Origin of the sequence: Dyella sp. C11 (genome assembly GCF_003121485.1) — a bacterium.
Lineage (GTDB): Bacteria > Pseudomonadota > Gammaproteobacteria > Xanthomonadales > Rhodanobacteraceae > Dyella.
On record NZ_QAVX01000028.1, the window covers coordinates 1 to 57,671 of the forward strand.

The following is a 57,671-nucleotide window of genomic DNA, read 5'->3' on the forward strand; positions in this document are numbered from 1 at the left end:
CGCTGGCCACTGCCAAGACGTATACGGATGCGTCCGCGCAAACCACGCTCGCCGCCGCCAAGGCCTACACCGATGCCGCGATGGGCAACGCGCAGTCCATTTCCGATCTGCGCACGCAGATGAATGACCAGTTTGCACAGGTCAACAAGCGCATCAACGACCAGGGCGCGATGGGCGCGGCGTCCACGCAGATGGCCATCAACGCGGCGGGGGCCACGGGCATCGGTCGTCTCGCCGCCGGCGTGGGCTACCAGGGTTCGCGTTCGGCATTGTCGGTGGGCTATGCCACGCCGGTGGGAACCACCGCGCACATGAGCGTGGGCGCCACCACCAGTGGTTCGCAGACCTCGGTGGGCGCCGGTTTCGGCATCGACCTTTAAGAAGCACGCTTCACCAGGCGGGCGGCACGCAAGGACGCGGCCCTGCCCGCCCGGTGAGCTGCGTGAGGAACGGTGAGATTGGTGCGTGTGTTGTCCGGCGCGCTTGTTACACGCTGAACACGGCCCAGGATGGGCCAGGAAGGGCACGCACGGCGAACCCTACTCGCCGATTTCTCGCAAACCCCCGGCCGTCGTGTCCGGGGGTCTTTTTTTGTGCGCGCTGCGTGCTTATTGCACGCCGTAGCTGGCCAGCACGATGGTCATCTTGCCGCCAAGAAATTCCACGCGGGAAGGAAAGCCCGTGGCGTAGTGGTGTTCGCGTGCCAGATGACGCGCCAGCTTGATCGCCACCGCCGGGCACAACTGGCTGCGCACCAGATGCTGGCCCATGGTGATGCACCACTGACGACCTTCGCGTTCGCAGATGGAGTAAACGGATTTCATCGCACGATCCTCCTGCTCCTGATGACGACGCGCACTGCGCGCGACGCCTTTCCTTTTGTTCGTGCTTGTCGGGAACCTGCCGTAGTCGGCACCGTGACGGTGGTCGGCGCTAGGGGGGCGCGCCGTAGAGGGGTCACCGATTTCCTTGTGGCCGCCACGGTGCCGACTACGACAGGCTCATCGACAAGTCACATCACATCCGCGCCTTGGCGGTTCCCTTCAGTTCGACGCGCCGATTGGGTGCCAGGCACGCGATCAACGCATCACGCTTCCTGTCGTTGCATTGCACGACAGGGTCGGCATCGCCACGTCCACTGACCTGCATGGCCGAAGGCGCCACGCCGCGTGAGGCCAGGTAATCCCGCACCGATTCCGCGCGTCGCTGCGACAGGGCGAGGTTGTAGCGCTCGCTGCCGATGCGGTCGGTGTAGCCGGTAATCAGGATGTCCTGGATATGGCTGGCTTCCTGCACGCGCGAGAGCAACTGGTCGAGGTTGGCGCGGCCTTCGGGCGTGAGCGTGGCGCTATCGAAGCCGAACATGGCATCGGATGAGAGCGTGACAGCCATCATCGGCGCGACAGGCGCAGGGGACGGTGGCGGAGCCGGCGGTGCAAGCAGGTTCTTGCATGCCTCCGGCTTCCAGTAATACGCCTGCGCCAGATGATGGCTGTCGAACTGGATCTGGAACTGGCACTTGATCACGCCGCCATCGGTTTCGCGGAATGCAAGGATGTAGTTCCAGCGACGCACACCGAACACGCCTTCGCTGAAGTGCGGTGCGCCCAACAAGTCGTACAGCTGGTGCTTGGTCATGCCTGGCGCAAGCTTGCGCAGGTTTTCCACGTTGACGAACGCGCCTTCCGGCATGGTGGAGCGCGCCGGATCGGGAAAATCCGGACCCGCGTCCGCCGCTTGTGCATGCACCGGCGTGGCACCACTGGCTGCTACGGCAACGGCTGCTGCCAGCAAGGCAGGAAGCAGCCGCTTCATTCCGAAGTTCTTTCGCATGACGATTCCCCTTGATCGCAATCCGAAGTTGGCGGCGGGCATTACCACTGCATGCCCGCACCGATGGCCACGCCCGCATCGCCGCGCGTGTCGGCGCTGCCGCTGAGCTTGTAGACCCAGCGTCCGCCCTGCGAGATGGTGGAGACGCCGACCGAAATGCTCGACTCACCGCGGAACGAGCCGACGGATACCGCGGCCATGCTGCGGCCGGGTTCGTACGCTTGCGGCAACCCGGCCATCGCCATGCCGGCAGCGATGCCTGCATTCGCGCGATTGCTCACGTTCTGGATCTGGCCGTTGAGCTGGTTGAAGCGCTGGTCGGTGTAGTTCTGTGCCCAGTTCTGCGCCTGCGTGATGCCGGCGTTCAACTGCCCCACGTTTGCCGCATCGGTGGTGGCCGTGCCGGCCGCCACGTTGTGGATGGTGGTGGCCGTGCTGCTGCCGTTGCCCAGCGTGACGCTGCTGTAGTTGGTGGTGCCGTCGCTGTTGGTGTCGTAGCGCACGTTGCCTTGCGTGGAGGTGTTGATGCTGGCCTGCATCTGGCCCAGGTTCACCGCATCGGTGGATGCCGTACCGGCGGCCACGTTGGTGATCTGGCGCTCGTTGCCGGCGCTGCCCACGGAGACGGTATTCGCGCGATCGGCGACCGAGCCCGAACCCAGGGCGACGGAGTTGTCGGCCGTGGCACTCGCACCGTTACCCAGCGCCACCGTGTTGCTGCCGCTCGCCGTGGCGGCAGGACCCGCGGCTACGCTGTTGGTGCCGGTTGCGGTGGAATTGGCCAGCGTGGAATTGACGGTCCAGTACTTCGCGTTGGTGTTGTTGTTGACCGTGGTGCTGCCGCCGGTGCTGATGTTCTGGATGTCGTTGTACAGGCTGTAGTTGCTGTAGATGTTGGTGGTGTCCTGCGTCCAGTGCCACATCTGCGCGCCGTTGATCGCCTGCGTGCTGGTGGAGCTGATGTCGCCCTGGTGCAGGTTGGCGATGATGGTGCCGCCCGTGACGCCGCCATCCGTGCTGCTGGTGTTGTCCAGCGTGACCGTGGTGTGCGTGTTGTCGTCGTACTGCACGGCGTTGCCGGCGACGAAGGACACCGCTTCCAGCTGTGCCAGGTTCACTGCATCGGTTGCCGCACTGCCTGCCGCAACGTTGGTGATCTGGCGTTCCTGTCCCGGCGAACCAATGGACACTTCACCCGCGGAGTTCTGCGGCGTGCTCAGGCCATACGCCGCGTAACCGGTTTGCGCACCGCGCGTGGCGGTGGAGGCGTAGCCCAGCGCCACGCTGTTGGCCACGCTGGCCGATGCATTGGCACCGATGATGGTCTGCGCATTCGCCGTGCCGCTGGCGCTGTCGCCGATCACCACGGAGTGGCCAAGGCGTGCGGCGTAGTCGTCGGTCGGCACGCCGGTGGGATCGTTCGGATCGTTGGTGCCGTTGCCGGGGAAGGCCTGGGCCGCCGTCACCGTCGGCAATGTGTGGCTGGCGTTGGTACCGATCACCACTTCCTTCGAGCCGTTGGCGGTGGCGCCGTCGCCCATCAGCACCTGGTAATCCTGTGCGGCGTTCACGCCCCAGCACGAGGCCTGCACCACGCCGCCCAGCACATTGGCGCAGGTGGATGCCCAACCCGGCGAGCTGTTCGGCAGCAGCAGGCCCAGCAAGCCACCGGCCGCACCGTTGTTGATGTTGGTGATGTAGCTGTCCGACTTCACCGAGCCGATCAGCGTGAGATGCGAGTTGTCGCCCGTGCCGCCGAGCACGGTTCCACCCACCGTGGTGAGCGCGGTGCCCACCGGCGTGAGGTTCACCGTGGGAATGCCGGCCACGCTCACCGTCTCGTAGCCCTGCGTGAAGTTCGCCGCATTCACCTGCATGCCACCGCTGGTGACGAAGCCGTTGGTGTTGTTGAACAGCGCACTTGCGGTGGTACCCAGCAATGACGACGCCGTACCCACCACGCCACCGTTGCTGATGATCATGCCCGTGGGCGTCGCCGACGGACCCGGCACCACCGGCACACCGGCCGGGCTGCTGCCCGTGCCACCGCTTGCCGATGTCGTCGCCGACGACACGCCAAGCACCGAAGCCACGCCGGGCAGCGCCTTGTCGATCAGATTCGATGCGCCCGGAATCGCGTTGATCAGGTTCTGTCCCGACGACTGGCCATTGCCGGTGGCGCCCAGCTGCACGCCAGGCACGCTGTTCGCCGTATCGGCCACCGTGTTGGTGAGATTGCCCAGCAGCGACGACGCCGTGCCGCCCTGCCCGAGCACATTGGTAAGACCCGTGCCGTTCGGCTGCGACAGCACATCGCCCACGGTCGAAGTGACATTGCCGACGGTCTTGCCCACATCCGGCAATACCTTGCCGAGCGACGACGAACTGCCCGAACCCAGCACGCCACCAAGGCCGCCGGAGGTCGTGCCGGCGACTGCGCCGACGACATTGTTGAGCGCGCCCGTCACCGGCTGCAGTACGCCGGTGGCCGTACCGGCGAGCGGCGTGCCCGCCGTCACCGCACCCACGATGCCCGTCACCGTATTGGTGACACCACTCACCGTGGAAGGAAGATTCGATACCGTGCCCGTCGCACCGCCGGACGTCGCCGAGCCAAGCACGCTGCCGACCGTCGAGGTGACGCCCGACACCACGCCGCCAACACCGCCCAGGCCCGTGCCACCCGCCACCGGGTTCAGCACGCTGCCCACCGTGGACGTCACACCCGCCACCAGGCCACCCAGGCCATTGCCCGAACCGGTATTCGCAACGCTGCCCACGACGTTGTTGATCGTCGAAGTCACCGGCTGCACAACACCCGTCGCGGTACCCGCGAGCGGCGTGCCCGCCGTAACACCACTGACCACGCTCGACACCGTGTTGGTGGCACCGGAGACCACCGCAGGAAGATTGGAAGCGATGGCGCCGATATTGCCGAGGCCGGTGCCACCCGCCGCCGGGTTCAGCACACTGCCAACGGTCGATGTCACACCGGAAACCACGCCACCGAAGTTGCCGAGACCGGCGCCACCCGTGACCGGATTCAGCACGCTGCCCACGGTCGATGTCACACCGGATACCACACCACCGACATTGCCGAGGCCCGTGCCGCCCGTCACCGGATTGAGCACGCTGCCGACGGTCGATGTCACACCGGACACCACACCGCTGACGTTGCCGAGGCCGGTGCCACCCGTTGCCGGGCTCAGCACGCTGCCGACCGTCGACGTCACACCGGAAACCACCCCACCGACGTTGCCGAGGCCCGTGCCACCCGTGCCCGGGTTCAGCACGCTGCCGACGGTCGACGTCACACCGGAAACCACGCCACCGACGTTGCCGAGGCCCGTGCCACCCGTGACCGGGTTCAGCACGCTGCCGACGGTCGACGTCACACCGGAAACCACGCCACCGACATTGCCGAGGCCCGTGCCACCCGTGACCGGATTCAGCACGCTGCCGACGGTCGACGTCACACCGGAAACCACGCCACCGACATTGCCGAGACCCGCGCCACCCGTGTCCGGGTTCAGCACGCTGCCCACGGTCGACGTCACACCAGACACCAGGCCGCCGACGTTACCGGCACCTGTCGTTGTTCCTGCAAGTGTCGTGGCGACGTCATGCAGTGTCGATTCCACCGGCGGCAACACGGTGCTGGTCACACCCGCAACCGGCGTTCCAGCGGTCACGCCGCCAACCACACTGTTCACCGCGCCATTCACGCCATCGACCGTCGCCGGCAATGTGGATACAAGACCGTTGGAACCCAGCACGCCGCCGAGGCCCGAACCGTTGCCCGCACCGGCAAGCGTGGTTGCCACGTTGTGCAGTGTCGATTCCACGGGTGGCAACACCGTGCTGGTCACGCCGGCGAGCGGCGTACCTGAGGTCACACCCGCAACCACACCATTCACGGCGCCGTTCACGCCATCGACCGTGGCCGGCAGCGTGGACGTCAAGCCAGTGGAACCCAGCACGCCGCCGAGGCCGCCGCTGGTTCCCGTGCCTGCGACCGTCGTCGCCACGTTGTGCAGCGTCGATTCCACCGGCGGCAACACGGTGCCGGTGACACCGGCGAGCGGCGTGCCGGCAGTGACACCGCCAACGACACCGTTCACTGCATTGTTCACGCCATCGACAGTCGACGGCAACGTGGACACCAGGCCATTCGCTCCCAATACGCCGCCCAGCCCGGAGCCACTACCGGCACCGGCGAGCGTGCCGGTCACGTTGTGCAGCGTGGACTCCACCGGCGGCAGCACCGTGCCGGTGACACCGGCAAGCGGTGTACCGGCGGTCACGCCGCCGACAACACCGTTCACGGTGCTGCTTACGCCATCCACCGTACCGGGCAACGCGGACACCACACCGCTCACATTGCCGGCACCCAGGCTGCCGGTGATCGGCTTCAGCGACGACACCAGTTCGCCACCCACGTGCACATTCACATTGGCATTCACCAGCGGCTTGCTGGAAAGCACCGGTACCGACAACCCGACGTGCGCGTGCGCATCCACCAGGTCGCCGTTGCTGGCGAGCACGGCGGCTTTCGCGCCCACCGTGGCATTCAGCGGCGACACGCTGGCGCCCGAGGTGCCGACAGGAATGGCCGGCGTACCGACATGGACAAGACCATCCGCCCCCACAAGCGCGGGCGCGTTGTTGTCCACCAGCGAACTGGTGACGGCGGCGTGCGTAGCAATGACCACCGAGCGGTTGCGATCGGCAACGTCGTTGTTACCAGGCAATACGGCCGACACCAGGCCCTGGCCCAGTGCGGCGACATCGACACCGTTCGTGCGCACCGGCGCGCCGGATACGGCGACACCCGAGCCCATCTGCTGGCTGGTGGGTACCACCGGTATGGACGTCCGGACGCGGACGCCGGCGACCATGCTCTTGCGCCGCGCGGCCGACGTGGTGGATGTGGTTGCCGTGCTTCCTGCATTCGACGTACCCGTCGCACTGGACGGTGCATTGATGTTGACGTTGACGGGCAACACGGCCTGCTGCGAAGGCGAACCGTATTTCGCGAGCAGACCCTGCAGATCATTGAGCTTGGCGTCGTCCACGCTTTGCGCGTGCGATGCCGGGTGCCAGGCCAGCGCGCAGAGCGCCAGGCCACTCAGCAGCAGGGTGCGCGTCGAGCACAGGAAGCCCATGCGGGACGCTGTGCGCTGACGCTGCGATGAAAGTTCCGAGGCCGGTACCCACGCGCGGCGTGACTCGGACCACACGAGACGATAGATGCGATTCATGAGAAGTCCCCTTTTGGCCGGCGCAGCGCACGTCGTGTGTCCGCGCATACAGTCCATGCGAGCTCTACCGGCACACCTCATGTGCAACCGGCAACGCTTGGGGTTCATTACAGCGATCGCAGCGCTTGCCAGATGTCCCAATCCGGCAACGACATATGCCGATCCGGCAATGCCTTGGGCAAATACGGCAGCACCCTGCACAAATCCGGCACAACGCAAAAAGCGCACTGCCGGACCGCGGGAAAAACAAAGGGCGCCATCGGCGCCCTTGTGTCCTGCCTCAGGCCACCTCGAAGGGTGGCGCGCGCATCAAGGTATCGCGCGGGCGCTCGCCGAACACGCGCCGGTAGTGATCAGCGAAGCGCGAGAGATCCCAAAGGCCGCAACTGAGTGCCACCGACTTCACCGAACGGCGGCTGGCATCGGACAGCGTGAGGTTCTTGCAGGCGGTGCACAGGCGCAGCATCGACAGATAACGGTTGGGCGACACGCCCAGCAAATCGTCGAAGGCATAGCGCAAGGCGCGTTCGCTCACACCGGCGGCATTGCACAACTCGGTGATGTAGATGTCCCGCCGCAGGTTGCGCCGCATGAATTCCTCGGCGCGCTGCATGGCCAGGTAATGCGTGCGCCGGCCGCGCGAACACGGCGGCCGGTCTTCGGCGCGCGCAGACAGCGCGGCAATCAGGTGTGTTTCCAGCAGGGCATCCAGGTCGATGTCCGACACCGAACCCTCGCCCGGCCCCTGAAGCACGCACTCACGCACGGCCTCGAGCCGGGTGCGCAACGCGCGGGCGCGGTCGTCGTCGGACAGCATGAAGAGCGAAATGGCACGCGTCGGTACGTCAGCCTGGTGTGGATTGAGTTCCAGATACTTGTTCACCAGGCGCTGCTGCGGCACCAGCACGCCCGTCACGCTGCTGCCGGAGTTGAGCATGAATTCGCTCATGCCTTCGGGGAACACCGTAAAGGCCATGCCGGCATCCAGCGACGTGCCGTGGCACCAGCTCTCCTGCGACGTGCGATGAAGATAGCCCAGCAGGCACCAGCCCTGGGGCAGCGTAAAGCGGCCGCGGAAGGCAAAGTTCACCTCGCCACTGAAATAGATGGCCTGCTCCGACGCGATCGAGTCGACGTGCGCCTTCGGGCCTTGCTTGCCGAGCAATACCAGCTCCAGCTCACAGACCTTAAGAATTCCGCACAACGTCACGAGATCGGGCGACTGCAGTCCGACGTCGTTCTCGACACCCATTGATTGCCCCCCTGAGGCATACCGATCCATGCACTCAATAATCCACTGTTCGATTTTCCCCGGTGACAAGGTGCATTAAAGAATTTGCACGCCTCGTCCCAATGCACATATTCGGCAATGCCAGATTTGGCTGAAATGCCACCCGTGAGTTTGTGATTCAGATCACACAATTTGGATTGGCGCCTGCCGTTTTTGTGCAAGCAATCACGCACACCCGAACAAGACTGTGGGCGTACACCACTCCGTCCAGGAAGGCCGGAATGTACATGCACGGGGGATTTCATGGGCTGCGAAAATCGCGACTTTAAGGTTCGCGTCAGTTATTCGTCATTAACTGTCGTGAAACCGGCATTCACAAACATCACGATTTCTCACAGCGTCGATTTTCCGTCGAAAGTACTTATTTGACGGACTCCCGCAGCCATTATTTTCTCGATCCAATAAGCCATTCGGCCTATTAGAACGATGAAAGGCATGGCATGTGCATTCGTTCGATTAGTCCGAATGGACTAGTTACGAAGTGCTTAGTCGTTTTATCGCCCAGTCGATAACCGCTGGCAGGCTTTTCAAATCGACTTAATCAGAGCGTAAGGCTCAAAACGGGAGACACGAAAATGAACGCAATGGTTCGCAATTTCCTCGTCGAAGAAGACGGTGTTACCGCCATTGAATATGGCGTGCTCGCGGCCATTGTTGCCGCGGCCATTGTTGCCGGGTTCTCCACGCCATTACACGACTTGTTCCAGACCATTTTCAGCCAGCTGACCACGGCAGTCGGCGGCGGAACGGGCACCGGGACAGGAACCGGCACGGGTACAGGGACGGGCTAAGAAATACGTGGCGGAGGGCGACGTACCGAATCATCGGGGCCGGCCAGGGACGGCCACACGGCTTCCGGGGGGAATGTCATGGGTGCACTGCTTCCAATGCTCGCAACGGTGCTTGGCGCGCTGGTCGTGCCCAGTGACCTGTATGCGCGCCGGGTACCCAATGCCTGGCTGATCGCCGCGCTGGGCATTGCCAGCGTGGCTGCCGCTGCGCAGTTTCTTGCTGGTGTCACCCATCCGGTTTGGCCGTCCATACCTGGATTGCTGACCGGCCTGGCAAGCATGCTTCCTTTCTACGCCTTGCGCTGGATGGGCGCGGGCGACGTAAAGCTGTTTGCCACGCTCGGCTTCCTGCTGGGTGTGCGAGCCCTGCTCCCTATCTGGATCATCGGCTGCCTGCTGACCGGCGTGCACGCCGTGGCGGTGCTGCTGTTGCGGCGGCCGCGTTTTGCCTACGGGCCTACGGTGTCGCTGATTCGCCAACATATGTATGCGTCGTCCCTGTGGCAGCGTTCGATGCTGGCGCGCCAGGGGCGCGTGGGCTTGCCACATGCCGCGTACCTGGGCATTGGCACGCTGGTCGTGGTGATGCATCCGGAGCTGATGGCCTGGAGGACGCCGTGAACCGGCGCCACCCACCGTCCCGCCCGGCACGCCAGCGTGGCGTCGCGGCTATCGAGTTCGCGCTGATCTTCCTGCTTGGCGTGCTGCCGCTGCTGCTGATTTCCTTCACGGGCGCGATGATTTTCGCCGCCCAGCAATCCCTGTCGCTGGCCTCGGCCGAAGGCGCCCGCGCCGCGCTTCAATACGGCACCACGGCACAGCGGCAAAGCAATGCCTGCTACGCGGCGCAACGCTCCATGTCGTGGCTGCTGGCGTTTTCCGGGGACACCCCCAACTGCGGCACGCCGACGGCGCCCGGCGGCGCCTATACAGCCATTGCCGTGTCGGCGGCTTCGGCCTGCCCCAGCAACGCAACGATGCAGTGCATCACCGTGGTGACCTCCTTCAATTACAACGCGCACCCGTTTGTTCCCGGCGTCAGCGCGCTGTACGGCTGGCTCATGACTTCCAACCTCAGCAGCACGGCCACCGTGCAGCTGGATCTCTCGGGCAGCTGACGAGACAACGAGAACCGGAGACGCTTTCAGATGCACAACGTGTCACGCATCGCCGCCATCTTGCTGGTCGTCCTCGCGACGGTGCTGGCCATGGTCGCCTTTACGCTCGGCAGGCGCCATCAGGAAGCCGATGCGATGAAAGCCGTCGCAGCACCCACGGCGCCGGCTGTACCCGCTCCACCGGCCAACGTGGCGCGCGTGGTGGTGGCTGCGCAGATGCTCCCGGGAGGGGAAGTGATCCGCGCCACGTCGCTGCGCGAAATCCCGGCCCCCTCCATGCCCGAAGGCAGTTTTGCCCAGCCCGAATTGCTGGTGGGCGAAGTGCCACGCGTGAACATTCCCGAAGGCACCGTGATCACCGCGTCGCTTTTGTCCAACCCCATCGCCATGCAGCTGCGTCCCGGTGAACGCGCTCTCGCGGTGCCGGTCGATGAAATCTCGGGCGTCGGCTATCGCGTGCAGCCCGGTGACTACGTGGATGTGGTGCTGACGCTGAAGACGGCGGAACCGATGCCCAACAACCTGGCCAAGGATCAGTCGCAGACCCGACTGATCGCTTCGCGCCTGCGCGTGCTTGCCTACGGTGCGCGCGACCTGCCGCATGTCGGCGCCGCACCAGCCGTAAAGACCGACCAGGCCGAACCGCCAGCCAGGATGGCCGTGCTCGCCGTGCCGCTGGCCGACATCGATCCGCTCGTGCTTGGCGCACACAGCGGCCGGCTGTCGCTTGCCCTGCGTCATCCTGGCGATGACGGCATGCCCAGCGACATGCTGTTTCCCATGCCGGCCACGGTGCTGTCGCCACGCAACGATCTCAATGCGGAACAACGTGGCTGGCTGGCGCTTCCGGAAAACCGCGCCTATGCAGGCGTGGCAGAACCGGGCCTGATCGGGCGTTCCAAGACCAGTGCTCCACCCTGGACGCCGCGGCGAACGGCACCGCCCGGGCTTGAAATCATCCGTGGCACCACCGCTTCGTCGATGCGCGCCCAGCCGCCGGTGACGCCATGATCCATGCGCATCGCTTCACCATCGCCCTGCTGGCCGGCATGACACTGCTTGCGGGTTACGCCAGCGCCACCACCGACGCCTCCATCGTGTTGCAGGTGCATGAGCAACGGCCGTGGCATGTGCCGACGGACATTGAGCGCGTGGCCATTGCCGATCCTTCCGTTACCGACATCGTGATGCTGAAGGGCCAGCGCGACGCGCTCCTGGTGGGCAAACATGCCGGCGAAACCACGCTGCTGCTGTGGCGTCGTGGCGATACCACGCCGCAACGCCTGGCCGTGCAGGTACACAGTGCCGGTCAAACCGCATTGCAGAACAACAGCGGCCTGCAGATTTCCGTGCAGGACAACGAAGCCGTGCTGCGCGGCCAGGCCGACAGCATGCTCGAACACGAGCGCGGCGTGGCCGCGGCCACGAATGCCGTGGGCGACAAGGGCGCGGTGATCGACGCGTCCAGCGTCGCCAGCGGCGGCGTGGTGCAGGTGGAAGTGAAATTGGTGGAGTTCGACAAGACGGTGATGAGCCAGATCGGCCTCAACTTCCAGGCCGTGAACAATGGCTTCAGCTATGGCTTCAGCTCGCCGTTATCGAGCACGACCACCACGGGCAGCGCCCTTTCCTCCGCGTTCAACCTGGTGATGGGTCACACCAGCGCCAACGGCAACCATTCGTGGAATGCCAATCTCGATTTGCTGCAAACCGACGGCATGGCGCGCGTGCTGGCCGAGCCCACCCTGGTGGCGTTGTCGGGCCAGAGTGCGAGCTTCCTCTCGGGCGGCGAATTGCCGATCCCGGAACCGCAGGGCCTTGGCACCACCACCATCATCTATAAGCCGTTCGGCATCGGCCTCACCGTGACGCCGACCGTGCTCGCGCCCGATCGCATCGCGTTGAAGGTGGCACCGGAAGCGAGCGACCTGGATTACACCAACGCCGTGGTGGCCAACGGTGTCTCCGTACCGGCGATCACCACGCGCCGCGCAGACACCACGGTAGAGCTGGGAGACGGCGAAACCTTCGTCATCGGCGGACTGGTGAGCCAGAACATCAGCAGCCAGGTGGACAAGATCCCCCTGCTGGGTGACATCCCGATCATCGGCTCGTTCTTTCGCGACCTGAAATACAGCCGCCAGGACAAGGAGCTGGTGCTGATCGTGACGCCGCACCTGGTGCGGCCGATCGCCAAGGCCACCAAGCTGCCTCTGCCAGGCGAACGGGAACAGCGAAACAACCTGCCAGTGTGGGGCTCGTGGCTGCTCAACCCGGTGGGCTCCGATCAATTGCCGGGGTTCTCGCGCTGAGGACATGGCCATGCAGGCAAATCCCACGGTGGTGACCTTGACCAAGCCGGCGCTCGATTCGACGCTGTTGCTGTATTCGCCGGACGAGAACAACGCACAGCGCTTTTCCGCGCGCCTGCGCAGCCTGGTGATGCTGTCGTGGTGCGACAGCAACCAGTTCTCCGCAAGTCGCCGCGTGCTGGATGCACACCAGGCCCGCCTGGTGCTGCTGGACTTCTCCAAGGGTTACACCGATGCGTCCGCCGAGATCGCGCGCCAGTTGATGGCGCTCGATCCGGGGCTTGTGCTGCTGGGCATCGGTTCGGCGGCGTCGGATCGCGGCGCTGGCGTGCTGTGCGCCATGCGCGCAGGCCTGCGCGACTTCATCGACATCGATGCGGGCGACGACGAAATACTCGATCAACTGAAGACCGCGCTGGTTCAATGGCGCACGGCGGCGGATGGCCAGCCCGCGCGGGCCGTGAAGCGCGGGCAGCTGGTGCTCATATGCGGCGTGCGGCCCGGCCTGGGCAGCAGCACGCTCACCGCCCACCTGGGTGCGCTCGCCGCGTCGATCAAGCCTTCGGCCGTGGCACCCGCGAGCGCCAACAACGTGATGCTGCTGGACCTGGGGCATTCGAGCGGTGATGTGAGCCTTTACCTGGGCACCGGAGGCGACTTCCATTTCGACGACGCCTTGCGCAACGCCAACCGCATCGACGCCACGCTGGTGCGCACGGCCGTGCCGCGCCACGTCAGCGGCGTGGCTGTACTGGGACAGCCGCGGGAACGCAACATCAGCCTGGGTGGTGCGGAAGTCGGTCCGTTGCTCGAACGCCTTCTCACCATGTTCGACCTGGTGCTGTGCGACCTCGACAGCCGCATGCTGGACGACGTTGCCCACACCTTGCTGAAGATGGCCGACGAAATCTGGCTGGTCACCGACCAGTCGATTGGTTCGATGGTGGCGCTCGACGCCTGCCTGCGCCAGCTGGAACGGGCGCAGGCGCGCGACCTGCGCGTGTCGCTGGTGGTGAACCGCCACGACGAGGCATGCGGCATCAGCGGAGCGCGCATCGCCGAGCGCTTCAGCGTGCCGCTGCTGGCTACCTTGCCGGAACGCTCGCGACCGCTGCGCACCACCGCAAATCGTGGCTCGCTGCTGCACGAAACCGCGCCGAACGACCTGTACGTCCGTGCGCTTGCTCCACTCCTTGACCGATTCCGGCTGCGCACGAAGCGCGACGCCGGCAGGGGCGGCTTGAGGATGTTGATCAACCGACTGGGGGGCAACCTATGGAAACGCCGCTGAATTCCTCAAGCACATTGCTGGCCGCCGCACTGCGACGCGCCGATGTGTCCGCCCGCCTGGATGGACCGGAGCTGCCGTTCGACCAGACGCAGCAGTTCCAGGACGTGCTGTCGGCCGCGCACGAATTCCTGCTCAACCGCATCGAAGACCAGCGCATCGATATTGCGTCGTGGTCGCGTACCACGGTCACCAAGTACGTGGAGACGGAAACCGCCAGCTTCGTGCAGGAGTGGCGCATTCCGGTCAACGAATCGGAGATGCAGCAGGTGTCCGGCGCGCTGGTGAAGGAACTGACCGGCTTCGGGCCACTGGATGATCTTCTGCTCGACGCCGAAGTCGAAGACATCCTGATCAACGGCCACGACGACGTCTACGTGTCGCGCAAGGGCGTGCTTCGCCGCGAGAACATCCGCTTCAGCGACAACCATCATCTGCTGCGCATCGTGCGCCGCATCCTTGCGCCGCTGGGCCGTCGACTGGACGACTCCAATCCGATGGTGGACGCGCGCCTGCCCAACGGTGGACGCCTGAACGCCATCATCGAGCCTCTCTCGGTCGCCGGTCCCTGCGTGTCCATCCGCAAATTCCGCAAGGACCCGTTCACGCCCGAGGAGCTGCAGGAAAAAGGCACGTTCGACCACGCCATCCGCAAGCTGCTGGAAGCCATGGTGCTGGGTCGCTGCAACATCATCGTTTCCGGTGGCACCAGCTCGGGCAAGACATCGCTGCTCAACGCGCTGGCCAGTTTCATTCCGCCGCACGAGCGCGTGATCACGGTGGAGGACACGGCAGAACTGTCGCTCAACCATCCGCACGTGGTGCGACTGGAAAGTCGCCTCGGCAGTTTCGATGGCGAAGGTGCGGTGAGCATTCGCGACCTGGTGCGCAACAGCCTGCGCATGCGCCCCGACCGCATCGTGGTGGGTGAGGTACGCGGCACCGAAGTGCTGGAAATGCTGCAGGCGATGAACACCGGCCACGACGGATCGATGTCCACCATCCATGCCAATTCCGCGCGCGATGCGCTCTATCGCCTGGAAATGCTCGCGGGTTTCGCCGGCTTTCAGGGCAGCGAGAACAGCCTGCGCCGCCAGATTGCCAGCGCGGTGGATTTCATCGTGCAGATTGCGCGCCTGAGCAACGGTCGCCGCGTGATCTCGTCCATCACCGAAGTCACCGGCGTGGGCGACAACGTGATCACCACGCAGGACATGTATCGCCATGATCCTTTCGTCGATCGCGATGGCAAGGATGTCGATCGCTGGATGAGCCTTGGCCTGCAGCCGCATACCACGAAGCTCGAACCCTTCCGCCAGATGCTGCGCGAGTCCAACGGCCCCTTCGCATGATCCAGGCGCTCGCCCTCGCCAGCTTCGTGCTGCTGATGCTCGCTGGTGCGGTGGAGCTTTGGTGGGGCAGCGCTTTGCGTCTGCAGCAGCGTCGCAACCTGGAAAGCATCGAGCAGCGACTGGTGGCGCGCGTGCCGGCAGACACGCGGGGATTGCCCCCGTCGTTACCGGCCGCGCCACGGCGCCGCCCGGCGGGCAAGCAGGCGGATGAATTCCTGATGCGCGCCAACCTGCCCAGGGACCGCGCGATCTGGCTGGCACTGATCGGTCCCGGCGTGTTGCTCACGCTGCTGGCGTGGTGGCGCATCGGCAGCGCATGGTCGCTGCCGCTGATGGCCAGCCTGTACACGGTCGTGCTGTGGCTGTGGCTGCGTCATCGCATCGAACAGCAGCAACAGCGGATGCTGGCGCAGCTTCCCGATTTCCTCGACGGCATGATCCGCATGACGAGCGTGGGCAACAGTCTGCCCATGGCTTTCCAGAGCACCACCAAATCCGTCGCCATGCCACTGCGGGATGTGCTCGACCGCACGCTGTCGTCCATGCACGCGGGTGCGGATCTCGACCAGGCACTGGCCATGGCGACGCGTCCGTACGCCCTCGAAGAGTTTTCTTTGCTGCACGCCGTGTTCGGCATCGGGATGCGCATTGGTGGGCGCGCGGACCACATCCTTCAACGCATGGGCGACTTCATGCGCGATCACGCGGCTGCGCGGGCCGAACTGAGGGCAGTGACGTCGGAAACGCGCATGTCGGCCTGGGTACTGGCGTTCCTTCCCATTGCTGTGTCGACTTTCATGACGCTGATTGATCCGACCTTCTTCAAGCCGATGTTCTTCACCACCATCGGGCACAAATTCTTGCTGGTGGCGCGTGTGCTGGAGGTCACCGGCGGCCTGCTGCTGTATCGGCTGGCCAAATCGCTCTGACAAGAACCATATCGCGGGCAGGGGGTGTGTCGTGGAAGTGGGCTGGATCATGATTGCCGCCGTTGTTGCGCTTGCCTCGGGCCTGTTCCTGCTGGCGGGTGAAGCCGTGCGCCACTACCGGCAACGGCGGCAGGAGGCGCGCGTGATGGACCGTGCGCTGCTCGGCCCACCCGCACCGCGCGAGGCAGGCGACGCCGACGAACCGGAAGAACACGGGTGGCGGCTGCTCGTGCGCTGGCTCGACACCCTGGGCAAGCGCTTCGAGGCGGGGCGTATTGGCCAGGCGCTGATCACGCCGGAAGACCGCCTGCTGCTGGGACAAATCAACCACAACACGGCACAGGGACGCGCCGTGTTTCTCGGCATGCGGCTTGCCCTGGCCATGGTGGTGCCACTGCCGGTGATGCTGTGGATGGCGCCCACCGGCTTTCGTGCCGTGGTCATTTTCATGGGCGCGATGGCGGTGGGCATCATCGTGCCCAAGATCGTGCTGAGCAACGTTGCTGCACGCTTGCGCAAGCGGGCCGACGACGAACTTCCCTTGCTGATCGATCTGCTCCGCCTGCTGCAGGGCGTGGGCTTCAGCGTGGACCAGAGCCTGCAGATGGTGTCCGACCGTTTTCAGGAAGCCATGCCACTGATGAGCCGCGAGCTTCGCGATGCCAACGCGCAATACCTGCATGGCCGATCGCGCATGCAGTCGCTGCATCGCCTGTGCGAATTCGACAACGACGGCTTGAAAAGCCTGGTGCAGATCCTGGTGCAGGTGCACGAACACGGCGGGGCCGTGCAGGAACCGTTGCGCCAGTTCGGTGATCGCCTGCGTGAGCAACGCAAGATGCGCATGAAGGAACTGAGCGGAAAGCTCTCGGTGAAGATGACCGTGGTGATGATGCTGACACTGATTCCGGCGCTGATGACCGTGCTGGCTGGCCCGGCGGTGATTTCGCTGATCACCTCGATGGGCAAACTGAAAGGACACTGATCATGCTTGCTCGCTCCTCTTCTGCCCGCCTTGTCATCGCCCTGGTTGGCTGCCTACTGCTTGCCGCATGCGGCAAGACACTGGGCGGCTATCCCAATCGCGCACCAACGCCATCGCTGGTCGCGCCGGGCGCGAACGCGCGCGACGACAAGACCGTATACATGGATCTGATTCGCCAGATGCAGCAGCAGGGTGCGTACTACGCGTCGCTGGCGCATATCGATGCCTATCGGCAGCGCTTTGGCGATACGCCGGAGCTGCGTCGTCGCCAGGCCGATGCCTTCCGTGCCACAGGACAGCTGGATGCGGCGCGAACGATCTATCGCGGCCTGCTCAACGGGGACCAGGCTGCAGCGGCATGGCACGGCCTTGGCCTGGTGGAGGCCCAGTCGGGCAATGCGTCTGCCGCGGATGTCGCACTGCTCAAGGCGAGCGAACTGGAACCCGTAAATGCGGCCTACCTGAGCGATCTCGGTTACGCACGCCTGTGCAACGGCGAGACGGCATCCGCGAAAGACCCGTTGGCCATGGCCGCCGAGCTCGATCCGACCAATGCGAAGATGATTGCCAACCTGGCGCTGTGGGCCATGCTGACCGGCGACAACACCCGTGCTGACGCGATCATGCAACGTGGCCAGCTTCCGGTGGAAACACAGAACGGTGTCCGCCAGCTGGCAATGCAACTGGCAGCGCGCCGACCACGCACAGCCGCTTCGAGCAGTCAGCCGACGGCCGCCCCGATGAACGTGGCAAACACGCCGGCCAACGCCAACACCAACGTGCCCGCCAGCATGCTCCAGCGCTTCACCACCGATGCCACCGCTTACGAGGCACGTCCATGATTTTCTCGAAGACGACTGCATACCGAAGGTTTGGTCTTGCATCCCTGCTTGTCTGTGCGACGTGCTCACTGCATGCACAGCAAACGCCCATCACCGGCCAGATGCTTGCGCCAGTCACACCGGCGCCGGCGGAACCGGCAGCGGCACCAGCAGCACCCGTCGCCGTGCCGCAGGCAACCGACGCCGGCAACAACACGAATACCTCAACGGACGTTGGCGACGTGACGCATCAGCTGTTGAGCATGCAGGCTCAAGGGACCCGCGCCGGAAAGCAGCTACCCATTCCCGGCCAGGAAGCCTCGGCGAGCTACCAGCGTTACCTGAAGAGTTTCGATCACCCGATCCCGCAATTCTTCGACGGCACCGTTTCAAAAAATCAAAGTGGTTCGACTGGTTCCTCCGGAGCACCCTGACACCATGCGCCCATCATCGACCCGGCATGAGGCAATGCGTCCGATACGTTCGGACGTGACGTCGTCAATCATGCAGCGTGGCGCCACCGGCTTCGCGATGCTGCTGATGCTTGTATCCATGCTGGGCATGCTTGGCCTGATGGAGATCGGCTATCTGTATTGGGCCAAGCGCGACACGCAGAAAGTGGCGGACCTCGCTGCACTGGCGGGCGCGCAGGACTTGAATGCGTGCGTACCTGGCAACCAAGGCAATACGGCGGCCAGCGGCAATGCGCGCACGGAGAACGGATTCACGCAGACGCTCACGGTCACATGCGGCACGTGGGACCCGGTGGCCAATGCGGGCATCGTCGATCATTTCAGCGCCACACCAGCTGGCGGTACGCCCAACGCGGTGAAAGTGCTGGCGCAGCGACCCGTGCTTCCCATCTGGGGCATGGCGGGCGCGTTCCCTGATGTCTCTGCCGAAGCGGTCGCCTCTGGCCTGCAGCCCATTGCCGTGTTCTCCATTGGCAGCACTCTCGCAACCGTGGATGGAAGCGCCCCGCTGGGCCAATTGCTGGCGGGCATCGGGATCCAGCTGTCCGGCGTGTCACTGGTGGGTTACAACGGGCTGGCGACCGCCAAGATCACCCCCGCGGGCCTGCTGCAGCAACTGGGCGTAGCCGTGCCCTCGGACATCACGGTTGGCGGCCTGAATCAATTGCTCGCTGCGTCGGTGCAGGCACATGCACTTATCGACGTGCTCAACGCCGTAGTGAACGCCGCGGGACAACAACAACTGCTCAGCACCAACGCGACGCTGGTAAACGCACTCACCACCCAGCTCGGTACGGCGCCAGGCAAGGTGACACTGGGCTCGACGGGCACCGCCAATGCACCCGGCAGCCTGTTCGCGCAGATCACGGCACCCGATTCTGCAGCGCAGACCGCGTTGAACGCGCAGGTCGATGCGCTACAGGTCATTGCGACAGCCATCGGTGTGGCGACGGGCCAGCATGCGGCTCAACTGACATTGGGTACGCCTGCATCGGTTCTCGGGCTCAATATCAACACGGCAGTCGCCGTTGTCGAACCACCTTCCATCGGTATCGGTGGTGTGGGTACCACCGCGTCGACGTCACAGATCCGCGCCTTCATCGAAGTCACCCTTTCCACCAACAGCATTCCCTTGATCGGCACGCTGGCAAGCACATTGGCCCATACGTCCATCAGCCTTGACGTTCCCATTGCGGTGGACCTGGTGAATGCAAAGGCGACACTCAACAGTTTGTGCACGGACGCAGCGCCGCCCCAGCACGCAACATTCGGCGTCACGTCGTCCATCCTCAACATGTGCGTGGGCGGCATCACCCAGGCCAATGCATTCAGCACGGCGGGAAGCTGCAGCCAGATACCCGTCACAAACACCAATCCCATGCTGCAGGTGAAGGTGGATAACTTGCTGGTGTCCACCGGCAAACCTTTTTCGTTCACCGGACTGACTGCCAACGGCACCGGCACACTGGCGGTCGGCGACAGCGCGAACATTCCTTCGGACGGCACGGCCCTGAACATCGGCACGACGCTTGGCAACATGTTCAATGCCTTGTTGCCGGCGCTGGTGCTGCAAACCTCGACAGGCTCCCCCAATTCGATGTCGGGCGCACTGGCCGCAGATCTTTGGCAGAACACCACTTCGTACAACAAGGGACTTACACCCAACCTCAATCAGCTGAACGCTGCACTTGGCCAGCTGAACACGGACTCGACTGCACTGAAGACATTCCTGCAAGGCACCCCGCAGCAGGTGACCGATATCCTAGGCAGCGCGTTGACGCTCAATGTTTCCGGCCTGCTTTCGGGCGTGACGGGCGTGCTGGGCGGGGTAACCAATCTGCTCGGCAATACGCTGCTGACCGTGGGCTGCGTGGCGTCATCGAGTGCCTGCATCGCACTCATCCAGAACGCCATGAACGGGGGCACCACATCCCAGCCCAACGTGCTGGCCCCTGTGCTTGGGTTGGCCACGCAACTTTTGCAGGCCCCGCTCAACGCGCTGGGGCAGTCCTTGACGACATTTCTCACCAGCGAGCTCGGCATCGACCTGGGCGTGAGCACGGTCAACCTGCAGTCATTGCAATGTCATGGTGTGCAATTGGTCTATTAGTTGGATGGCCAAGACCCTTGACCGCATCGGGGAGACCCTTAGACTGTCCCGAATGTCCAGGCAAGGGCTGGAATCGCGGATACGTGCGGTTTCCGGGGCCGGTCACGATCAAATGGGGAATTACGGGATGAAGGTTTTGACTCGCAACGCGAGCTCGCGTCGTGTGCTGTTCGCGATGGGCACCCTGGTGCTGATGGCCACCTCGGCCTGTGCCAGCGCGCCGGCGACAACCAACAATCCCATGCCGCCCTCGCCCGAGGCTGCAACGGTATCCACGCAGCCACGCGTGCCGCTGAGCACGGTGGAAAGCCTCCGCCAGCTGATCGACAACCACCAGCTCACCGAAGTGCGCACCACGTACAACAGCACCTACGGCGCGAGCCTGCTGTTCCGCCCGGAAACGCTGGGCTATTACGTGGTGCTGTTCCACGGCAAGGAGTTCTGGCGCGTGATGCAGACCGACTCCTTCGACGATGCAGAAAGCCTGTATCGTACGTTCGTGTCGCAGACGCAGACGCTGGGCCAGGTGGAAATCGACACCATGCGCCTGGATGCCGGCAACAAGTACGCCGAGCACATGATCTCGGTGAACGAGGCCAAGCTGCATGCCTTGCAGCAGGACGCCAACAACCAGCAGCAACAGGCACAGCAGGTGGCTGCGCAGCAGGAACAGGCGCGCCAGCAGGCCGTGTCGCTTTCCAGCGACCTGCACAACACCAACGCGCAGCTCGATGCGGTGAAGCAGCAGATCAAGGCCCTGGAGGCCGTGCAGTCCAACCCGAACCTGGTACTGCCCACGCCGGCGCCGGCGACGACCTCGGCACCGGTGGCTCAGCCGACGCAGCAGCCACCCGCCGCGTCGCCTTGATCCAACGCCACACGCTCCATTTCGAACCGCCGCATCCTCACGGATAGCGGCGGTTTCAGTTTCTGGCGGGCTCCACGGCGTAAGTGGCGCGAAGTGCGCATTCGTAATCGCCACTCGGCATGAGGCCCATGCCACTGCGCCGTTCATCCAGGTGCGCCGCGTCCTCCACCGGTTCCATGTGCATGTCGCCGGGTTTCGACGGATCGCCGGTGAACTGCGAGCCGTAGAGCTGTGGCTTGCCCTGGTTGATGCGCACGCGATCCACCAGCATGGCGTAGTCGGAGGGGCGAATGGTGCCGTCCTTTGCGCGTGGTTCAAGCTGGGCCAGCACGCTGGACTGGAAGGCGGGATCGCGGTCGGCGTGCTGCACAAGCAGCCAGGCATCCATCACACCCTGTTTGCCCACCTGGGTCGGCAAGGGAAAGCCGGCGCGCGCCACAACGCCTTTCAGCCACGAGGTATTGGCGGCATCCACGCTGGCAACCGCCTCGGCCTCCTTGCTGTCGGCGCGCAATCCGGCGGCCATCCATGCATCTCTCGCCTGCTGGTCTTTCTTCACGCGATCGCTCAACGCGTCACGCAGCGCAGGGGCTGACAAAGCGTGATCGTCATCACGCTTTGTCGCCAGCGAAGACGCGCGGTGTGCGCGTATCCACGCTGCCGCGGCAGGACAGGACACGGCTACGCGGCGCAGTTCGTCATCCTCGGACTGGGCATGTGCGGTTGAAGAAAACAGCGCCACGAGCAGCCATATCGATGCATTCCATAGTGTCATCGTCGCCATCCTTGCGCATGAACTTGCCGGCATCGTAACCCGCTTTTCGTCAGCACAAAGCAAGCTACCCAGTACTTTTGTCACGGTCGCCCCAGCACGCCCGTACGCATACTCGGGACTTTGAGCCTGATCCAACGGGGATTTTCATGCGTCACCTCTTCACCCTGCTGATGGTGGGCAGCCTTGCGCTGTCGCCGTGTTCCATGACGTTGGCCAAGGACGCGCCAACCGACCAGAAAACCACCACCAGCAAGGATGACGAGATCAAGGCGCCCACCACCGAAACGGCGGTGCGCACCAAGCACAGCGTGAGCGTCAACGGCCGTTCGGTGTCGTACACGGCCACGGCAGGCACGGTGATCATCCGCGACGACAAGGGCGAGCCGCAGGCCAGCGTGTTCTATGTGGCCTACACCGTGGACAACGGCAAGCCGGAGAAGCGCCCGGTGACGTTCCTTTACAACGGTGGTCCGGGTTCGTCGTCCATGTGGCTGCACATGGGTTCGTTCGGCCCGGTGCGCATTGCCACCGACAGCCCCGCCGCCACCGCGCCGGCGCCGTACAAGCTGGTGCCCAACAGCGACAGCCTGCTCGACAAGACCGACCTGGTCTTCATCGATGCGGTGGGCACGGGTTATTCGCGCCCGCTCGGCAAGGCCGAAGGCAAGGATTTCTGGGGCGTGGACCAGGACGTGTCGGCGTTCTCGCGCGCCATCCAGCGCTACGTGACGATCAACAACCGCTGGAATTCGCCGAAGTTCCTCTACGGCGAAAGCTACGGCACCACGCGTTCCGGCGCGCTTGCCGATGCGCTGCAGGACAAGGGCATGTCGCTCAACGGCGTGATCATCATGTCGTCCATCCTCAACTACGGCGTGCGCAACCCGGGCTACGACGAGATGTACATCGGCTACGTGCCGAGCTACGCCGCCGCAGCGTGGTATCACAACAAGCTCGCCAACAAGCCGGCGGACCTGAAGACCTATCTCGACCAGGTGCGCGCGTTTGCTCGTGGTCCGTATGCCACCGCACTCGCCAAGGGCCAGGATGTCCCGCCTGCGGAAGCCGATGCCGTTGCACGCCAGCTCGCTGCCTTCACCGGCATGTCACCGGAGTACATCAAGGAAGCGAACCTGCGTGTGGAGCCGTCGCGCTTCCGCAAGGAACTGCTGCGCGATGAACGTCGCACCATCGGTCGCTACGACGCGCGCTTCGAAGGCGTGGACGAAGACGCGGCCGGTGAGACGCCAGACTACGATGCATCGGATACGGGTATCAGCGGCGCGTTCATCAGCGCGTTCAACGATTACGTGAACAACCAGCTCAACTACCACAGCGATCTCGACTATCGCCCGACCTTTGGCGACATCGGCAAGAACTGGGACTGGAAACACCAGGCAGCCGGCATCAAGCGCCCGCTGCAGACCGCCTACGTGGCAGGCGATCTCGCACATGCCATGCGCACCAATCCCAACCTGCAGTTGCTGTCGATCAACGGCTACTACGACTTTGCGACGCCGTTCTTCATTACCGAGTACGACATTGCACACATGAACCTGGAGCCGTCGCTTCGCAGCAACGTGCATTTCCTGTACTACCCGTCGGGCCACATGATTTACCTCAACACCGAAGCGCTGCAGCAGCTCAAGGGTGATCTGGCGCGGTATTACGACGCGACGGTGCATCCGTAATCAGGAACATCTCGACGGCCTCTCATGGCCGTCATCCCCGCGCAGGCGGGGATCCAGCGCCTTGAGGCGTTGAACGAAAGGCACTGGATTCCCGCCTTCGCGGGAATGACGGTGAGGACAACAACATCATCGCCAGCTTCGTGGCACGGTTTTCAGGAAATCAGTGACATGCGTACGATCTCAATCGCCTCACTCGCCTTCGCCATCACCCTGGCCCTGGGCACGCTTCCGCTCCACGCCGCCGACACCCCCAAGGACGCCCCCAAATCCGAACAGGGCGACAAGGACAAGAGCGCCGACGACAACACACAGCCGACACCACCCGAACACGCGTCCGTCACCAAACACAGCGTGCGCGTAGGCAACCGCACCATCAGCTACACCGCAACGGCGGGACGCCTCACCATTCGCGATGAGAAGGGCAAGCCGACGGTGAGCTTCTTCTATGTCGCGTACACGGCGGATGGCAGCAAGGACAAGAAGCGCCCGGTCACGTTCTTCTACAACGGCGGTCCGGGCTCCTCATCCATGTGGCTGCACATGGGTTCATTTGGCCCGGTACGCGTGGCCAACGATGGTGACAAGCCGATTCCACCCGCGCCCTATCACTGGGTGCCGAACGACCAGAGCCTGCTCGACAAGACCGACCTCGTCTTCATCGATGCGCCGGGCACGGGTTACTCGCGACTCGTCGGCAAGGCGGAAGGCAAGGATGTGTGGGGCGTGGACCAGGACGCGGATGCGTTCACCAAATTCATCACGCGCTATGTCAGCGTCAACAATCGCTGGAACTCGCCCAAGTTCCTGTTTGGCGAAAGCTACGGCACCACGCGTTCGGCGGTGCTGGTGAAGTCGCTGCAGGACGCAGGCATGGAGTTCAACGGCGTCGTGCTGATGTCGTCCATCCTCGATTTCTCCGTGGCGGCGCCCGGCATCGACCACGGCTACGTCGTCAATCTGCCCACGGAAGCGGCCATTGCCTGGTATCACAACAAGGTGCCGAACAAGCCCGCGGACATCAAAACCTTCCTTGCCGAGGTGCGCCGCTTTGCGTCGGGTGACTACACGCTGGCACTGGCCAAGGGCGATGCCATCGACCCGGCCGAAGCCGATCGCGTGGCCAACCAGATGAGTCGCTATCTTGGCCTGTCGCCGCAGTACATCAAGGAAGCGAACCTGCGCGTGAATCCCAGCCGATTCCGCAAGGAACTGCTGCGAGACCAGCGATTGACGGTCGGACGTCTGGACGGCCGTTTCCAGGGCATCGACCCTGACGCCGCCGGTGAAACGCCTGATGGCGACACTGCCAGCGACGCCATCACGGGCGCCTACGTGGCCGCGTTCAATCAATATGCGGCGAACGAGCTGAAGTTCACCGACGATCGCGCCTACCTTCCCAACAACTACGGCGCCATCGGCCGCAACTGGGACTGGAAGCGCAAGAAAAACGGCGGCTGGTTGCAGGCCACCTATGTGGGCGACGACCTGGGCGACGCCATGCGCCGCAACCCGCATCTGAAGGTATTTTCCGCGAACGGTTACTATGACCTGGCCACGCCGTTCTACGCGACCGAGTTCGACCTGACCCATCTCGGGCTGGAGCCGGCGGAACGCAAGAACGTCACTTACGGCTTTTATCCTTCCGGTCACATGATCTATCTCGATCAGACTTCGCTGGAAGAAGCGAAGGCCGACCTTTCCCGTTTCTACGATGATGCCGCACCGTGAGTAAGCTCAATCCCCCGCATTCCCCCGATACCGACGATCAATCACCCGAAGACCCCTCGCGCCGCCGCCTGCTTGGCGGACTGGCGTTGGGTGGCGCGGCCCTGGCCATCGGTGGCACCGAAGCTCTCGCCGCCGCTGGCAAGGGCACGGCGTCGTCTGTCGCGCCCGCCGCCATCGACGAAGCACTGCGCAAGCAGGTTCAGCAGGTGGTGGTGATCTATCTGGAGAACCGCAGCTTCAACAACCTGTTCGCCAACTTCCCCGGCGTGGAAAAGCCGCTCAGCGCGCTCAAGCCCGAGGAATACCTGCAGCGCGACCGCGACGGTTCCGTGCTGAAAAACCTGCCGCCGATCTGGCACGGCATGGCGCCGCACAAGCAGACGGTGAACCACCGCGACTACCAGGTGATGCAGGAAGATCTGCTCGGCCTGCCGAACGCGCCGTGGGCACTGCGCACCGGCAGTGGCGAACCGCTGCCGCACGGCGTGGTGACGCGTGACTTGGTGCATGCGTTCTACGAGAACCAGCGCCAGATCAACGGCGGCAAGAACGATGGCTTCGTCGCCTGGGGCGATACCGGCGCCATGGTGATGGGCCACTACGACGACAGCGCATCCAACCTGCGTCTGTGGCAGCTCGCGCGCCAGTACACGCTGTGCGACAACTGGTTCATGGGCACGTTCGGTGGCTCGTTCCTCAACCACCAATACCTGGTAGCTGCGCAACCGCCGTTCTATCCCGATGCGGACAAGAGCCCTGCGCAGTTCAACATCGCCGTGACCGAAAGCGGCAAGGCGGACGATCCGCGCCTGAAGCTTTCCCACGAATCGCCCACCAGTGCGATGGAAGGCAAGCCGAAGTTCGCTTCGCGCAGCCAGCTCACGCCCGACTTCTGGGCCGTGAACACCATGATGCCGCCGTACCAGCCGACCAGCACGCAATCGGGCAAGAACCCGCTGCTCGCCGCGGGAGACAGCCCCAATGCGTTGCCGCCGCAGGTGCACAAGAACATCGGCGACATGCTTTCCGCCAAGAACGTGGATTGGGCGTGGTACGCCGGTGCGTGGCAGATGGCGCTGGATGGCAAGGGCGACGGCGACGAACACCAGTTCCCGCAACGTCCGAATTTCCAGATCCATCACCAGCCGCTGAACTACTTCAAGAGTCTCGCGCCCGGCACGGAAGCGCGTGCAAAGCACCTGCGCGATGGCGGCGTGGGCGAAACGTCGAAGACGAATCGCTTCATCGCCGATATCGAAGCCAATCGCCTGCCCGCCGTGAGCTTCTACAAGCCGCAGGGCGATCTCAACATGCACGCCGGTTATTCGGACGTGGATACGGGCGACCGTCATGTCATGGCCATCGTCGACGCCTTGCAGAAATCGCCCTCGTGGAAACACACGCTGCTGGTCATCACCGTCGACGAAAACGGCGGCTGGTGGGATCACGTGGCACCACCCAAGGGCGACCGCTGGGGACCGGGCTCGCGCATTCCCGCGCTGGTCGTGTCACCGCTGGCCAAGAAGGGCCACGTGGATCACACGATCTACGACACGGGCTCCATTGCGCGTTTCCTCACGCGCCGTTTCGGCCTGGAGAAACTGCCCGGCCTCACCATGCGCGAAGAGGCCATGATCGCCGCCGGTGGCCCGCCGCCCGGCGACCTGACCAACGCGCTGGATCTCGGCGTGTAAACCGGAACCCCTCTGTGGGAGCGCACCCTGTGCGCGACAGTCCTTGCCTGAGGGTGAGGCCAGTCGCGCACAGGGTGCGCTCCCACAAGGAAAAATGCGCGAGATCCGACACGGCGCCGGGACTTCGCACGAACGATCCGCTCACATGCCCGGTGACATACTCCGCCCGCCATTCTAGGGAGAGAGTCACCATGCGCCACCATGCTCTGCTTTTCGCCGCACTCGCCTCACTTGCTGCCTCCGCTGCCTATGCGCAGTCGGGACTGGGCAATATCGCCAACCAGGCGCAGATGCAGCTGAAGAACTTCGACATTGCCGACAAGAACAAGGACGGCTTGTTGACGAAGGAGGAAGCCGAGAATGGCCCGGTACCCTTCATCCGCGCGCACTTCGACGCCATCGACAAGAATCATCGCGGCGCGGTGTCGAAGCAGGATGTGATCGAGTATGTGCAGTCGTTGCAGCGAGGCCGGTCGGCAGAACCAGCGGCCGCAGCTTCGACGCATTGAGGCTGTGAGTTGCTGGCGCCGAGCGCGCCACGACGAGGCACTCAACGAGAGTCGCACATCACACACGCAGCCCGACTTAACTCCCTCTCCCCGCTGGGGAGAGGGTTGGGGTGAGGGGTCAGCCCCGCGATACCTTTCCCGTCTCTGTAGGAGCGCACCCTGTGCGCGACAACCTCACAACGCGATACAGCGACACGGCGCGGTCGCGCACAAGATGCGCTCCTACAAGGGAACGTGGCGACATGGATCGAGGCGCGGGCAAGCCCTGAGTGTCGCTTTCGCTTTTTGCTTTGGCTCTTTCCCGGGGGCCCCGTATGACAGCGGCGGGCGGGTGAAGGATCAGCCCGCAGGGTGGCTGGCATGGATGCCAGCCAGTTTGTCGTCAGGGCAGGATGCCCTGTCGACAAACCCCGTAACCCGCACGCGAACCTGGAGGCCGAAGGCCGGAAGGCGCGTCATCCGGGGTGCCCTTCTCTTTGGTTACTTTCTGACGCGAAGCTAATCCCCGTGGGACTTGGGCAAGCAAGGGAAAGTGACCCGGCCTCCGGCAGGAGGTCGGAAGCCCGCGGCAGGCGAGCCAGGTTGCGGAGAAGCTGCAATCGAGCGACAAGCCAAAGGCAAAGTCACTGGATTACCGGCCTGTGGGCCGTTGAAAAGCGCCTCCGGCCTACGCCGGGATGACAGTGAGGGGATAGCGAGGTCATCGCAAGAATGGCCGTAGGCGCAGGAAACGTGACCGCGAGCACCTTCCCCTTACCCCAACCCTCTCCCCAGAGGGGAGAGGGAGCAAAAGCAGGCACGACGAATAGAAAGGGTGAGGCTAGGTTGACCCCTCACCCCAACCCTCTCCCCAGAGGGGAGAGGGAGCAAAAGCAGGCACGACGAATAGAAAGGGTGAGGCTAGGTTGACTCCTCACCCCAACCCTCTCCCCGGCGGAGACAGGGAGCAAAAAGCGGCGCCGGCGGGGTGACCATCCGCACCCGCGGCCACCACCCCACCAATGGCATACTCGGGATTCCCGCTTTTGGAGTTCCCCCGATGCGCCCGTTCCACGTCCTCGCCTTCGGCGCCCTCGCGCTGCCGCTGAGCGCCTTTGCCGCTGATCCGCATTCCTACGCCCAGCCCGACCAGGTCCGCGTGACTCATCTGGACCTGGATCTGAAGGTCGATTTTCCGCACAAGGAACTCGACGGCCAGGCCACGCTGAAGCTGGACTGGAAGGACCCCAAGGCCCAGTCGCTGGTGCTCGATACCCGCGACCTGAAGATCGCCAGCATCGAAGGCATCGACGCGGCCGGCAAGGCGAGCGCGCTGAAGTACGCGCTGGCGCCGAGCGACAAGGAGCTGGGCAGCAAGCTCACCATTGCCACGCCGCAGCATCCGGCGCAGGTGCGCATCACCTACTCCACCGCACCGACGGCATCGGGCCTGCAGTGGCTCACGCCGGAACAGACGGCGGACAAGAAGCTGCCCTTCATGTTCTCGCAGTCCGAATCCATCCACGCTCGCTCGTGGGTGCCGCTGCAGGATTCGCCGGCCATCCGCTTCACCTACAACGCCCGCGTCACCGCACCGAAGGATGTGCGCGTAGTGATGAGCGCGCTCAATGATGCCAACCATCCGCTCGATGGCAGCTTCAGCTTCAACCAGCCGCACCCGATTCCCTCGTACCTGCTCGCCATCGCGGCGGGCGACATCGCGGCGAAGGAAACCGGCCCGCGTTCGGCCGTCTATGCGGAGCCGAGCATCGTCGGCAAGGCGGCGAAGGAATTCGAGGACACTGAGAAACTGATCAAGACGGCTGAAACCTTGTACGGCCCGTACGCGTGGGGTCGCTACGACCTGCTGGTGCTGCCGCCGTCGTTCCCGTTCGGCGGCATGGAAAACCCGAACATGACGTTCGCCACGCCGACGCTGCTGGTGGGCGACAAGAGCCTGGTGTCGGTGATCTCGCATGAGCTGGCGCATTCGTGGTCGGGCAACCTCGTCACCAGCGGCGCATGGCGCGACATCTGGCTCAACGAGGGCTTCACCACCTACGTGCAGGGCCGCATCACGGAAGCGGTGTACGGCAAGACGCTGGCCGACGAGGAAGCACTGATTTCCGCGCGCGGCCTGCAGAAGTCCATCAAGGACAACGCCATTCCGGAAAATGCGCAGCGTCTCGCACCCACGCCCGGCATCGGCGCCGACGACTCGATCTCCGAAGTGCCGTACGACAAGGGCAGCTGGTTCCTGCGTACGCTGGAACAGCGCTTTGGCCGCGAAACGTTCGATGCGTACCTGAAGGGCTATTTCGCGCACTTCGCGTTCCAGAGCATCACCACGGAACAGATGCTCGATTACCTGAAGGCGAATCTGTTCGACAAGAACCCGGGCAAGATGAGCTGGGATGAAGTGAAGCAGTGGGTGTACGACCCGGGCATTCCGAAGGATGCACCGCTGCCGGATTCGCCGCGCTTCAACGCGATCGACAAGGAGCGCACATCCTTCCTTGCCGGCTCGCTCGCCGCCGACAAGCTCGATGCGAAGGGCTGGAACACGCAGGAATGGATGTACTTCCTCGATGGCCTGCCGGACGTGACGCCGCTGGACAAGATCAAGCAGATCGACGCCGCGTGGCATCTCACCGGCACGCCGAATGCCGAGATCGGCATGCGCTGGTACAGCCATGCCATCGCCGCGGGTGACAAGGATGTGTGGCCGGCAGCTGCCGAGCACATGACGCGCATTGGCCGCCTGTATCTCACGCTGCCGCTGTACAAGGCCTTCGTGAAGACGCCGGACGGTCTCGCCTACGCGCAGCAGGTTTATGCGAAGGCCAAGAGTGGCTACCACCCGCTGACGCAGCAGGCTGTCGAGTCGATCTTCGAGAAAGCGAAGAAGAACAGCAGCAAGTAAGCCGCACGCGCGCCTCCTTGCAAAAGGAGGCGCGCGACGCCATCGATAGCCGCGTTCCCCATTACTGGTTTGCTTATGGCCACCAAGAAATCGACGACCGTCACCACGCCCGCCTCGACGCGCCCGCTCTGGCAGCGGCTTGCCTTGCGGCGATTGAAATTCCTCGGCGTCGTGGCGCTTGTGCTCGTCGTCCTGCTGGGTGGTTCCTACCTGTTCGCGCCGCAGTGGCTGATGACCGCCGACTTCAAGCGCCAGGCCATGGCCGCGCACGTGGAAAAGCATTCCGTGCAGGTGGGCGACACCAAATGGGTGTACTACGAAGGCGGCGAAGGTCCCACCATCCTGATGCTGCACGGTTTTGCCGCCAGCAAGGAGGTGTGGCTCAAGCAGCTGGAACTGCTGTCGCCGCATTTCCACGTGATCGCGCCTGATCTCCCGGGCTGGGGCGAATCCACGCGCGTGGATGGCGCCAGCTACAACATCGATGCACAGGTGGCACGCCTGCAGGGCTTCATCGATACGCTGCATCTGGGCAAGGTGATCTTGGTCGGTCACTCGATGGGCGGCGCCATTGCCGGCGTGTACGCCGCTGAGCATCCCGATCACGTGGCCGAACTGGCACTGCTCGATTCGTTTGGCCTGAAGTACAACGAGAACGACTTCTCGCGCCTGGCCATGTCCGGCACGAATCCGTTCGTGTTCGACAACCGCGAGCAGTTTGCGAAGGCCACGGGGTGGGCATTCGTGAAGCCGCTGGATATTCCTGGCCGCTTCCAGGACGTGCTGATCAAGCGCAACCAGGACAGCCGTGCCTTCATCGACCGCACGTTCACCGAGCTGCGCGATCCGTCGCAGTACCTGTCGCTGCAGAATCGCCTTGACCAACTGCAGATGCCGGTGCTTGGCATGTGGTGCCACGACGACAAGATCATCGACGTATCCGCGCTGGACAACTTGCGCAACGGCCTGAAGAACGCCGGCGCCATCAGCACCAGCATGCTGATGGGCTGCAACCACATGCCCATCGTCGAGAAGCCGGACGAGACGGCGCGCATCATCACGCAGTTCGCCCTTTCGCACTGAAGCAACAGGCCGGATGGCGTTCAGCCATCCGGCCCGTGACGTCCATTGTTACAGCACGCCCGGAATCAGCGCCTTCGTTCGCAGCATGTACTGCTCGTAGGCGGCACCGAAGCTCTCCCGCATCCAGCGCTCTTCCAGTCGCAGCTTGAACCAGAACGACGCGGCCACGATGGCGACGCAGATCAATCCGCGCCATTCGCCAATGGCCATCGCCGTGCCGAAGAACGCCAGCAACAGCCCTGTGTAGATCGGATGGCGCACGAAGCGATACGGGCCACGTTGAATCAGTTCGTGGTCCTGCTTCACCTGCACCACGGAGCTCCAGTTGCGCCCCAGCACGTAACGCGCCCAGCACGCGAACGCCACGCCGATCCATGTGACAAGTGCGCCGAGCAACGCCGTTTCCAGCCATGCGGGATACATGCGCTCGCCCAGCCATGAGGCGCGAAACCACTGACCGGGGCCGATCAACCACACCGCGACGGCCAGCGGCAGCCAGTACTTGAGGATGCGAGGCAACACGCTCTCGCCACGCTGCGCGTTTTTCACGCGCCGCCATCCCCACAACCAGTACAGCCCGAACACCAGCCAGGCTGTCTTGATGATCCCTTCAATCGGTAGTTCCATGACCATTCCCCTCGTGGATGGATTGCCAAAGACTCGGGTCTGAGCGGCGCGACGGCAAGTGACAGCCGTCACGCGGTCTTTGTGCATGTCTTAGACGTTTGGCCACAAAAGCAGCCGAATGAAACAGGAAAGAAGCAAAGGAACCGTGCAGCTCCCTCTCCCCTGCGGGCGACCCGAAGGGGAGAGGAAGTAAAAGCGCTCAGCGCTTTCGCTCGAACCAAATCCTTCTCGCGCCCAAAGCTTTCAAGAATGCGAACTTAGCGCGAGAAATCCATGTTCACTGGCGCAGCGGGCAGCGTGTGAGGCTGTTTGCCGGTGGTCGGCACGGTCTTGTCGACCACGTCGAAGGCAAGTCCGTCGGCCCATACCTCGCCCTTGTTCTGCAGCAGCAGGCCAAAGGCGATGTCGCGCGCCTGCTCGGGCACATCCAGCACCACGTCGAAATGCTGCCACGTCTTGTCGCCCTGCGGGGCACGGTCGTCCATGTTGTCGAAGGCCACCGACTTCCTGTCGGCGCCATCCACGCGCATCCACAACTGGCCCTTGCCGGCATCCTTCGTGCGCAGGTAACCCGAGAGGCGTACGCGCTTGCCCTGATAAGTGGACGCATCGATGGTCTGCATCAGCGTGGCGAAACCGGCGCTGTCGGCCTTGGCGCGAAGGAACGCGCTGGTAGCGCCCGAAGTGCGCGTGGATGATTCAGTACCGGTGTCAAAATCGCTGGAAGGCGCACCGTTGACGTACATGAACCAGCCGGAAGGCGTGGCTGCGTGTGCGGCACCCGCAAGCCCGGCGGCGAGCAACATCGCTGTCGCGAAGAGGTTCTTCATGGAGCATTCCTTGTCGTGTGCTGAAGCGGTTCGCTGGTGACGTTGAGCAGGAAGCGGTCGACGTCGCTGGGTGGTGGCGTGACGTCCATGCGCAGGAGTTCGATGCGGGCTACGCCGGCGTCGTAACCCGCCATGGCGTGGCCAGCGGGCGCAGGGCGGTCGAATGAAACGTGCGTGCCCGCCCAGAGCAGCACCGACGCTGCCATGGCGGCAGGCCACATCGCGCGGCGATACCAGCGGCGCGACGACGCTGCGTTGTCGGCCGCGCGCAGGATGCGTGCATCCACGATGGGCGAAGGGGCTTCGTGCGATGCCTTGCGGTACGCGCCGAGCAGATCGTCCATGTCCTCGCTCATCGCCATGGCTGCAAGGCCTCGCGCAGTTTCTGCTGCGCGTAGCGCAGGCGGCTTTTCACGGTTTCGCGGGTGGTGCCCGTGGCCATGGCGATGTCCTCGAGCGAGAGCTCGCCCTCGGCCTTCATCAGGAACGCTTCGCGCTGCGGCAATGGCAGCGCCTGCACGGCGTCGATCAGGGCCTTGCCGAGCGCATCGTTGTCCAGGTGCCGGTCGGGCGCGTGCAGCAACGGTGCCGCCTGTTGCTCCAGCACATCGTCGCTGTTGTCGTATGCATCCACGGCATCGGGCGCGTGGCGACCCAGCACGCGCCAGCGATCCGCCGCGCGACGATGCGCAATGCCGAACAGCCATGCAGCGAAAGGTGCGCTGGGTTCGTAGCGATCCTTGCCATGCACCACGGCCATCCAGACATCCTGGAAGACTTCCTCGGCCTCGCTGGCCTTGCCGGCCAGGCGCAGCGTGTAGCGATGCAGCTTTTCCCGGTAGCGGGCGTACAGGACGCGAAACGCGTGGGCATCGCCCTGGCGATAGCGCTGCATGCATTCGGCATCGGTCATCGCCGAAGTCTCGGCGATGCGCTCGACGTGCGGAGGGTTCAACTGCGACTGGACATGCGCCAGCGCTTGCGCGCAGGCCTGCAACCAGTCCGTAGGCAGTGCAGTGGCAACCGACATGGCGTCCTTTCCCTGAGCGATACATCCATGATCGCCGGGAACGCGCCAATGGGGTTAAAGCGTGTGTCTCAATCGGCCACGTCGGCGATGAGTCGGTCCAGCTCGGTCTTCAACCAGGCGCCGTTGAGGCGCAGCCAGTCGCGCTGTTCGCGCCATTCCGGAAACAGGCCTTCCACCTGTTGCCAGAAGCGTGGCGCGTGGCTGCGTACTTTCAGATGGCACAGCTCATGCGCCAGCACGTACTTCAAGGCGTTCGGCGGAGCCAGTGCCAGCGCGAGATCGAGGTTGATGCGGTCACGCGTATCGAGGCTGCCCCACAGGCTCTTCATCGGACGCACGCGCAAGGCCGTCGGCGCCAGGCCCAGTTGCGGCACGTAGGTGGCGATCCAGCGCGCCACATCGCGACGAATCTGCTGTTCGAAGTACGAGGCGAGCAAGCCACGCGCCACCGGTAACGCGCGTGTATGCGGACGCGGAATGATCAAGGTCAGCGTGCCTTCGCCGGCTTCGACGCGCGGATACGGACCTTCCGCCCAGTCGAGCTGCACGGTTTCGCCACGCAGCGGAAATTCGGTGGGCGTACCCACGCGAAGCGGCGGCAACGGTTTGACGATGAGGTGCAACTCATCGAGCTTGCGTTCGAGCCAGTCGGCGTGATGACGAAGGAACGCACTCACCTGCGCCGGATGCGTGCCGTGCGGATACGACACGCGCGCGCCCTTGGGCGTCACCGTCAAACGCAATCGACGTGCGCGCGGGTGGGCGGACTTGAGCACACGAATGGTGCTGCCGCTTGTGGTGGCCAATTCCAGCCAATCGCCTTCTAAGTGCTGCGTCATGTCCCCGCCCTAACTGCTTGGCGTCCAGGCCGACCAAATCCAAAGGGGAACCAGTGTCCCAGAGGAGATGTGGGGGGAGCATGCAGGCTTCGCAAGACGAGCCCATGACCATACGCGCCGACCATACGCCCTGTGCGTATGGTGCTGAGCCTGCTGGCGCTCACGGGCGCCAGCAGGGCTCCGGCTCAGGCCTCGGCGGGACGCGGCAGGCCGAACCACTCTTCCAGCTTGCCCAGCAGACGCTCCAGCTCCAGCGTGAGGAGGGCGAAGGTGGCATCGGCCTCGGCAGCGGCGTCCGGGTGGCTGTCGCCCAGCTCTTCGGTGACCACGTCCAGGAACTTCAGCTTGCGGACGATCCGATCCTCGCCCAGCACGAAGCTCATGCGCTCATCGAAGGTGAGACCCAACTGGAACACCTGCTTGCCGTTGCGAAGGTGCTCCTTCACTTCCTCGCCGTCCAGGTCCTGGCGGCGACACTTGGCGATGGCGCCGGTGGCCGTGGCGGGGTCGCGCAGCTCCACTTCGTCGCCCAGCGCCAGCCCGGCCGGCAGGTTGCCGTTGGCGAGCCAGTCGGTCATGAGCACGCGCGGGCCTTCTTCCGGCGCCAGCGGGACGGCCGGGAAGCTGCCCAGCGCCTCACGCATCTGCGTGAGCGTGTTCTCAGCGGACTTGCGACTGGAGGTGTCCAGCACCAGCCAGCCGTTTTTCTTGTCCACGTAGGCACGCTGGCGCGAGCTGCGGATGAAGGCGCGCGGCACCAGTTCGTTGAGCACGTCTTCCTTCAGGCGCTTGCGCTCGCGACCGCCGACCTTGCGGCCTTCTTCTTCGGCGATTTTCTGCACACGGCGGTGAAGTTCGTCGTTCACCACGGCGCCGGGGAGCAGCTTGTCCTCGCTGCCCACGGTGACCATGGTGCAGGCATGCACCACGTGGGTGAGCGCGGCTTCGTCGCCACGACCCACCGGCGGCACGAAACCCTTGGTACCCATTTCCATGGGACCGCAGGGGCGCAGGCGGTAATCGCCCAACACCTCGTCCAGGCGGTTCAGGTCATCGGAAACGTGGGGGGAAAAGCGGAACAGCGTGAGATTGCGGAAGAACATTCGGTACCTGTGCTTTATGCCGTCATTCCGGCGCAAGCCGGAATCCAGCGCCTCAGAACCTGAAGCGGCGGGGTTGCATCATCGATGTGCCCCGCACCTGGATCCCGGCCTGCGCCGGGATGACGAGTAGGAAAGTTTTGGCTTTGGCTTGGCGATCAGCGACTCACCGCCGCCACCGCATTCACCACCGTGTCCAGATTCGCACGGTTGAGCGCTGCAACGCAGATGCGGCCGGTGCCGACGGCGTAAATGGCGTATTCCTCGCGCAGGCGGTCCACCTGTTCCTTGGACAGGCCCGAGTAGGAGAACATGCCCGCCTGCTCCTGGATGAAGCCGAAGTGCGAGGCGCCCACGGCAGCCAGCTTCTCGACCATGCCGGCACGCATCGCGTGGATGCGCTCGCGCATCTCACCCAGCTCCTGCTCCCACATCGCCTTGAGTTCGGCGCTGCCGAGCACGGTCGAAACCAGCGCGCCGCCGTGGGTGGAGGGGCTGGAGTAGTTGGAACGGATGGTGCGCTTGACCAGCGACTGCACGCGCAGCGTTTCCTGGCGGTCCTTGCCCACCACGGACAGGGCGCCCACGCGCTCGCCGTATAGCGAGAACGACTTGGAGTACGAATTGGCGACCACGAACGCGTCGATGCCGGAGGCCGCGAACAGGCGAACGGCGGTGGCATCGGCGTCGATGCCGACGTCGAAGCCCTGGTAGGCCATGTCGATGAAGGGCATGAGGCCGCGGTCCTTCACCAGGTCCACCACCTGCTGCCACTGCTCGGCGTTCAAATCCACGCCGGTCGGGTTGTGGCAGCACGCGTGCAGCAGCACCACGGTGCCCGGCTCAAGCTTGCCGAGATCGGCCAGCATGCCGGCGAAATCCAGGCCGTGCGTGGCGGCGTCGTAGTAGGCGTAAGTCACCACGTCGAAACCGGCAGAGCCGAACACCACGCGGTGGTTTTCCCAGCTCGGGTTGCTGATGGCGATGGTGGCCTTGGGCAGGATCTGCTTGAGCAGGTCCGCGCCAATGCGCAGCGCGCCGCTGCCACCGATGGTCTGCGAGGTCGCCACGCGACCGGCGGCCAGCAGCGGCGAGTCTTCGCCGAACACCAGCTTCTGGGTGGTGAGGTTGTAGGCCGGCATGCCGTCGATGGGGAGATAGCCGCGCGGCTTGGCTTCCTGCGCGAGCTTCTGCTCCACCTGCTGCACGGCGCGCATCAACGGGATGCGGCCCTGCTCGTCGTAATAGATGCCCACGCCCAGGTTGACCTTGTTCGGACGCGTATCGGCCACGAAGGCCTCGGTGAGACCCAGGATCGGATCGCCCGGGACCATTTCAACGGATGCAAAGAGAGACACGGCGTTACTCGGCTGATTCGTGAGAAAGAGACGACTCGTCCGGCGAACCGGCAAGCCACTGGTGCGCAGCGGCGCGGGCGACACCTTCGCGTGCGCCAAGCGACGCGAAGTCAAACAGGTTGCGGTCGGCGAGCTGGGACGGTGACACGCTGCCCAGCGCGCGGAAGATGTTCTCGGCACGGCCGGGCTGGGTGGTTTCCCAGTCCTCCATCATGCGCTTTACCGCCTTGCGCTGCAGGTTTTCCTGCGACCCGCAAAGATTGCACGGAATGATGGGAAATGCGCGTGCCTCGGCGTATTGGGCGATGTCGCTTTCCTTGCAGTACGCCAGCGGGCGGATCACCACGTGGCGGCCATCGTCCGAACGCAACTTGGGCGGCATGGCCTTCAGCTGCGCCTGGTAGAACAGGTTCAGGAAAAACGTGCCCAGGATGTCGTCGCGATGATGTCCCAGCGCGATCTTGGTGACGCCGTTGGCCGCTGCCCAGTGGTACAGCGCGCCGCGCCGCAGGCGCGAGCACAGGCTGCACATAGTCTTTCCTTCCGGAATGACGCGCGTGACGGTGGAATACGTGTCCTGCTCGATGATGTGGAACGGCACGCCGCGCGCGGCGAGGTATCCCGGCAGCACATGGGCGGGGAACCCTGGCTGCTTCTGGTCCAGGTTAACCGCGACGATCTCGAAGCGCACGGGCGCCCTGGCCTGCAACGACAGCAGGACATCCAGCAGCGTGTAGGAATCCTTGCCCCCGGACAGGCACACCATCACCTTGTCGCCGTCCTCGATCATGTTGAAGTCGGCAACGGCCTGGCCTACCTGATGGCGCAGGCGCTTGGCCAGCTTGGCGGCCTCGTGGTGCTGCTTGCGGATGGCGTCGGGCTGGGCGGACATGGATCGTTCGGAGCGAAGTGGCCCCCTATTGTAGCGACCTGACCGCCCCGGGTCCGACAGCGCTACACTGGCCGGGTTTTCCGCCGCCGTGTCCCCATCATGCAGGTTCAGGACCAAGCCGAGATCGCTCACATGCTGGCTGAATTGCGGGTCGAGCACCGCGATCTCGATGTGGCCATCGAGCACCTGGCCGTATCGCTGAGCCGCGACGAGCTGCAGCTCACCCGGCTGAAGAAGCGCAAGCTGCTGCTGAAGGACCACATCGCACGGCTGGAAAGCAAGCTCATCCCCGACCTGGACGCCTGACGTCCCTCCCGGAGCGCCGATGTCCGTGCTGACGCCTGTCGTGCTGGAGGACGCCTTCGTCGCCCTCGAACCCCTGACGTCCGACCACGCTCCCGCCCTCGAAGCGGCGGCGTCAGACGGCGAACTGTGGAACCTGTGGTTCACCAGCGCCCCGGCGCCAGGCGAAGCCGCCGGCTACATCGCCAAGGCGCTGGCCGGCCACCAGGCCGGCCTGATGCTGCCGTTCGTCGTACGCGAGAAAAGCAGCGGCGAGATCGTCGGCACCACACGCTTCTACGACTTCGTGAACGATCCACGCCGCGTGGCGATCGGCTACACGTGGTACGCGAAACGCTGGCAGAAAAGCCATCTCAATACCGCGTGCAAGCGCCTGCTGCTCAGGCATGCGTTCGAAACGCTGGGCTGCGTGGCGGTGGAATTCCATACCGACCACCGCAACCTCGATTCACAACGCGCCATCGAGCGCCTGGGCGCACAACGCGAAGGCGTACTGCGCAACCACAAGCGACGCCCCGATGGCACGCTGCGCAACACGGTGTGCTTCAGCATCATCGACAGCGAGTGGGCCGATGTATCGCGCTGGCTGTCACTGCGACTGGAACGGCTGGCCAGCTGACATTTCCCCGTGTGGGAGCGCACCCTGTGCGCGACAGCAGCCTTCAACCTCAACGCTTCGCTGGGTTGTCGCCCACAAGTGGGCTCCTGCAAAAGCGATGTTCTCGTCAGAGCAATCGCCCCAACAGGCGATCCAGACGCACACGCCGCAAACGCTTCAGCAGCTTGCGTACTTCCGGCGGATAACTGCGCGCGCCCGGCAGATCACGGTAATGCGCGACACGCGTTGCGCATTGACGCAACCGCTGCCATTCCGCTTCATGCTGTCCGGTGAGCTTGCCCCACGGATCGCGCAGCAGCAGGCCGTTTTCCAGATCCAGTGCCCAGGCGCGCGGGTTGAGGTTGTTGCCGGTCAACACCGCGGTCTCGTCGTCCACGAACAAGCCCTTGAGGTGGTACGTGTTGTCGCCATCGCGCCACAACCACAGGTTGAGCTGGCCATGGTCGATGGCGCGCTGATGCGAGCGGGCAAAGCGGCGCAGGTTGGCTTCGTACAGATAGGGCAGCAAGCCGATGCGGCTGAAAGGCTGCTCCGGCGGAATGTAGAAATCGTTGGCGGTCTTGTCGCCCACCATGATGTCCAGCTGGCAACCGCGACGAAGCAACTGGCCGATGACCGCACGCACGGGACGCGGCAGATTGAAGTACGGCGTCAACAGGATCACGCGCTTCTGCGCACGCCGCAGCAAGCCGAGCAGCGTTTCGTTGAGCGCATTGTCGTTGCGGCCAAAACCCGCCAGCGGAATCACCGTGATGTCACCGTGGCGCGGCACTTCGCTTTCGCCCACGTACTGCGCTTCCTGCAGCGACTGGCGCAACCGGCGAATCGGCTCCTGCAGATCGCGCGAACGCGGTTGCGGCAGATGATCCAGGCGCGGCACGGCGTCGCTGCCCTGGAATTGGCCGTCCACATAGGCCGCCATGCTGTCCGCCAGCGGCTTGTGGCGAATCACGTGATAGCGATCGAGACGATAGCGGCCGTGCTTGGCCAGATAGACATCGTTGAGGCTGGCACCGCTGTAGAGCACGGTGTCGTCGATGATGAAGCCTTTCAGGTGCAGCACGCCAAACAGCTCACGCGTCTGCACGGGCACGCCGCGTATCACCACGCCGTCGCCGAAGCGCTCGGCGAATTTGCGGTACATCGCCGCATTGCCTTCGCTGGTGCCCTTGCCGATAAGCCCGCGACGCGCGCGATGCCAGTCGACGTACACCTCGATGGAAAGATCCGGGCGCACGCTGCGCGCACCGTGCAATGCTTCGAGCACTTCGCGGCCGGCATCGTCGTCCTGCAGATACAGCGCCACCAGCACAATGCGTCGATGCGCCTGCGCAATCAGCGAGAGCAGGGTTTCCCGAAACGCTGCCGGACCTTCCAGCGTGGTGATCGCTTCCGGCGGCACGGCGAAATTCACGTGGCCGGACAAGTCGAGCGCACGCCGCCGACGCGGCGAAAACAGTCGGCGGGCGATGCTGCGTGGCGAGGGAAGCGGTCGATTCATGCGGACATGGTAATCAACCGGACTTGAATGGTGGAGCGCACGCTTGGCGCTTCGGCGCCGACGCCGTCAAGGCGATGTCGGCGCCGTGTGCACAAGCCGTGCTTTGACAGGGACTTACTGCGTGGCAGCGTGTTCCTTGTCGAGCACGCGGCGCGGCTGCACGTCGATGCTCACCGTCATGCCGGCGGAGAGGATCAGCCCCTTCGGCTCGCTCGCCTCATCGATGTCCACGCGCACCGGTACGCGCTGCGCCAGGCGCACCCAGTTGAAGGTGGGATTGACGTCGGCCAGCAGGTCCTTGCCGGTGGGGTTGTCGCGATCGGTGATGCCGCGCGCCACGCCGGTGATGTGGCCCTTGAGCTTGATGCCGCCGCTGAGCATGCGGATATCCACCGGATCACCCACGCGCAGGTGCGGGAGCTTGGTTTCCTCGAAATAGCCGTAGATGTAGTAGCTGTGGCGATCGATCAGCGCCAGACGCGGACTGCCGGTGGCGGCGTAGTCGCCCACGCGCACGTCGAGGTTGGTGACATAGCCGTCCACCGGCGCGCGGACTTCCGTGCGCTCCAGATCGAGCTTGGCGCGATCCACCGCCACCTGCGCCTGTACCACGGCGGCTTCGGCCTGCTGGCGCGTCGCGTGTGCCTGGTTGCCGCTGGCCTGCGCCTGTTCCCACACCGCACGCGCAGTAGCGGCAGCGGACTTGGCGTCGGTGCGTTCTTCCTTCGGCACCACGTCGGCCAGCTCCTGGCGACGCTGCGCCTGCTCCTGGCGCATCTCGTACTCGGCCTTGCGCGCGGTGGCGCTGGCAAGCACCGCATCGATATTGGCACCCGCGGCGATGGCGGCAGCCTTGGCCGCGTTGAGGTTGGCTTCCGCCTGCGCCAGCGCGATGTGGTAGCGCTCCGGATCGATCTCGAAGAGCACGTCGCCCTTCTTCACTTCCTGGTTGTCGATGACCGGCACGCGCGTCACCAGGCCGGAGACATCCGGTGCGATGCGTATCACTTCCGCGCGCACGCGACCGTCGCGTGTCCAGGGCGAATACAGGTAATGCCGCCATAGCGCATGGCAGAGCACCAAGGCCACGATGACGACAACCGCGGTGATGGCGAATCGGAGCAGGGCTTGGGGTTCGAGTTTCATAGGTTATGGGTACAGGATCAGGCCAGCCGCGCCGAACAGCACGAAGAACATCGCGACGCGGAACAAGGAGGGATGCCAGACATAGCGGTACAAACCGTAGCGGCCAATGATGGTGTCGATAACCCACAGTACGAGCAGGCAGCCCAGGTAGATGAGCAGCAGGCCCGGCACGAGGGCATCGGCGAGAGCGACTTCACGCGGCATGGCCGGTCTCCGGTGCCTTGACGATATAGGGTGTCAGCGCGGAATCATCGTCGCGCAACGCGGTACGCAATTGCAGCAGGTCCGCCAGCGCCGGCTGGCAGCTCGCGCGTGATTGCGGCAACGTTTGAGTAGTCAGCACGATGGCGTGATCGACGGCTTCGTCGGCCGCCTGCCAGCGCACCTTGTCGGGTTCGTCATAGAGCCGCGCCAGCGCATCGACGGCACGCTGCATGCTTTCCAGAAGCGGCGGTGGCAGATCCGCGTGTGCCATGTCCTGGCGCAATTCGATGATGGCGCGGCCGCTGTCGTGCACGGCAAGCGCCCACGAGAACAGCACGTGCGATTCCTCGCTGCCCTGGCGCGTGAACTGCACGATCTGGTGGTACAGGTCGCGATTCACGCTTTCGAAGCGATAAAGGATGCCGTCCATGGGTGCCGTGGCGGCGAACACCACCTGTCGACGCAATTGCACCAGCTGACGGCGACGCAGCCACTGCGTGCCGATCACCGTGGGAATGATCATGAAGGCTGCACCGCTCGCCATCAGGCCCAGCAACGCGGCGATGCTGTCGTTGAGGAAGCGCTCGGGCGAATACACCATCGGGTTCTTCAAGGCGAGGATGTACGCAAAGCCGAGCGAATAGCCCGCGCCGACGCCCGGCAAGGTCACCGCACGCGTGGTGAGGTACGGTCCCAGCGCCAGCAGCGGCGCCGAAACCAGTATCAGCATCACGAAGCCATCGCTGCCCGGCATCAACCGGAACAACACGAAGAATGCCGCGATCAGGCCGGCCAGATAGGCAAACCATGTATTGGCCGTCGCAGCCAACGGTGACGGCGACGACGCAAGGAGACCGCTGAATACCGTGGCCAGCAGCAACGCACTGAGACCGAACGGCCAGCCCGTTTCCACCCAGAAGATACTCAGCGTGGCCATGGTGAAGAAGGTACGCACGATGGCAATGAGCGGTGCGGCGTAGTCGTTCGCGCGCTTGAAATCCACGCGCTCCACCGAGCGACCCAGCACGCCCTGCGTCTCGCGCAGCGTCGCTTCCAGCGAGGTGAAGTCGCGAAGTTCGGCGGCAAAGCGCCGGATTAGCGTGGTGCCGCTGTCGAATTCCAGCAGCAGTTCCGGGTCCTGCCGCAGGTCTTCGCGCAGCTCTGCCGCCAGCGGGGCCAGTTTCGGCTCGCAGGCTTCCAGGCGCGTCGCCAGCAAGCGCGGAATGGGCTCTTCGGAAGGATCGGGGCTCAGTGCCTCGCCAACCGGCGCGTACAGCTTGATCAGCGCCGCTGCCGTGCGCGGATGATTGTTGCGTTGCAGGCGGTTGATCAGGTGATGCAGCGACTGGAAGCTGGTGGCCGCCGCCATGTAGCGCAGGTTGAGCAACTGCATGCGACTGCTGCGCGCACGCGCCTCGGGATCTTCGAAGATCACCGACGAGCGAAGGTCTTCGATCTGCACCGCCGCGCGCACGAAGCGCAGATGGATGCCCTCCATTTCCGCGCGGGGAATCGCGCCGCCCAGGCTGCCGCGGGCGAAATCGATGAAGTGCTTGTAGTGCTCGCGAGAAATGCGCCGAAGCACCTGTCGCAAGCGCACCGGCAGCACCACGTCGCTCACCAGGCCCGCCACGATGATGCCAAGCATCACCTCGCTCACACGCGACACCGCCGAATCGAACACGGCCGTGGGGTGATCGATGGCCGGCAACACCACGATGAAAGCGGTATAGCCTGCCAGCACGAAGCCGTAGGACATGAAGTTGCGGTAGAGCACCGCGCCGCCCGCACACAATGCCACCCATAGCGACATGCTGAGCAGGAACAGTTCGCGCTGCTGCGGAAACGCCGCAATCAGCAGCACGCCAACCAGGCTGCCCGTGCACGTGCCCAGCGCGCGGTAGAAGCTTTTCGCCAGTACGGTACCGCTTTGCGGATGCATCACGATGGATACCGTGACCATGGTGGTCGACGGCTGTTCCAGCTGGAACACCATGGTGATCCACGCGGCGAGATAGAACGCGATGAGGCTCTTCAGCACGAAGATCCACGCCTGCGATTCTTCCGCCGCGAACTCGCGCAGCCATGGCGGATTGCGCCAGGCAGAAATGTCGGTAGGGACAGCCGACATAGTCAGGCGCGCTCCAATCGGTCGAGGTATTTCTTGAGCAGGCGCTCAAGCTGCGTGATGTCGCGCGGGGCCAACCCATCCACCTGCCATTTCAGCAGCTCGCAGATCTCCGGCAGCAGGTTCTCGATGAGAGCCAAGCCTTCGTCGGTAAGGGTGAGCGTGACCTTGCGACGATCCTCTTCGCTGGCGTTTCGCGCAATCAGACCTTTGTCGGCAAGCTCGTTGGTGAGTCGCGTGATATTGGCCGACTTCTCACCGGCCGCGTCGGCCAGCTCGGTGGGATGCAGCGAATAGCCGTCCGTTCCATAGAGCATCATCAGCAGGTTGTATTCCGGATGATTGATGCCGTACGGGCGCAGCAACGCGTTGGTGTCGTCCTGCACGCGTCGGTAAATGTGCTTGATCAGCCGGACAAGAATCGCCGGCTCCCGCGGAAACACGGGATATCGCTGACGGGTAACCGCCAGGCGTTGCTCGGTGGGAAGAAAGCTGCTCATGGCACGCGGCCCAGATAGTACATATATGTAATATATACATGTAAATTTTATGCCCGCCCTCACGGGTATGCAAGAGCCTCAACCTGCGCGCGTGAAAAAGGCGCCACGAGGGCGCCTTTCGGGAGTGCTGGCGAGTTGTCCACCCTCGCCCCGGCAAAACCGGGGCGATGCAGTCACGCGCTATCCGATCAGTTGCCCTTGACCGGATACGTTTCGAAACCGCCAGGCGCCGTGCCTGCCGGCGGCGGATTCGGGTTCGCCGGGTTGGCCGGACGACCCGCCGGGGCCAGGTTGGCGTTGCCACACTGATAAGCGCCCCACGGCTGCGAACCGTCGGTGGGGTCGCCCAGCGGCTTGATGGTGTCGGCGTGCATCTTGGCCGCTTCGTTGCGTGCCATGACTTCCAGCTCGTCGCGCACCTTGATGTCGTTGCGGTCGATCGGGCCGACGTGATCCATCACCGACACCGTGACCTTGCCCAGGTCACGGCAGGAAGACACATCGCCGCTCCAGGCCGTGCGGACGTTCTTCCCGGCATCGTCCAGCGTAATGCCATAGGTGCACGCGCCGAGCAGCGCGATGGGAACGAGCAACAGCAGGGTCTTGCGCATGGATAGCTCCGCGACATGAAAATGAAAAAGGCCGGGCGGTTGCCCGCCCGGCCTCCATCCTAACCCGGGGATGTGAACAGTTCCCCTTTGCAGACTCCGAAAGCGCAGGTTACTTCGACGGTTTTGCTGCCACCGGCTTGCCGTCGCCGTCGATCACCTGCACGTCGCCCAGGTTCAGCGCGCGCACCGGCGCCTCGATCTTCTTGAGATCGCCCACGATCACCCAGGTGAGTGCGTTGGGCTTGATGATCTCCTTGATCGCGCCTTCCGCGTCGGGCTGCGTGACCGCTTCGGTACGTGCCTTGAGCGTCTGCACGTAATCGTCCGGACGGTTGTACTGGACGATCTCGCTCATCGCACCGAGCACTTCGGCGGCGGTCTCGAAGCTGCCCGGCAGCCCGCGGACGTTGGAGTCCTTGATCTTGTCCACTTCCTGCTCGGTGAGCGGACGACCGGCAACCACCTCGTTGGCTTCCTTGGCCACTTCGTGCGCCGATTCCGCCGTCTTGTCGGTCTGCACCGGGGCGTACATCAGGAACGGCCGCTGGCCGATGGCATCGCGCATGAAGCTGAAGGCGCCATACGCCCAACGCTTGTCCTCGCGCAGGTTCATGTTGAGACGCGAGGTGAAGCTGCCACCGAACGCGCCGTTGGCCACGTCGATGGCCAGCTCGTTTGGCGCCTTGCTGGATGGTGCCAGCAGGCCGGCAAGGATCAACGACTGCGGCGCATCCGGCTTGTCGATGAGGAACACACGCGGCTTCGGCTGCGCCGACACGACGGCGATGTTCTTCTTCGGCACGGCGCTGGACGGTGCCTGCCAATCGCCGAACACGGCATCGAGCTGCGGGATGATCTGCTGCAGCGTGGTGTCGCCGGCCACCATGATCTTCACGTTGTCCGGGCGCAGCCAGTCACGCTGGAACGCCGACAGGTCCGACGCCTGCATGGCCTTGATGGCTTCTTCCGTACCCGAGCCGGTGAACGGAATGCCGTACGCGTGGTTGGCGCCGTACAGCAGCGGCGGCAGCGTGCGCAGGGCGAGCGCGGTGGGCTGCGTCTTCTCCTGGGCAATACCGGCCAGCCACTGGCCGCGAATGCGCTCGATGTCATCCGACTTGAACGCCGGATTGCGCACGATGTCGGCGAACAGCGCCAGCGACGGCTGCAGCTGATCGTTCAGCGCATTGAGCGATGCCGAGCATGCGTCCAGGCCGCAACCGATGCGCGTGATCGCACCCAGGCGCTGCTTGCGCTTGGACACTTCCACGGAATCGAGATCCTTGGTGCTCTCGTTCATCAGCGTGGTGGTGAAGCTGGCGGTGCCGAGCTTGTGGCCCTGGTCGGCCGCGTAGCCGGCATCGAACATCAGCTGGATATGCGTCACCGGAATGGTGTGGCGCTGCGCCAGCACCACTTCGATGCCGTTCTTGAGCTTGCCGCGCTCCAGCGTGGGGAATTTCAGGTCCGGGAACTGCGCCACCTGCGGCACACCCTTGCTGCGGTCCACCTGGTTCTTGCCCACGGTGTAGTCGTGCCTGGCGGGCGTGACGGCGGTGGGACGGCCTTCCTGCTTGCCCAGCGCAACGACCTTGGCGTCTTCCGTATCCGGATTGAAGTCATTGCCGGCCGGCAACACGGTCAACAGGTAATCGCCCTTGCTGAGCCACTTGTCGGATGCGGCCTTCACGCTCGCCGACGTGGCGGCGTTGGCGCGCGCCAGGTCCTTCTTGTACGCACCCGGATCGCCGCGATAGACCTGACCTTCGGCCAGGATCACCGCCTTGCCACCGAAGCCGCCGACCTTCTCCAGGCCGCGCACGAAGCCGGCGCGGTTGCCGATCTTGGCGCGCTCCAGTTCGTCGGCGGTCGGGCCGTCGGCGAGGAATTTCTTCAGCTCTTCGGCAATGACGGCTTCCACCTTGGCCGGGTCCACGCCTTCCTTCACGTCGGCCTGGATCTGGAACTGGCTGGCCAGCGCGAACGGCGAAATGCTGGCGGAAACGTCGTCGACCAGTTTGTCCTGGTAGACCAGGCGCTGATAAAGGCGCGAAGTCTTGCCGCCGCCGAGCACGGTGGAGGCAAGGTCGAGCTGGATGGCGTCATCCGTGCCCAGCTGCGGCACCACCCAGGTGCGATAGATGCGCGGCTGCGCCACGTGGTCGTGCTGCACGCCCCGCGTGGACTTGGTCAGCGGCGTGATCCACGCCTGCTGGCGCGGCACCGGCGGACCTGCCGGAATGTCGCCGAAATACTTCTCGGCCTTGGCCTTCGCTTCCGCGACGGTGATGTCGCCGGCCAGCACCAGGGTGGTGTTGGCTGCGCCGTAGTAATCGTGGAACCACTGCTTCACATCGCCCAGCGACGCCTTGTCCAGGTCTTCCATCGAGCCGATGGTTTCGTGCTGGTACGGGTGGTTGGACGGATACGTGTTGTAGAGGATGTTCTGGTCGACGCGGCCGTAGGGACGGTTTTCGTCCTGGCGCTTTTCGTTCTGCACCACACCGCGCTGCGTATCGAGCTCCTTCTGCCCGATCGCGCCCAGCAGGTGGCCCATGCGGTCCGACTCCATCCACAGCGCCATGTCGAGCGCGGTGGTCGGCACGGTCTCGAAATAGTTGGTGCGGTCGAACCAGGTGGTGCCGTTCATGTCGGTGGCGCCCGCCAGCTCGAACGGCTGGAAGTACGTGCCCTTGTGGTTCTCCGAGCCGGAGAACATCAGGTGCTCGAACAAGTGCGCGAAGCCCGTCTTGCCCGTCGGTTCATCGGCCGAGCCCACGTGATACCAGATGCTCACCGCGACCACGGGTGCCTTGTGGTCTTCATGCACCACCACGGTCAGGCCGTTGGGCAGGGTGAAACGGGTAAAGGCGATATCCGGAACGGCCTGCGTGGACTCAGCGGCGGCAGCCTGGGGCAGCGCAACCGCGGGGAGGCCAGCCGTCATGCTGAGCACGCCTGCGACAAGCAGGGCGAGGGGCTTTCTTGCCATCACGACACTCCTGTTTTTCGACGAATGAACACACCGAGGCTAGCCACGCCCCGGAACCTTGGCAAATGACCAATGGCAGGGTGGACCACAGCCGACGCGCTTCGTTCGACGTAAAAGCCTGACGTCGCAGGTATTCCCGCCGTCCGGACGGTGTCCGCGTCCTGTCCGGGTCTGGCCGGCCGGTGTCCGCGGACAGCCACGGCACGCCGGAACCCAGGAAATATCCATAACAAATACAAGTACTTGATGAGAAGACAGGGCTTGGCACGGGGCTTGCCATATCTATCTCGCAGGACCCTCACCCCCATCATCGGAGACATGATCATGAAATTCGAAGCCTTTATGCTGCGCGGCCTTTTCGTTGCTTGCCTGCTGGTTTGCGGACTCGTGCTGGGTGCCATGGTGAACGCCTCCCCGGAAGCCATTCGCCTCGCCGCCGCCGGCACCGCTGGCCAGGTCATCGCCCCCACCGCTTGCGCACTGCCGCCCGACGGCGTGGTGTGCCCGCGCATCTCCAACGGCTGAGCAGGGACGCTCATCCGTTGCACGGCCATTTCGCAGGTGATGGGAGAAACCTGATAATGGCCGGATGCTGCATGTCATTCTCTTTCGACCCGAAATACCGCCCAACACCGGCAACGCGATCAGGCTGTGCGCCAACACCGGCGCCTCGTTGCACCTGATCCGACCCCTGGGCTTCGAGCTGGACGATGCGCGCCTGCGCCGTGCAGGCCTGGACTACCACGAGTACGCGCGACTGGCCGTCCACGACGATCTCGCCAGTTGCCTGGAAAGCATCGGACAGCCTCGCGTGTTCGCCTTCTCCACGCGCGGGCGCGTGGCCCACGTGGATGCGCGCTTCGTGGAAGGCGACGCCTTGTTGTTCGGCTGCGAAACCGCCGGGTTGCCCGGCGATGTGCTCGATGCCATTCCCGAGGCACGGCGCCTGCGGCTGCCGATGCGACCGGATAGCCGCAGCCTCAATCTCTCCAACACGGTGGCCATTGCGGTGTATGAGGCATGGCGGCAGATGGGTTTCGTGGGCGCGGCACCCTGAAGCTTTAGCTCCCTCACCCCTTCGGGGAGAGGGCTGGGGTGGGGGGCGGGTGCTTGCGATGCCGCCACACTCGAGCGAGCACCACTGGCCGCATGACACGACCCGCTACAATCCCCGCATGACGTCACCCTCTTCCCTCTTGCCCCGCCCGCTGCGCGCCCTCGCCGGCCGCGCGCTGGAAACGGCGCTGAACCATACGCTATCCCTCGACCCGGAAACCGTCGGCCGTCTCTCGGCGCTCGACGGCCGCAGCGTGCAGCTGCACCTGCGCGGGCCCGAACTGGCCCTGTCGGTGACGGTGGAAGGCGAACGCCTGAAAGTCGGCCCCGCTCAGGACGACAACCACCTCCGCGTTGCCGCCACGCCGGGCAGCCTGCTCGCCATGCTGGTGAAGCGTGACGATGAAGGCGTGGCGCCGGGCAAGGTGGAGATTGCCGGCGATGCCGATCTCGCCCGACGCCTGGAAAAACTCGCCAGCAAATTCGCGCCGGATTTCGAGGAAGCCTTTGCCCGCACCTTCGGCGATGTGATTGGCGTGCCGCTGGCCAAAGCCGTACGCAACGGCCTGGCTCATGCGAAAGAGACGGCCAGCCATCTCACCACCGACACCGCCGACTGGTTGCGCGATGAAGCCCGCGTGGCGGCGGCGCCGGGTGAAGTGGAAGGTTTTCTCGATGGCGTGGACGATCTGCGCGAACGCACCGAACGTCTCGAATCGCGGCTGGCACGATTGGAACAACGCATGAAGAAGGGACCCGCCGCGTGAGCACACCCCTGAAGGTCGTGCCGCGCGTGATGCGCGTGGCTTCCGTGCTGCTCGCCTATCGCCTTGATGAATTTGTCGCTGCCGCGCACCTGTTTCGTCCGCTGAAGCTGGTGCGCCCGTTCGTGGCGCGCCCGCGCACCGACGTCACGAATCTCTCGCGTGGCGCGCGCCTGCGCCTGGCACTCACGGAACTTGGGCCCATCTTCGTCAAGGCCGGACAGGTCCTCTCCACCCGCCGCGACCTGGTGCCCGCCGACATCGCCGACGAACTGGCGCAGTTGCAGGATCAGGTGCCGCCGTTCCCCGGTGCACAGGCGCGCGCCATCGTCGAACTGGAATTGCGCGCACCGATTACCACGCTCTACGCCAGCTGCGACGAAACGCCGCTTGCTTCTGCCTCCATCGCCCAGGTGCACGCCGCCACCTTGCACGATGGCAGCGCCGTGGTGGTGAAAGTGCTGCGCCCGGGCATCGACAAGCAGATCGAGCGCGACATCAAGTTGCTGCATTCGCTCGGCGAACTGGCCCAGCGCTGGCACCCCAACGCCGACAAGATCCGCCCGCTCGACGTGGTCGCCGAAGTCGAGAAGATGCTGGAAAACGAGCTGGACCTGCAGCGCGAAGGCGCCAGCGCCAGCCTGCTGCGCCGCAACTTCGAGAGCGGACAGGATCTGTACGTCCCTGCCGTGAACTGGGATTTGACCTCCGCACGCGTGCTCACCCTGGAACGCGTCTACGGCGTGAGTTGCGATGACATCGCCTCCATCGACGCGGCCGGCATCGATCGCAAGGCACTCGCCGTGAAAGGCGTGCGGCTGTTCTACGAACAGGTGTTCCGGGACAACTTCTTCCACGCCGACGCGCATCCCGGCAACATCTGGGTGGATACGGCGCGCGTCGAGGACGCACGCTTTATCGCGCTCGATTTCGGCATCATGGGGTCGCTGCCGGAACAGGACCAGTACTGGCTGGCGCAGAACTTCATCGCACTGTTCGAGCGCGACTACGCGCGCATCGCGCAGCTGCACGTGGATGCCGGCTGGATGCCTTCAACGGTTCGCATTGACGAACTCACCGCCGCCGTGCGCACCGTGTGCGAGCCGTATTTCACGCGCCCGCTTTCGCAGATTTCGCTGGCCGAACTGGTGGTGAAGCTGTTCCAGACGGCGCGACGTTATGAGCTGACGCTGCAGCCGCAACTGATCCTGCTGCAAAAGACGCTGCTCAATATTGAAGGCGTGGGCCGCATGCTCGATCCGGAGATCGACATCTGGGCCGTGGCGCACCCCGTGCTCAAGCGCATCCTGCGCGAGCGTTACAGTCCGCGCCGAACGCTGCGCGAAGTGCGCAAGCGTTTGCCGGAATGGTTCCACGCGGCGCCGCAATTTCCGGAGCTGGTGCGCGATGCGTTGCGACAGGTGGCCAAGGGCGAACGACACGCCGTTGCCGATCCGGCGGAACTCGCCCAGCAGCGTGACGAGGCACAGCGCACGCGGCGCTCGCTGTCGTTTGGGTTGCTGGGTGCCAGTTTGTTGGTTGGCAGTGCGGTGTTGTGGACGCAGCATGGGGAGCATGGCATGTGGCATGCGTCTGTCGCAGCAATAGTCGGTTTGATCGCCTTCGCTGCAGGCTGGCCTCGCCGTTAATTCCCCCTCGCCGTCATCCCGGCGAAGGCCGGAGGCGCTCTTCAACGGCCGAAGGGCCGGTCATCCAGTGACTTTCGTCCGTACTCGCGAACGGCATAAAGAGCAAAGTCACTGGATTCCGGCCTTCGCCGGAATGACGGTGAGGAAGCTCGGAAGTCGCTTGCAAATCACACCCTCATCGAACGCTCCCCATGCTCGACATCCTCTATCAAGACGACGCCCTCATCGCGGTGAACAAGCCCGCGGGCCTCGCCGTGCACCGCTCCAAGATGGTGGGCAACGCCGAGGAATTCCTCATCGACCTGCTTCGGGAGCAGGTCGGCGGCACGACATACCTCGCACACCGCCTCGATCGCGCCACCAGTGGCGTACTGCTGGTAGCGCGCTCTTCGGAGATCGCCGCCGCGCTGGGCGAGCAGTTCATGGGCCGCGACGTGCACAAGCAATACCTCGCCGTGGTGCGCGGCTGGCCGGAGCCGGAAGAAGCACTGATTGACTACGCCCTGCCCGGCTCGCGCGATTCGGGCCCGCGGCGCGAAGCCAGCACCAGCTATCGCCGGCTCGCCACCATCGAAGTGCCCATCGAACTGGGACGCTATCCCCAGCAGCGCTACGCCTTCGTACTTGCCGAACCACATACCGGCCGCTTCCGCCAGATCCGCAAGCACCTGGCGCACATCCATCACCCGATCATCGGTGACTGCCAGCACGGCCGCAGCGACCACAACCGCCTGTACAAGCAGTACTTCAGCTGCCATCGCATGCTGCTGCACGCCTGGCGGCTGAGCTTTGCGCATCCCGTTTCCGGGGAGCCCATGCGGATCGAAGCTCCATTGGATGCCGCCTACCAGGCGCTGCTCGAACGCTTTGGCTGGTCCCTGCCCCCGTCGTGATGCGGCGCGTCGTGGCGGGGTGTCACGGTCGCCCGCTAAACTTCGCCCCATGCTCACGATCAGTCGATCCATCGTTCTGCCCGAGACCGAGCTGACCGAGCGTTTCCTTCGCGCCGACGGTCCCGGTGGCCAGCACGTCAACCGCACCGAAAGCGCCGTGGAACTGCGCTTCGATGTCGCGCGTTCGCCGTCGCTGCCGGAACCGCTGCGCGCGCGGCTGCTGGCCCGTCGCGATCGTCGCCTCACCGACGACGGCGTGCTGGTGATCCAGGCGCGTCGATTCCGCGACCAGAGCCGCAACCGCGACGATGCACGCGAACGCCTGGTCGAGATCATCCGCGGTGCGCTCGTGGTACCCAAGGCGCGCATCGCCACCAACCCCACCCGCGGCTCGAAGGAACGGCGTCTCGCCGGCAAGACTCAACGCGGCAAGATCAAGCAAACACGGGCGCGTGACTGGAGTCGTGCATGAGCACGCCGATGCTCCCCCCTGCCCCCCCCGAAGCTCCCAAGCTCAAGAGTAAGTTCTGGCCCTGGCTGGCGCGCTGCCTGCTGCGCCTTTCCGGCTGGAAGCTGCTTGGCGAGCTGCCGAACGAGCCCAAGCTGATCATCATCGGCGCGCCACACTCGTCGTATTGGGACGGCTATTTCGGCCTGCTGATGAAGATCGGCATTGGCGTGGACATCAACATCATGATCAAGCGCGAGGTGCTGGACGGCCCGCTGGGCCTCATCCTGCGCCCCATCGGCATGATTCCCATCAACCGCAGTGCGGCCCTCAATGTGGTCGACCAGATGGTGCAGCGGTTCCAGGAAAAGGACCGCATGTGGCTGGGCATTACGCCCGAAGGCACGCGCAAGAAGGTCACGCACTGGAAGTCGGGCTTCCTGCGCATTGCGCACGATGCCAACGTGCCTATCCAGACGCTGTTCCTGGATTATCCGAGCAAGACGTTCCGGTTCGGACCGGTCGTGCGCGCCACGGACGATCACGACGCGGACATGGCGAAGATTCGCCCACTGTTCTCGCCTTACCAGGGCAAGCATCGCAACGCGAACGGTTGAGTCCGAGCTGCTTTTTGTAGGAGCGCACTTGTGCGCGACCGTTCGGCTGAAGCGCACGGTCGCGCACAAGTGCGCTCCTACAGGTGAATCATTAGCGCTCCGAGTGCCCCGACTCGTCGTAGTCGCGATGCGTCAGCAAGCCGGGCTTCACCAGATCGATGAATGCCCGCGCCTCCGGGGTCAGAAACTTGCCCTTGCGCATCACCACGCCGTAACTGCGCTGCGGGAAATACTGCTTCATGTTTCGGACGGCCAAACGCTCGCGGTCGGCGTCGGTGATGCAGATACCGGTGACGATGGAAATGCCCAGGCCCATCGCCACGTATTCCTTGATCACGTCCCAGCCGCCTACTTCGATGGCGACGCGATAAGGCACCTGTCGCTGCTGGAACACCAGGTCCACCAGGCGATAGGTGGAAAGGCGCTGCGGCGGCAGGATCAGGCCGTAGGGCGAGAGATCCTGCACCGTGATGGTGGCTTTCGATGCCAGTGGATGATCCGGCGGCATGATCAGCATCGGGTCGTAGTGATGCACCGGCGCCCACGCGATGTCGTTGGGCACGTCGAGCATCGAGCCCACGGCGAAATCCGCTTCGTCGGCGCGCAGCAGCGCCATGCCGTCCTTGCCGGTCACGTTGGCCAGCTGCAGCTGCACGTCGGGGAAACGCTCGCGATAGCGGCGCACCAGATCCGGCAGCAGGTACTGGATGGTGGAACTGCCGGCGGCGATGGTGAGCCGGCCGCCCTGCATGCCCTTCACCTTGGCCTGGAAATCCCGGTCCAGGTTTTCCCAGCCCTCCACCAACGGCCGGGCCAGCTCGTAAAGCGCCTCGCCCGCGTCGGTCAGGTTGATACGGCGGCGGCGACGCTCCAGCAGGCTCACGCCCAGCTCCCGTTCCAGTGCCTGAAGCTGAAGGCTCACGGTGGGCTGAGACAGGAAAAGGGCCTCCGCGGCGCGCGTCAGCGTGCCGAGTTTCACCGTGTAGACGAAGGCCCGCATCTGCTTCTGGCGGTTGCCTTTGTAGTAGAACCGCTCGTCTTTCTCGGCCAAACCATTCGCAGGCGTACGTCGCCTGGAACCGGTTGAACGGCTCTTCTGGGGCTTGTTCAGCGGTTTCCTGGCCATTTTCCAGCCTTATGACTCAAATGGTTAGAAAAGATATTAAGAAAGATAATATCAAAAATTGAAACATTTGCTTTGTCAAAGCCAATTTCCGTGACCTAGTGTCATCCCATCGTCATCACGGAGATTCGCCATGGCTGTCCCCAAGGAACGCGTTGTGCCCTCGCCGGCACAGGTGCTCGGTGCCACCCACCTGGAGCATGTGGCCATCCTTACGCCGGAGGCCCTGGCCTTCCTGGCCGAACTCCATCGCCAGTTCGACGCCCGGCGCCTGGAACTGCTGGCGGCCCGCACCGAGCGACAGGCGCGATACGACGCCGGCGAGCTGCCGGACTTCCGCACTGACACCGTCGCCATCCGCGACGGCCAGTGGACGGTGGCAGCCATCCCGCAGGCCCTGCGCGACCGCCGCGTGGAAATCACCGGCCCGGTCGAACGCAAGATGATCATCAACGCGCTCAATTCCGGTGCCAAGGTGTTCATCGCGGACTTCGAGGATTCCTCGGCGCCTACCTTCGCCAACCAGATGGACGGCCAGATCAACCTGCGCGACGCGGTGAATGGCGCCATCGAATACACCTCGCCCGAGGGCAAGCCTTACCGCGTGAACGCCAACCCGGCGGTGCTGGTGGTGCGTCCGCGCGGCTGGCATCTGCCGGAACGCCACATCACGGTCGACGACGAGCCGATGTCGGGAGCCCTAGTGGATTTCGGCCTGTTCGCCTTCCACAACGCACGCACGCTACAGGCGCGCGATCGCGGCCCCTATGTCTACCTGCCCAAGCTGCAGTCGATGGAAGAAGCCGCGCTGTGGGACGACGTGATGGCCACGACCGAAGCCGCGCTCGACCTGCCGCCCAACTGCATGAAAGCCACCGTGCTGATCGAGACGCTGCCGGCCGCATTCCAGATGCACGAGATCCTGCATGCGCTGCGTGGCCGCGTGGTCGGCCTCAACTGCGGCCGCTGGGATTACATCTTTTCCTACCTCAAGACCTTCCGCGGTCATCGCGATCGCCTGCTGCCGGATCGCAGCCAGGTGCTGATGACGGTGCCTTTCCTGAAGTCGTACTCGGAGCTGTTGATCCAGACCTGCCATCGCCGCGGCGCCTTCGCCATGGGCGGCATGGCGGCGCAGATTCCGATCAAGGGCGACGAAGTGGCCAACGAAGCCGCGCTGGCCAAGGTGCGTGCCGACAAGCTGCGCGAAGTGCAGGCCGGCCACGACGGCACCTGGGTGGCGCATCCCGCGCTGGTGCCGGTGGCGCAGGAAGTGTTCGACAAGTACATGCCTTCGCCCAACCAGCTCAACGTGACGCGCAGCGACGTCAACGTTGGCCGCAATCAGCTCATCGCACCGTGCAGCGGCACCATCACGCGGGCCGGCTTCGACAACAACGTGGAAGTGGCCTTGCGCTACACCGCGTCGTGGCTGGACGGGCAGGGCTGCGTGCCCATCCATCACCTGATGGAAGACGCCGCCACCGCGGAAATCGCACGCTCGCAGATCTGGCAATGGCTGCATTGCGGCCCGCTGGAATTCACCGATCACGCGCCGATCGATTTTGCCCTGTTCGATCACGCACTCACCAAGCACACGCATCGCCTGATCGAAAGCCAGGGCCCGTACGCGCATCGCGCGGAACAGGCCGCAGCCTTGCTCAGGCAGCTCACGCACGCCGAGGAACTCGGCGACTTCCTCACCCTGGCGGCCTATCGCCAGATCGATTGATCACGACGCCTTCCTGTAGGAGCGCACTTGTGCGCGACCACGGGCATCACCGCACATGGGTCGCGCACAAGTGCGCTCCTACATCGAAATAAGCGAACGCCACGGAGTCATCACCATGAAGAACACGCTGCCCACCGCCGAACAGATCGCGCTCGACTGGAAGAACAATCCTCGCTGGGAAGGTGTCCAGCGCAACTACAGCGCGGACGACGTGGCCAGGTTGCGCGGCACCGTGGGCGTGGAGCACTCGCTCGCACGCCGAGGCGCGGAGCGTTTGTGGAAATCGCTGCACAAGGAAGACTTCGTCAACGCGCTGGGCGCGCTGACCGGCAACCAGGCCATGCAGCAGGTGAAGGCCGGCTTGCAGGCGATCTACCTCAGCGGCTGGCAGGTGGCTGCCGACGCGAACCTGGCCGGCGAAATGTATCCCGACCAGTCGCTGTATCCGGCCAACTCGGTGCCGTCGGTGGTCAAGCGCATCAACAACACGCTGCTGCGTGCCGATCAACTGCATCACGCGGAAGGCCAGAACGACATCGACTGGATGGTGCCCATCGTGGCCGATGCGGAAGCGGGTTTCGGCGGCGTACTGAACGCGTTCGAGCTGATGAAGGCGATGATCGAGGCAGGCGCCGCCGGCGTGCACTTCGAAGACCAGCTGGCGTCGGTGAAGAAGTGCGGCCACATGGGTGGCAAGGTGCTGGTGCCGACGCGCGAAGCGGTGGACAAACTCAATGCCGCACGCCTCGCCGCGGACGTGGCTGGCGTGCCAACGCTGATCGTGGCGCGCACCGATGCGGATGCCGCTGACTTGCTCACCTCCGACATCGACGACAACGACAAGCCGTTCATCACCGGCGAGCGCACGGTGGAAGGTTTCTTCCGCGTGCGTCCG

At 64.3% G+C, this 57,671-nt stretch carries 51 protein-coding genes and 1 pseudogene (1 of these 52 running past the window's edge); 31 read left to right on the forward strand and 21 right to left on the reverse strand.

All coding sequences use genetic code 11. The features are described from left to right. Positions 1–380: pseudogene (locus DK366_RS19435) on the forward strand (hypothetical protein); the annotation flags it as partial. Between the two features lie 228 nt (positions 381–608). On the opposite strand, the gene DK366_RS19440 reads toward DK366_RS19435, so the two are convergent. The 4 genes from DK366_RS19440 to DK366_RS19455 all read right to left on the reverse strand — a co-directional run bounded on the left by DK366_RS19440 (position 609) and on the right by DK366_RS19455 (position 8,346). Beyond that, positions 609–824 carry a hypothetical protein gene (locus DK366_RS19440; RefSeq protein ID WP_109127213.1) on the reverse strand — a complete coding sequence of 72 codons (216 nt, stop codon included), beginning with the start codon at positions 822–824 and terminating at the stop codon, positions 609–611. A 193-nt stretch (positions 825–1,017) separates the two neighbouring features. Next, the gene (locus DK366_RS19445) at positions 1,018–1,833 is read right to left on the reverse strand and encodes an OmpA family protein (protein WP_109127214.1); all 816 of its coding nucleotides are present in this window, start codon (positions 1,831–1,833) and stop codon (positions 1,018–1,020) included. Positions 1,834–1,874: 41 nt separating this feature from the next. Continuing rightward, a complete protein-coding gene (locus DK366_RS19450) occupies positions 1,875–7,094 on the reverse strand; it encodes an ESPR-type extended signal peptide-containing protein (RefSeq protein WP_198651636.1) in 5,220 nt (1,739 codons plus the stop codon). 280 nt (positions 7,095–7,374) lie between these two features. Then, positions 7,375–8,346: a helix-turn-helix domain-containing protein gene (locus DK366_RS19455; protein ID WP_109127216.1), complete on the reverse strand. Its 972-nt coding sequence runs from the start codon at positions 8,344–8,346 to the stop codon at positions 7,375–7,377. A gap of 614 nt (positions 8,347–8,960) precedes the next feature. Between DK366_RS19455 and DK366_RS19460 the strand changes: the two genes are divergently transcribed. From DK366_RS19460 to DK366_RS19520, 13 genes are all read left to right on the forward strand, one after another. After that, positions 8,961–9,176 (forward strand): Flp family type IVb pilin, encoded by a 216-nt coding sequence (locus tag DK366_RS19460; RefSeq protein ID WP_109127217.1) that lies wholly within the window; start codon positions 8,961–8,963, stop codon positions 9,174–9,176. A 78-nt stretch (positions 9,177–9,254) separates the two neighbouring features. Continuing rightward, complete coding sequence (locus DK366_RS19465; RefSeq protein ID WP_109127218.1) at positions 9,255–9,797, forward strand: prepilin peptidase; 543 nt, start codon at positions 9,255–9,257, stop codon at positions 9,795–9,797. Then, positions 9,794–10,294: a TadE/TadG family type IV pilus assembly protein gene (locus tag DK366_RS19470; protein ID WP_109127219.1), complete on the forward strand. Its 501-nt coding sequence runs from the start codon at positions 9,794–9,796 to the stop codon at positions 10,292–10,294. The genes DK366_RS19465 and DK366_RS19470 overlap by 4 nt, the downstream gene beginning before the upstream one ends. A gap of 30 nt (positions 10,295–10,324) precedes the next feature. Continuing rightward, positions 10,325–11,305, forward strand: a complete 981-nt coding sequence (gene cpaB, locus DK366_RS19475) for a Flp pilus assembly protein CpaB (protein ID WP_109127220.1) — start codon at positions 10,325–10,327, stop codon at positions 11,303–11,305. A 38-nt stretch (positions 11,306–11,343) separates the two neighbouring features. Then, complete coding sequence (locus tag DK366_RS19480) at positions 11,344–12,606, forward strand: type II and III secretion system protein family protein (RefSeq protein WP_232821126.1); 1,263 nt, start codon at positions 11,344–11,346, stop codon at positions 12,604–12,606. A gap of 10 nt (positions 12,607–12,616) precedes the next feature. Beyond that, complete coding sequence (locus tag DK366_RS19485) at positions 12,617–13,897, forward strand: fimbrial protein (protein ID WP_157956626.1); 1,281 nt, start codon at positions 12,617–12,619, stop codon at positions 13,895–13,897. Next, entirely contained in the window at positions 13,882–15,246 is a 1,365-nt protein-coding gene (locus tag DK366_RS19490) for a CpaF family protein (RefSeq protein ID WP_109127223.1), read from the forward strand. Before DK366_RS19485 ends, DK366_RS19490 begins: the two co-directional genes overlap by 16 nt. Further along, positions 15,243–16,175: a type II secretion system F family protein gene (locus DK366_RS19495; RefSeq protein WP_109127224.1), complete on the forward strand. Its 933-nt coding sequence runs from the start codon at positions 15,243–15,245 to the stop codon at positions 16,173–16,175. The genes DK366_RS19490 and DK366_RS19495 overlap by 4 nt, the downstream gene beginning before the upstream one ends. Positions 16,176–16,224: 49 nt before the next feature. Next, complete coding sequence (locus DK366_RS19500; protein WP_109127259.1) at positions 16,225–17,160, forward strand: type II secretion system F family protein; 936 nt, start codon at positions 16,225–16,227, stop codon at positions 17,158–17,160. Positions 17,161–17,162: 2 nt separating this feature from the next. After that, positions 17,163–18,002: a Flp pilus assembly protein TadD gene (locus tag DK366_RS19505; RefSeq protein ID WP_109127225.1), complete on the forward strand. Its 840-nt coding sequence runs from the start codon at positions 17,163–17,165 to the stop codon at positions 18,000–18,002. Beyond that, positions 17,999–18,415, forward strand: a complete 417-nt coding sequence (locus tag DK366_RS19510) for a DUF3613 domain-containing protein (protein ID WP_109127226.1) — start codon at positions 17,999–18,001, stop codon at positions 18,413–18,415. The genes DK366_RS19505 and DK366_RS19510 overlap by 4 nt, the downstream gene beginning before the upstream one ends. Positions 18,416–18,449: 34 nt before the next feature. After that, a complete protein-coding gene (locus DK366_RS19515) occupies positions 18,450–20,564 on the forward strand; it encodes a TadG family pilus assembly protein (RefSeq protein WP_157956627.1) in 2,115 nt (704 codons plus the stop codon). Positions 20,565–20,691: 127 nt separating this feature from the next. Further along, positions 20,692–21,432 (forward strand): DUF2968 domain-containing protein, encoded by a 741-nt coding sequence (locus DK366_RS19520; protein WP_109127228.1) that lies wholly within the window; start codon positions 20,692–20,694, stop codon positions 21,430–21,432. Positions 21,433–21,487: 55 nt separating this feature from the next. Here DK366_RS19520 and DK366_RS19525 read toward each other — a convergent pair whose 3' ends face one another. After that, positions 21,488–22,207 carry a DUF6624 domain-containing protein gene (locus DK366_RS19525; RefSeq protein ID WP_109127229.1) on the reverse strand — a complete coding sequence of 240 codons (720 nt, stop codon included), beginning with the start codon at positions 22,205–22,207 and terminating at the stop codon, positions 21,488–21,490. Between the two features lie 146 nt (positions 22,208–22,353). Here DK366_RS19525 and DK366_RS19530 point away from each other — a divergent pair, with 146 nt between their 5' ends. The 6 genes from DK366_RS19530 to DK366_RS19555 all read left to right on the forward strand — a co-directional run bounded on the left by DK366_RS19530 (position 22,354) and on the right by DK366_RS19555 (position 31,814). Continuing rightward, complete coding sequence (locus DK366_RS19530) at positions 22,354–23,898, forward strand: peptidase S10 (RefSeq protein ID WP_109127230.1); 1,545 nt, start codon at positions 22,354–22,356, stop codon at positions 23,896–23,898. Between the two features lie 168 nt (positions 23,899–24,066). After that, positions 24,067–25,626 carry a peptidase S10 gene (locus DK366_RS19535; protein ID WP_109127231.1) on the forward strand — a complete coding sequence of 520 codons (1,560 nt, stop codon included), beginning with the start codon at positions 24,067–24,069 and terminating at the stop codon, positions 25,624–25,626. Beyond that, positions 25,623–27,320, forward strand: a complete 1,698-nt coding sequence (acpA, locus tag DK366_RS19540; RefSeq protein WP_109127232.1) for an acid phosphatase — start codon at positions 25,623–25,625, stop codon at positions 27,318–27,320. The genes DK366_RS19535 and acpA overlap by 4 nt, the downstream gene beginning before the upstream one ends. Before the next feature lie 191 nt (positions 27,321–27,511). Next, positions 27,512–27,829 carry an EF-hand domain-containing protein gene (locus tag DK366_RS19545; RefSeq protein WP_109127233.1) on the forward strand — a complete coding sequence of 106 codons (318 nt, stop codon included), beginning with the start codon at positions 27,512–27,514 and terminating at the stop codon, positions 27,827–27,829. A 1,039-nt stretch (positions 27,830–28,868) separates the two neighbouring features. Then, positions 28,869–30,731 (forward strand): M1 family metallopeptidase, encoded by a 1,863-nt coding sequence (locus tag DK366_RS19550; RefSeq protein ID WP_109127234.1) that lies wholly within the window; start codon positions 28,869–28,871, stop codon positions 30,729–30,731. 75 nt (positions 30,732–30,806) lie between these two features. Beyond that, positions 30,807–31,814: an alpha/beta fold hydrolase gene (locus DK366_RS19555; protein ID WP_109127235.1), complete on the forward strand. Its 1,008-nt coding sequence runs from the start codon at positions 30,807–30,809 to the stop codon at positions 31,812–31,814. Positions 31,815–31,862: 48 nt separating this feature from the next. Here the strand turns inward: DK366_RS19555 and DK366_RS19560 are convergent, their stop codons facing one another. The 8 genes from DK366_RS19560 to ttcA all read right to left on the reverse strand — a co-directional run bounded on the left by DK366_RS19560 (position 31,863) and on the right by ttcA (position 38,490). After that, a complete protein-coding gene (locus DK366_RS19560) occupies positions 31,863–32,441 on the reverse strand; it encodes an isoprenylcysteine carboxylmethyltransferase family protein (RefSeq protein ID WP_109127260.1) in 579 nt (192 codons plus the stop codon). A gap of 257 nt (positions 32,442–32,698) precedes the next feature. Continuing rightward, positions 32,699–33,271 (reverse strand): hypothetical protein, encoded by a 573-nt coding sequence (locus tag DK366_RS19565; RefSeq protein ID WP_109127236.1) that lies wholly within the window; start codon positions 33,269–33,271, stop codon positions 32,699–32,701. Further along, positions 33,268–33,615 (reverse strand): hypothetical protein, encoded by a 348-nt coding sequence (locus DK366_RS19570; RefSeq protein WP_157956628.1) that lies wholly within the window; start codon positions 33,613–33,615, stop codon positions 33,268–33,270. The genes DK366_RS19565 and DK366_RS19570 overlap by 4 nt, the downstream gene beginning before the upstream one ends. Positions 33,616–33,623: 8 nt before the next feature. Next, positions 33,624–34,301 (reverse strand): sigma-70 family RNA polymerase sigma factor, encoded by a 678-nt coding sequence (locus DK366_RS19575; RefSeq protein WP_109127238.1) that lies wholly within the window; start codon positions 34,299–34,301, stop codon positions 33,624–33,626. Between the two features lie 68 nt (positions 34,302–34,369). Beyond that, entirely contained in the window at positions 34,370–35,140 is a 771-nt protein-coding gene (locus DK366_RS19580; protein WP_109127239.1) for a SprT family zinc-dependent metalloprotease, read from the reverse strand. Positions 35,141–35,325: 185 nt separating this feature from the next. Beyond that, positions 35,326–36,243: a recombination-associated protein RdgC gene (locus DK366_RS19585; protein ID WP_109127240.1), complete on the reverse strand. Its 918-nt coding sequence runs from the start codon at positions 36,241–36,243 to the stop codon at positions 35,326–35,328. 155 nt (positions 36,244–36,398) lie between these two features. Next, complete coding sequence (locus tag DK366_RS19590) at positions 36,399–37,598, reverse strand: amino acid aminotransferase (protein ID WP_109127241.1); 1,200 nt, start codon at positions 37,596–37,598, stop codon at positions 36,399–36,401. A 4-nt stretch (positions 37,599–37,602) separates the two neighbouring features. After that, the gene (ttcA, locus tag DK366_RS19595) at positions 37,603–38,490 is read right to left on the reverse strand and encodes a tRNA 2-thiocytidine(32) synthetase TtcA (RefSeq protein ID WP_109127242.1); all 888 of its coding nucleotides are present in this window, start codon (positions 38,488–38,490) and stop codon (positions 37,603–37,605) included. 99 nt (positions 38,491–38,589) lie between these two features. Here ttcA and DK366_RS19600 point away from each other — a divergent pair, with 99 nt between their 5' ends. Further along, the gene (locus DK366_RS19600; protein ID WP_109127243.1) at positions 38,590–38,796 is read left to right on the forward strand and encodes a DUF465 domain-containing protein; all 207 of its coding nucleotides are present in this window, start codon (positions 38,590–38,592) and stop codon (positions 38,794–38,796) included. A 19-nt stretch (positions 38,797–38,815) separates the two neighbouring features. After that, positions 38,816–39,412, forward strand: a complete 597-nt coding sequence (locus DK366_RS19605; RefSeq protein ID WP_109127244.1) for a GNAT family N-acetyltransferase — start codon at positions 38,816–38,818, stop codon at positions 39,410–39,412. A gap of 106 nt (positions 39,413–39,518) precedes the next feature. Here DK366_RS19605 and pssA read toward each other — a convergent pair whose 3' ends face one another. The 7 genes from pssA to DK366_RS19640 form a co-directional block, all read right to left on the reverse strand. Further along, entirely contained in the window at positions 39,519–40,913 is a 1,395-nt protein-coding gene (gene pssA, locus DK366_RS19610) for a CDP-diacylglycerol--serine O-phosphatidyltransferase (protein WP_109127245.1), read from the reverse strand. A gap of 114 nt (positions 40,914–41,027) precedes the next feature. Further along, positions 41,028–42,059: an HlyD family secretion protein gene (locus DK366_RS19615; protein ID WP_109127246.1), complete on the reverse strand. Its 1,032-nt coding sequence runs from the start codon at positions 42,057–42,059 to the stop codon at positions 41,028–41,030. 3 nt (positions 42,060–42,062) lie between these two features. Continuing rightward, on the reverse strand, positions 42,063–42,263 hold the full coding sequence (locus DK366_RS19620; protein WP_109127247.1) for a DUF1656 domain-containing protein: 201 nt from the start codon (positions 42,261–42,263) through the stop codon (positions 42,063–42,065). Beyond that, positions 42,253–44,394, reverse strand: a complete 2,142-nt coding sequence (locus tag DK366_RS19625) for an FUSC family protein (protein ID WP_109127248.1) — start codon at positions 44,392–44,394, stop codon at positions 42,253–42,255. Before DK366_RS19625 ends, DK366_RS19620 begins: the two co-directional genes overlap by 11 nt. A gap of 2 nt (positions 44,395–44,396) precedes the next feature. Beyond that, positions 44,397–44,891, reverse strand: coding sequence for a MarR family transcriptional regulator (locus DK366_RS19630; protein WP_109127249.1), 495 nt, complete (start codon positions 44,889–44,891; stop codon positions 44,397–44,399). 188 nt (positions 44,892–45,079) lie between these two features. Then, positions 45,080–45,502, reverse strand: a complete 423-nt coding sequence (locus DK366_RS19635; RefSeq protein ID WP_109127250.1) for a DUF4156 domain-containing protein — start codon at positions 45,500–45,502, stop codon at positions 45,080–45,082. Positions 45,503–45,611: 109 nt separating this feature from the next. Next, a complete protein-coding gene (locus tag DK366_RS19640; RefSeq protein WP_109127251.1) occupies positions 45,612–48,494 on the reverse strand; it encodes a pitrilysin family protein in 2,883 nt (960 codons plus the stop codon). 324 nt (positions 48,495–48,818) lie between these two features. On the opposite strand from DK366_RS19640, the gene DK366_RS19645 reads away from it, so the two are divergent. The 7 genes from DK366_RS19645 to DK366_RS19675 all read left to right on the forward strand — a co-directional run bounded on the left by DK366_RS19645 (position 48,819) and on the right by DK366_RS19675 (position 53,921). Beyond that, complete coding sequence (locus DK366_RS19645; protein WP_109127261.1) at positions 48,819–49,019, forward strand: hypothetical protein; 201 nt, start codon at positions 48,819–48,821, stop codon at positions 49,017–49,019. 64 nt (positions 49,020–49,083) lie between these two features. Further along, positions 49,084–49,551, forward strand: a complete 468-nt coding sequence (locus tag DK366_RS19650; protein WP_109127252.1) for a tRNA (cytidine(34)-2'-O)-methyltransferase — start codon at positions 49,084–49,086, stop codon at positions 49,549–49,551. A gap of 118 nt (positions 49,552–49,669) precedes the next feature. Further along, positions 49,670–50,317: an SCP2 sterol-binding domain-containing protein gene (locus tag DK366_RS19655; RefSeq protein ID WP_109127262.1), complete on the forward strand. Its 648-nt coding sequence runs from the start codon at positions 49,670–49,672 to the stop codon at positions 50,315–50,317. Between the two features lie 29 nt (positions 50,318–50,346). After that, on the forward strand, positions 50,347–51,963 hold the full coding sequence (gene ubiB, locus DK366_RS19660) for a ubiquinone biosynthesis regulatory protein kinase UbiB (protein WP_109127263.1): 1,617 nt from the start codon (positions 50,347–50,349) through the stop codon (positions 51,961–51,963). Between the two features lie 191 nt (positions 51,964–52,154). Next, complete coding sequence (locus tag DK366_RS19665; RefSeq protein WP_109127253.1) at positions 52,155–52,856, forward strand: pseudouridine synthase; 702 nt, start codon at positions 52,155–52,157, stop codon at positions 52,854–52,856. Between the two features lie 49 nt (positions 52,857–52,905). Continuing rightward, positions 52,906–53,328 carry an alternative ribosome rescue aminoacyl-tRNA hydrolase ArfB gene (gene arfB, locus DK366_RS19670; RefSeq protein WP_109127254.1) on the forward strand — a complete coding sequence of 141 codons (423 nt, stop codon included), beginning with the start codon at positions 52,906–52,908 and terminating at the stop codon, positions 53,326–53,328. Continuing rightward, positions 53,325–53,921, forward strand: coding sequence for a 1-acyl-sn-glycerol-3-phosphate acyltransferase (locus tag DK366_RS19675; RefSeq protein ID WP_109127255.1), 597 nt, complete (start codon positions 53,325–53,327; stop codon positions 53,919–53,921). Before arfB ends, DK366_RS19675 begins: the two co-directional genes overlap by 4 nt. Before the next feature lie 91 nt (positions 53,922–54,012). Here the strand turns inward: DK366_RS19675 and DK366_RS19680 are convergent, their stop codons facing one another. Continuing rightward, positions 54,013–54,921 carry a LysR family transcriptional regulator gene (locus DK366_RS19680; protein ID WP_232821127.1) on the reverse strand — a complete coding sequence of 303 codons (909 nt, stop codon included), beginning with the start codon at positions 54,919–54,921 and terminating at the stop codon, positions 54,013–54,015. A gap of 256 nt (positions 54,922–55,177) precedes the next feature. Here DK366_RS19680 and aceB point away from each other — a divergent pair, with 256 nt between their 5' ends. Both aceB and aceA read left to right on the forward strand, forming a co-directional pair. Next, on the forward strand, positions 55,178–56,776 hold the full coding sequence (gene aceB / locus DK366_RS19685) for a malate synthase A (protein WP_109127257.1): 1,599 nt from the start codon (positions 55,178–55,180) through the stop codon (positions 56,774–56,776). A 115-nt stretch (positions 56,777–56,891) separates the two neighbouring features. Beyond that, on the forward strand, positions 56,892–57,671 hold the 5' portion of the coding sequence (aceA, locus tag DK366_RS19690; RefSeq protein ID WP_109127264.1) for an isocitrate lyase. The gene runs 525 nt beyond the window's last position; 780 of the gene's 1,305 nt are visible here — the first part of the coding sequence; the start codon lies at positions 56,892–56,894; its stop codon lies off the right edge, out of view.

Coding starts and splice junctions, on each gene's coding strand:
- DK366_RS19440 (WP_109127213.1), bottom strand. CDS start 824: ATGAAATCCGTTTACTCCATCTGCGAACGCGAAGGTCGTCAGTGGTGC.
- DK366_RS19445 (WP_109127214.1), bottom strand. CDS start 1,833: ATGCGAAAGAACTTCGGAATGAAGCGGCTGCTTCCTGCCTTGCTGGCA.
- DK366_RS19450 (WP_198651636.1), bottom strand. CDS start 7,094: ATGAATCGCATCTATCGTCTCGTGTGGTCCGAGTCACGCCGCGCGTGG.
- DK366_RS19455 (WP_109127216.1), bottom strand. CDS start 8,346: ATGGGTGTCGAGAACGACGTCGGACTGCAGTCGCCCGATCTCGTGACG.
- DK366_RS19460 (WP_109127217.1), top strand. CDS start 8,961: ATGAACGCAATGGTTCGCAATTTCCTCGTCGAAGAAGACGGTGTTACC.
- DK366_RS19465 (WP_109127218.1), top strand. CDS start 9,255: ATGGGTGCACTGCTTCCAATGCTCGCAACGGTGCTTGGCGCGCTGGTC.
- cpaB (WP_109127220.1), top strand. CDS start 10,325: ATGCACAACGTGTCACGCATCGCCGCCATCTTGCTGGTCGTCCTCGCG.
- DK366_RS19480 (WP_232821126.1), top strand. CDS start 11,344: ATGACACTGCTTGCGGGTTACGCCAGCGCCACCACCGACGCCTCCATC.
- DK366_RS19485 (WP_157956626.1), top strand. CDS start 12,617: ATGCAGGCAAATCCCACGGTGGTGACCTTGACCAAGCCGGCGCTCGAT.
- DK366_RS19490 (WP_109127223.1), top strand. CDS start 13,882: ATGGAAACGCCGCTGAATTCCTCAAGCACATTGCTGGCCGCCGCACTG.
- DK366_RS19495 (WP_109127224.1), top strand. CDS start 15,243: ATGATCCAGGCGCTCGCCCTCGCCAGCTTCGTGCTGCTGATGCTCGCT.
- DK366_RS19500 (WP_109127259.1), top strand. CDS start 16,225: ATGATTGCCGCCGTTGTTGCGCTTGCCTCGGGCCTGTTCCTGCTGGCG.
- DK366_RS19505 (WP_109127225.1), top strand. CDS start 17,163: ATGCTTGCTCGCTCCTCTTCTGCCCGCCTTGTCATCGCCCTGGTTGGC.
- DK366_RS19510 (WP_109127226.1), top strand. CDS start 17,999: ATGATTTTCTCGAAGACGACTGCATACCGAAGGTTTGGTCTTGCATCC.
- DK366_RS19515 (WP_157956627.1), top strand. CDS start 18,450: ATGCGTCCGATACGTTCGGACGTGACGTCGTCAATCATGCAGCGTGGC.
- DK366_RS19520 (WP_109127228.1), top strand. CDS start 20,692: ATGAAGGTTTTGACTCGCAACGCGAGCTCGCGTCGTGTGCTGTTCGCG.
- DK366_RS19525 (WP_109127229.1), bottom strand. CDS start 22,207: ATGACACTATGGAATGCATCGATATGGCTGCTCGTGGCGCTGTTTTCT.
- DK366_RS19530 (WP_109127230.1), top strand. CDS start 22,354: ATGCGTCACCTCTTCACCCTGCTGATGGTGGGCAGCCTTGCGCTGTCG.
- DK366_RS19535 (WP_109127231.1), top strand. CDS start 24,067: ATGCGTACGATCTCAATCGCCTCACTCGCCTTCGCCATCACCCTGGCC.
- DK366_RS19545 (WP_109127233.1), top strand. CDS start 27,512: ATGCGCCACCATGCTCTGCTTTTCGCCGCACTCGCCTCACTTGCTGCC.
- DK366_RS19550 (WP_109127234.1), top strand. CDS start 28,869: ATGCGCCCGTTCCACGTCCTCGCCTTCGGCGCCCTCGCGCTGCCGCTG.
- DK366_RS19555 (WP_109127235.1), top strand. CDS start 30,807: ATGGCCACCAAGAAATCGACGACCGTCACCACGCCCGCCTCGACGCGC.
- DK366_RS19560 (WP_109127260.1), bottom strand. CDS start 32,441: ATGGAACTACCGATTGAAGGGATCATCAAGACAGCCTGGCTGGTGTTC.
- DK366_RS19565 (WP_109127236.1), bottom strand. CDS start 33,271: ATGAAGAACCTCTTCGCGACAGCGATGTTGCTCGCCGCCGGGCTTGCG.
- DK366_RS19570 (WP_157956628.1), bottom strand. CDS start 33,615: ATGGACGATCTGCTCGGCGCGTACCGCAAGGCATCGCACGAAGCCCCT.
- DK366_RS19575 (WP_109127238.1), bottom strand. CDS start 34,301: ATGTCGGTTGCCACTGCACTGCCTACGGACTGGTTGCAGGCCTGCGCG.
- DK366_RS19580 (WP_109127239.1), bottom strand. CDS start 35,140: ATGACGCAGCACTTAGAAGGCGATTGGCTGGAATTGGCCACCACAAGC.
- DK366_RS19585 (WP_109127240.1), bottom strand. CDS start 36,243: ATGTTCTTCCGCAATCTCACGCTGTTCCGCTTTTCCCCCCACGTTTCC.
- ttcA (WP_109127242.1), bottom strand. CDS start 38,490: ATGTCCGCCCAGCCCGACGCCATCCGCAAGCAGCACCACGAGGCCGCC.
- DK366_RS19600 (WP_109127243.1), top strand. CDS start 38,590: ATGCAGGTTCAGGACCAAGCCGAGATCGCTCACATGCTGGCTGAATTG.
- DK366_RS19605 (WP_109127244.1), top strand. CDS start 38,816: ATGTCCGTGCTGACGCCTGTCGTGCTGGAGGACGCCTTCGTCGCCCTC.
- pssA (WP_109127245.1), bottom strand. CDS start 40,913: ATGAATCGACCGCTTCCCTCGCCACGCAGCATCGCCCGCCGACTGTTT.
- DK366_RS19615 (WP_109127246.1), bottom strand. CDS start 42,059: ATGAAACTCGAACCCCAAGCCCTGCTCCGATTCGCCATCACCGCGGTT.
- DK366_RS19620 (WP_109127247.1), bottom strand. CDS start 42,263: ATGCCGCGTGAAGTCGCTCTCGCCGATGCCCTCGTGCCGGGCCTGCTG.
- DK366_RS19625 (WP_109127248.1), bottom strand. CDS start 44,394: ATGTCGGCTGTCCCTACCGACATTTCTGCCTGGCGCAATCCGCCATGG.
- DK366_RS19630 (WP_109127249.1), bottom strand. CDS start 44,891: ATGAGCAGCTTTCTTCCCACCGAGCAACGCCTGGCGGTTACCCGTCAG.
- DK366_RS19635 (WP_109127250.1), bottom strand. CDS start 45,502: ATGCGCAAGACCCTGCTGTTGCTCGTTCCCATCGCGCTGCTCGGCGCG.
- DK366_RS19640 (WP_109127251.1), bottom strand. CDS start 48,494: ATGGCAAGAAAGCCCCTCGCCCTGCTTGTCGCAGGCGTGCTCAGCATG.
- DK366_RS19645 (WP_109127261.1), top strand. CDS start 48,819: ATGAAATTCGAAGCCTTTATGCTGCGCGGCCTTTTCGTTGCTTGCCTG.
- DK366_RS19650 (WP_109127252.1), top strand. CDS start 49,084: ATGCTGCATGTCATTCTCTTTCGACCCGAAATACCGCCCAACACCGGC.
- DK366_RS19655 (WP_109127262.1), top strand. CDS start 49,670: ATGACGTCACCCTCTTCCCTCTTGCCCCGCCCGCTGCGCGCCCTCGCC.
- ubiB (WP_109127263.1), top strand. CDS start 50,347: ATGCGCGTGGCTTCCGTGCTGCTCGCCTATCGCCTTGATGAATTTGTC.
- DK366_RS19665 (WP_109127253.1), top strand. CDS start 52,155: ATGCTCGACATCCTCTATCAAGACGACGCCCTCATCGCGGTGAACAAG.
- arfB (WP_109127254.1), top strand. CDS start 52,906: ATGCTCACGATCAGTCGATCCATCGTTCTGCCCGAGACCGAGCTGACC.
- DK366_RS19675 (WP_109127255.1), top strand. CDS start 53,325: ATGAGCACGCCGATGCTCCCCCCTGCCCCCCCCGAAGCTCCCAAGCTC.
- DK366_RS19680 (WP_232821127.1), bottom strand. CDS start 54,921: ATGCGGGCCTTCGTCTACACGGTGAAACTCGGCACGCTGACGCGCGCC.
- aceB (WP_109127257.1), top strand. CDS start 55,178: ATGGCTGTCCCCAAGGAACGCGTTGTGCCCTCGCCGGCACAGGTGCTC.